Here is a 56650-nt window from a genome sequence, read left to right as displayed (position 1 = left end):
GTCCGCTCGAGGACGCTTCGGGCGGCGGCGATCATCTCCCGGATCGGCTCGTCGAGCGCCTCGGCGACCTCGTCGGACGTCACGCGGACGGTCTCCGGAAGGCCGGTGACGACGTTCCGGCCCCGGACGTCCATCGCCTCCGACCGGAGCCCAGGGAGGGCGGCGCCGATCTGGATTTTGAGGGCCTCGACCGTCCGTTCGCCGACGAGAAGGCGGTGCTTGCGCTTCAGGTAGGACATGAGGGCCTGATCGAGCTTGTCCCCCGCCACTTTGATGGAGGCGGCGGTGACGATGTCGCCGAGAGAGAGGACGGCCACATCCGTCGTCCCGCCGCCGATGTCGATGATCATGTTGCCGCTCGGCTGGAAGATGTCGAGGCCCGCTCCGACGGCCGCCGCCTTCGGCTCTTCGACGATGTAGACCTCGCGGGCGCCGGACTTTTCCGCCGCCTCCCGGATCGCCTTTTGCTCCACCGTCGTCGTGTTCGACGGCACGCACATGAGCATCCGGGGACGCTGCCAGAAGCGGCGGATGCCGACTTTGTCCAGGAAATACTTGAGCAGCTTTTCCGTTGTTTCGAAATCGGCGATGACGCCGTCTTTGAGCGGTCGGACGGCCTGGATGTGCGCCGGCGTCCGGCCGATCATGTGGCGGGCCTCCGCGCCGACGGCGAGCACCTCGCCCGTCTCCACGTTCATGGCCACGACCGTCGGTTCGTCGAGGACGATGCCCCGGCCCCGGACGAAGACGAGCACATTGGCCGTACCGAGATCGATGCCGACGTCTTGGGCGAACATAGGCGGCGCATTTCCTCCCGGGGCTCCGCTGGTCCTCCGCTTCCACTAGTATAACGGATGAGGGTGTCGATGGCCAGGGCGAGGCTTCAGACGCCTTCCGTTCCGTCGCGGCGATATTTGTTGCGGGTCGCCTCTCCGCCCCGCAGGTGTCGGATCGCCTTGTGGTATTCCAAAATTTCCTTCACCTGTCGGGCCAGCTCGGCGTCGATTTCGGGGAGCCGTTCCGTGAGGTCCTTGTGAACGGTGCTCTTGGAGACGCCGAACGCCTTGGCGACGGCACGGACGGTCTGGCGCTTTTCTACGAGGTAACGGCCGATCTGAACCGCCCGCTCCTTGATGTAATCATGCAAACTGCCTCGCCCCCCTCGCCACATCCTCGCCGCAGACAGACGCTCAACCGTCTGGTACAGTATATGGGCCCCGCCGGGGGGTTATTCGATCGCCCCGCCTCCCATCCGCTAAAAAAGGCCGTGCTGGGCGCACGGCCTTGACCGCACCGGAACGGACGGCGGCGTCCTCTCCGGTCCGCGGCGTCAGTTCTGGCTCGGCAGGACGGTCAGCGGGTCGACCGGCCGGCCGTCCCGGAGCACCTCGAAGTGAAGGTGCAGACCCAGGTCCTTCCCCATCGGGCTCGTCCCGGCGGTGCCGAGGACGTCCCCCTGCCGGACGGCATCCCCTTCCTTGACCCGGATGGCGCCGAGGGAGGCGTACGTCGTCCGGGTGCCGTCGCCGTGGTCGACCCAGACGACGCCGCCGACGACCGGATCGACGTCGGCCCGGGTGACGGTGCCGTCCATCACCGCGACGACGTCAAACGGCGTCTTTCCGTCGACGGCCAGGTCGATGCCGGTGTTCGGGTAGTAGCTCTGGGCCACCTCGACGAGCGCCCTGGCCCGTTCTTCGGCGGACGCCTCGTCGTTGTAAAACGGCCGGACGATCTTCACCGGCGTCCCCTGGGCAACCGGCCAGATCGGCGTCTTCGCCTTGGTGACGGGGACGTCGTCGGCCGCCGGCACCTCGAGCACCGCCTGAGGCTCCCGGTCCGACACCGCCGGCAGCCCCTGGTCCTTGTCCATCGTGTACGGCTTGGTGCTCTGGTACCAGAAGATGAAGCTCAGGATGAAGGCCGCCGCGGCGAGGTAGAGGGCCGGGAAAAACCATTTCCGGGCGATGAGCCCGCCGAGCCACCGCCGAAACCGCGGCGCCTTCCCTTCGTCGCCGGCGCCACCCTGGTCCGCGCCGTCCGTCGCCGGACGGTTCAGGGGAGATTCGCGCTCTTTGTCCATGGGGCATCACCTCAGTCCCCATCATGGACAAAGGCGCAGGGGTTTATACATTTTTTTCCCAAATCACCGGCGTTCGGACGATCCGCGTGCCGGGATAATAATGGGCGAGAATCTCTTCCGCCGTGCGGCCGGCCTCCGCCATCGCTTTGGCGCCCCACTGGCTCAAGCCCACGCCGTGGCCGTGGCCGTAGGTGACGAAGGTGATCCGCCCGCCGCCCGGGTCGACGTCGAAGCTGGCCGAGCGGAGGCCCAGCCGTTCCCGAACGGCGCGGCCGGTGAGCGTCGTCCGGCCGGCGGCGACTTCGGCGACGTATCCCGCCGGCGTCCGGGCCGCCACCCGGAGCGTCCGAACGGCGGATAAGGGGAGGCCCAGCCGGGAGGCGACTTCCGGCGCCTCGAGCGTCGTCACCCGGACGAAGTCCGGCGCCTCCCGGTCCCACGGGGAGGGCACGGACGGGAGGTACGGAAGCGGCCTGGAAAAATACCGCCCCGCCTCTTCCGTCCGGCCGTTGCTCAGCGCAAAAAAGGCCGCAAATATAGGCTCGTCGTCGTAAGTGAGGATCATCCCCGCCGTCGCATCGACCGCCTCCGCCACCCGCCGGTACCGATCCGGAAAGGCATCTTTCCAGCGGTCCCGGAGCGCCCCGACGTCGACGTACACCTGGTCCGCTTCGCCGTCTTCCACCCAGGCGCCGCCGGGAAGCGGCCGGCGCGGGTGGGCGCGGGCCCAGGCGACGTACGTCCGGGCGGCGATCGCCTGCGCCTTGAGCGCCTCGGGCGGAAAATCCGCCGGCATCTCGCCGGCGACGACGCCGATGAGGTAGTCCCGGAGGCTCACCCGCTCCGCCCGCTCCGCGGCGCGCCGGTAGACGACGACGGCGGCCGAGCGCTCCAGCGCCTCCGCGGCGTCATCGACCGCCGGGCGGGCCCCCCCGGCCCGACCGCCGGGCCCGAGCGCTGCCGCCCCCTCCGGCCCGACCGCCGCCTCCGGCCGCCCCTCCGGCGGGACGACCGCGTCCGCCGGCCGCGCCTCGAGCGCCGCGCCGAAGGCAAACGTCGCGGCCGCTGCAAAAACGGCCAGCCAGCCGTAGACCGCCCGTCCCATGGCCGCCCGCTGCGTTCTCTTCGCCCCCTTTCCGGCAGAACTCTCTTTCACCGTATGCCGAAGGGGGGCTTCCGCATGCCGCCGGCCCTCCCCATGACGCCCGATCTCCGCTTGGGGCCGGACCTCCGCCGCACATCGCCGGAAGGCATGAAAAAACGCCGGAGGCGGCCGGCGTTTGCCCGTTTGTGTTCCGGGGCGGCTTTTCGCCGGGGCTCCCGGCGGCGATGGCATCGCGGCGGATCTCCGTCGGTCTCATGGGGCGTCAGGCGTCGGCCGGCGTTTCCTTCGCTTCCGAGGCGCCTTCCGACCCCTCGAGGACGCTGTAACGGGCGAGATGGAGCCCCGCCGCCGGCTCCGGCGCCGCCTCGTCCACCCGGCGGATGCGGGCGCCGAGGCCCTGGAGCTTCGCTTCCAGCCGCTCGTAGCCGCGGTCGAGGTGGTAGACGTTTTCCACCACCGTCGTCCCGCCGGCGGCGAGACCGGCGATGACGAGGGCCGCCCCGGCCCGAAGGTCCGTCGCCCGAACCGTCGCGCCGGTGAGCGCCCCGCCTTCGATGACGGCCGTCCGCCCCTCGATGCGGATGTTGGCCCCCATCCGCCGGAGCTCTTCGACGTGCCGGAAGCGGTTTTCGAAAATCGTCTCCGTGACGACGCTCGTCCCCGCCACCGTCGAAAGGAGCGCCATGAACTGCGGCTGCATGTCCGTCGGAAAACCGGGGTACGGGAGCGTCTTGACGTCGACCGGCTTCAAAAGCCGGTTGCCGACGACGTGGAGGCCGTCCTCCTCCTCGGCAACGTAGACGCCCATCTCCCGGAGCTTGGCGATGACCGGCACGAGGTGCTCGGTGATCGCCCCCTCGATCCACCCCTCGCCGCCGGTGGCGGCGAGGGCGACCATGAACGTCCCCGCCTCGATCCGGTCCGGGATGACCGTATGCCGCGTCCCTTTGAGTTCCCGCACGCCCTCGATCCGGATCGTCCCCGTCCCGGCGCCCCGGATCCGGGCGCCCATGGCGTTCAAAAAGTTCGCCAGATCGACGATCTCCGGCTCTTCGGCGGCGTTTTCGATGACCGTCTCGCCCCGGGCGAGGACCGATGCCATCATGATGTTTTCCGTCGCGCCGACGCTCGGGAGGTCGAGGTAGATCGTCGTGCCGACGAGGGCCTTCGCCCGGGCGGTGATGAACCCGTGCTCGACCGTCACCTCGGCGCCGAGGGCCTCCAGCCCCTTCAAATGCTGGTCGATCGGACGGCTGCCGATCGCGCAGCCGCCGGGAAGCGTGATCCGCACTTCCCCGAGCCGGGCGAGGAGCGGCCCCATGACGAGGACCGACGCCCGCATCCGGCCGACGAGCGCCGGCGGCGCCTCCGGCGAAAGCGGCCCGCGGGCATCGACCCGCACCTGATCGCCGTCCCAGGCGACCCGGGCGCCGAGCGCCTCGAGGACTTCCACCATCGTTTCCACGTCTTTTAAGCGCGGGACTTCTTCGATCACCGACGACTCCGACGCCAAAAGCGCCGCCGCCAGAATGGGCAACGCGGCGTTTTTCGCCCCGGACACCCGAACCGTGCCGCCGAGCGGCACACCCCCCTCGATGACAAGCGGCGCCATCGACCGCCCTCCTGCCCCAAAAGCGGATTCTCTCTTAGTCTCGACCGCCGGTCGGCGCCGCATGCCTCGGGGAAGGCCGGCGCCGAAAGCCGGAGGCGGTCGATTTTACACCGCGTTTTTCACCGCTGAAACAAATAAACGAGCCCGGTCGCCCAGCGGACGTACGCCATCAAAAAGACGGCGGCGCTCCCGCCGAGGGCCACGCTCACGAGGAGCCTGAGCCAGACGGCCTGGGGCGCCTTCGGATCCCGGACGACCCGATCCCAGCGAAACGCCTCCAGCGCCCAAAAGCTGAGCGCAATTGCACCGAGCGCCACGACGATGCCGAGGGCGCTTTCCACGCCGATCGGAAGCACGCGCCATCACCACCGACCATTATAACGAAAAACCGGAGCGGCCGAAAGCCGCTCCGGTCCGCGCGGAACGTTGGCGCCCGGCCCGGCCGGGCGCAAGCCGCCCGTCTCCGGACGTCAGAGCCGTCCGTCGTACAGGCCGAAGAAGTGGGCCGCGTCGAACGCCTGGGCGATCGTCCTGAGCACTTCGCCGGGCAGAAGCCCGCCGAGGAGGACGCCGGCGGCGGCGATGAGGACGACCGCCACCTCGGCGCCGCGGAAGCGGATCGGCCGCTCCGTCGACCCCGGCCGCAAAAACGCCTGTTTTAAGACGGCAAAGTAATACGCGTAAGACATCACCGACGTGACGACGATGAGCGTCGCCAAAAGCCCGTGGCCGCCCCAGGCGGCGCCGACGAGGAGATACCACTTGCCGAAAAAGCCCATCGTGAGCGGAATGCCCGCCAGCGAGAGGAAAAAGAGGAGAAGCGCCCAGGCCGACCACGGCGCCCGGTGGTAGAGGCCGGCAAACGCCTTGAGGTCGCTCGTCCCGCTCTCCTCCGTCACCCGCCGGAGGACGGCAAAGGCGCCGGCGCTCGCGAGGAGATACGCGAGGAGATAAAACACGATCTGGTCGAGCATCGACGGGTTCGCCGCCGCCAGCGGCACGAGCAGGTACCCGGCGTGGGCGATGCCGGCGTAGGCGAAAAGCCGTTTGACGTCCCGCGTCCGAAGCGCGAGCACGCTCCCGAGCACCATCGAAAAGCCGCTCACGAGCGCGACGACGGGCCCGCTCTTCAGGAGAAAGCTTTCCCTGAGACCGCTCGCCCCGACCCAGTGGGTCCAGGCGAAGGCGCCGAGGTACAGCCGGACGATGAGGGCGAGCCCCGCCGCCTTCGACACGACGGCGAGAAACATCGTCACCGGCGTCGGCGCCCCCCGGTAGACGTCCGGCGCCCACAGGTGGAACGGGAACGCCGCGATCTTGTACGCCGCGCCGATGAAGAGGAAGAGGAAAGCGAGGAAGATGAGCCGGCCGTAGCGCTCCATAAAGCCCGGCGAGGCGATCACCTCGCCCGCGGCGTAGACGTCCGTCGTCCCGGTGAGACCGATGAGATAGCTGAGTCCGAAGACGAACACGCCGGTCGCCGTCGCCCCGGTGAGGACATACTTCACCGCCGCCTGGGTCGACAGCGGATCCTCCTTGCGAAAGCCGACCAGGGCGTAGCCGGCGATCGAAAGGAGTTCAAACCCGAGGAAGAGCAGGAGGAGGTCCGCCGCCGCGGCGATCAACATCCCGCCGAGGGCCGCCAGGAGAAGAAGCCCGGCGTACTCGCCGGCGTGCTCGGCCGGCACGCCGCCCGACGGCGCCGCGCCGCCGGTCGCCGGCGCCGGGGCGCCGACGTCCTCCCGGGCGAGCAGGAGCGTAAGCGCCGTCCCGACGAGGAGGAGGAGCTGGAACGAAAGCGTGACGCCGTCGATGCGGAAGGCGCCGGCAAACGCTTCGACCACCGTGCCGGCCAGGGCGGCGGTGGCCAGGAGCGCCGCCAGCGTAAAGACGAGGGCGAGGTCCATCGCCGCCCGCGGCGACGAGCGGCGCCCGAGGACGCCGAAGGCGAGCGACGCGAGGGCGCCGGCGAGGACGATCGCTTCCGGAAGCCAGATCATCGTCATCCCCCCACCCGGCCGAGGACGTCGGCCACCGTCGCCTCAAGCGGGAGCGCCAGCACGTTCGGATAAATTCCGATGACGAGGATCGCCGCCGCGAGGAGGATCGCCGGCACCGCTTCCAGGGGCCGGAGATCGGCCATCGCCCCCCACTCCGGCCGCGGCGTGCCGAACGTCGTCCGGGTCGCCGCCCGGAGGTTGTACGCCGCCGACAGGGCGAGCCCGAGGAGGCCGATGAGCGCGATGTCTCGGGCCGGGCTCAAAAACAGGCCGTAAAACGCCTGAAACTCCGCGACAAAGCCGGACAGCGCCGGGAGCCCGAGGGACGCCAGCGCGGCGAACACGAAGAGCCCCGCAAGCTCCGGCGCCGACCGGTACAGCCCCCCGAGCTCGTCGAGGCGGCTCGTCTTCGTCCGCTCGACGATCATCCCGAGGAGGAGGAAGAAGAGGGCCGAAATGAGCCCGTGGGACACCATCTGAAACACCGCCCCCATGAGCCCCGCCGCGTTCAGGGCCGCCAGGCCGAACAGGACGATGCCCATGTGGCTCACGCTGGCATACGCGAAGACGAGCCGGAGTTCATTTTGCACCAGGGCTGAGAAAGCGCCGTAGAGCAGGTTCAAAAGCCCCCAGGCGGCCAGAGCCGTCGCCGCTTTGGGGAAGAGATCCGGGAAAAAGCCGAGGACGAAGCGGACGAAGCCGTAGGCGCCGATTTTGAGCAGCACGCCGCTGTGGAGCATGACGACCGCCGGCGGCGCCTCCCGGTGCACCTTGAGCATCCACGGATGAAGCGGCACGAGGGGAAGCTTCACCCCGAGGGCGACCACGAGCAGCCAAAAGAGGGCCCACCGCTCCCCCGGCGGGACGTCCGAAAGCGGCAACCGGACGGCGATCTCGCCCATCTCCCACGTCCCCGTCAGGCGAAAGATCCAGACGAAGCCGAGGAAAAGGAGGAGCGACCCGAGGCCGTTCATGACGAGAAACGCCGTCGCCGCCTTCTCCCGGCCGAAGCCGCCGTAGATCGCCGTCAGAAAATAGAGCGCCACGAGCGTGAACTCAAAGAAGATGAAAAAGACGATGAGGTTGTCGGCGAGAAAGACACCGCTTATGCCGACGAGGAGGAGGAAGAAAAACAGGAAAAACGTCTTCACCCGCCGGTGCTCCGTCCGGGCGGCGAGGGCCGCCGCCAGCGCGACGAGCGCCGCCATCAGGACGAGGGGAAGCGAAAGCCCGTCGACCCCGAAGGAAAACGGCGCGCTTACCGATTGAAAGCGCATCGTCCCCGCCTGGGGATCGACGATCGGATACGAGAAGCGAAGGAACGGAAACGAGACCACAAACTGCCGCCCCGCCTCCGCCAGGTTGAACCGGGCGTAGAGGCCGCCCGCGACGACGACCGCGGCGGCCGGGACGACCCACCCGACGGTGCGGATCGCCTCGACGCGTCGCGACGGCAGGGCCGCGGTCGCGAGCAGTCCGACGAGGGGCAGGGCGACGAACAACAGAAGGAGCCACGCTCCATCTCCCGGCACGGCGTCCACCTCCCGGTTAGCGCCCCCGGATGGCGGCGACGAGGGCGATGATGACGAGGACGAGCAAGGCGACGGCGTTGTAGCGCTGCACCTGGCCCGCTTCCGCTTCCCGGAGCCGCCGCCCCGCCCCGGCGACCGCCGCCGCCGTCCCGGTGAAGAGGCCGTCGACAAGGGCGTCGACGGCGACGACGATCCGACCCACGAAGACGCTCGCCGCGACGACGGTCCGCCGGTAGCATGCGTCCACATAAAAGCCCGCCTGAAGGGCCTGTTCCGCCTTCCGGACGGCGGCCGTCATCGGGCACCGCGCGCCGATCGCGAGTCGCCGTCCCGCCAAAAGCCCGGCGATCCCGAGAAGGACCGTCGCCGCCCCGAGGCCCGCCCCCGCCTCCGGCGCCGGCCCGAGGGCGGCCAAGAGGCGCGCCGACGGCCCCGCGACCGGCGCCGTCGCCGCCCCGGCGACGAGCACGAGGACGCCGAGCCCGGCCATCGGCCCGAGAATGAGCCCGCCCGGCTCCCGGGCCTCCCGGGCCGCCTCCGTCCGGGGTTCCCCGAAGAAGGCGAGGACGTAAAGCCGCCCCATGTACACCGCCGTGAGGAACACCGTCCCGACGCCGAGGCCGAGCGGCACGCCGCCGGCCTCCTGGGCCGCGGCGAGGACCGCCTCCTTCGAGAAAAAGCCGGCCAGGGGCGGAAAGCCGACCAGGGCCAGGGCACCCAGCGCGAAGAGCCCCGCCGTCTTCGGCATACGGCGGGCGAGCCCGCCCATCGCCGCGAGATCGTTCGTCCCGACCGCGTGGTAGATCGCCCCGGCGGCGAGGAAAAGGAGCGCCTTAAAGAAGGCGTGCGTCGTCAGGTGGAACATCGCCGCGAACCGGCTTCCGGCGCCGACGGCGAGGAACATGTACCCGAGCTGGCTCACCGTCGAGTAAGCGAGCACCCGCTTCAGATCTTCCTCGCCGAGGGCCAGCGTCGCCGCAAACAGCGCCGTAAACGCTCCGAGGACGGCGGTCGTCCGGGCGACCTCCGGGGACGCCTGGACGATCGGAAAGGCGAGGGCGAGCAGATACGCCCCGGCGGCGACCATCGTCGCCGCGTGGAGGAGCGCGCTCACCGGCGTCGGCCCTTCCATCGCGTCCGGAAGCCAGACGTGGAGCGGAAACTGACCCGACTTCCCGGCGGCGCCGAGGAGCATGAGAAGCCCGAGCGCCGTCACCGTCCCCGCCGGCGCCGCCCCCGACGACGCCCAGGCGAGCGTCTCGGCGATGTCGAAGCTCCCCGCTCCCTGGGCCATCCCCCAGATCGCCGCCAAAAGCCCCAGATCGCCGATTCGCGTGACGACGAACGCCTTGACCGCCGCCCGGCGGGCCGCCTCTCGCTCCACGTCAAAGCCGATGAGGAGATACGAGGCCGCTCCGACGAGTTCCCAGAAGAGATAAAAGACCACCCAGTTCGTCGCCACGACGAGGCCGAGCATCGCCAGCGTGAACAACGAAAGATGCTGGAAGTACGTGCCGTACCGCCGGTGGCCGGCCATGTAGTCGATCGAATAAAGGTGGACGAAGGCGCTCACCGCGGCGACGACGACGAGCATCACCGCCTGAAGGGGCCCGATCGCCGCGCCGAGCTCGATCCGGACGTCTCCGGCCGAAAGGAGCGCCACGGACGGCGCGGAAAGCGTCACCCCGCCGGAGGCGGTCCAGGCGGCCTGAAGGGCAAAGACCAGGGCCAGGGTCGCCCCGGCGGCGCCGATCCAGCCGGCCAGGCGGCCGAGCGGCCGGCGAAACGCCGCGAGGAGGACGAACGCCCCAAACGGCGGCGCCAGCACCGCCCACGGCAGCCACGATTCCTGCATCCCCACGGCCCTCACTCCCTTTCGTCCATCTCATCGACGTTCGGCGTCGGCCGGAGCCGGTACGCGGCGATCACCGCCGCCAGGCCGATCGCGACCTCCGCCGCCGCCACGGCGAGGAAAAAGAGCGTCGTCGTCTGACCGAGGGCGGCGGCGTAGTCGCCGGCGAGCGGCAGGGGGCCGAGGCGGCGGTTCTCCGCCCCCGCCGGAAGAAAACGGGTGAGGGCGACGACGTTCAGGCCCCCGGCGAGGAGCATGAGCTCCACCGCGAGAAGGACCCGCACCGCGTTCCGCTGGGCCAGGGCGCCGTAGAGGCCGAGGGCAAACAGGAGCGCGCCGAACAGAAGCAGGCCGACGAGCATTCCGTCCGTCATCGACCGTCCCCCCTTCCGGCGCCGACGAGCTCCCGCTCCGCTTCCCGTTCCGCCGGCGCCTCCGGGGCCGGGCCGTCCGCCGTCGGCTCCCGGAGGGCCGCCGGCGTCTTTTGCGGCGCCGGCGGCGGCGTCGGCGGGGTCGCGTCCGGGGCCCGGGCGCCGCCCCGCACCGGGATCGCCTCTTCGCGGGCCAGCACGATCGCCCCGACGAGGGCGGCGAGCAGCACGAGCGTGATCACCTCAAAGTGAAGGCCGTAACGGTCCGAAAGAAGAAGCGTCCCGAGAAGCGCCGTGTCCGTCGGCCCGTCGACGGCATAGGGCGACCGCTGAAAGGGCGTCGCGAGCACGGAGGTCGCCACCGCCGCCCCCACCCCTGCCGCCACGAGGCCGGCCCACCCTCGGGCGCCCCGGGCCCACCGGGGGGCCCCCCGCTTCTCTTCGCCGCCCGGCGTGAGCATGATGGCAAACACCGCCATCACCGTGATGGCACCGGCGTAGAGGAGCACCGTCGCCGCGGCGAGAAATTCGGCGCCCACGAGAACGAACAGGCCGGCGACGGCCAAAAAGGCCGCCACGAGCGCCAGGACGGCGTGGAGGATGCGCGGCGCCCGCAAAAACCCGATGACGCCCAAAAGCCCGACGGCCGCGAGGGCGAAAAACGCCACCGCCTGCCCGTTCACGGCTTGTTCACCTCCCGGACGTTCGTGTTGTTCGCTTCCAGCCAGGGAAGGTCTTTGTGGAGATCGGCCCGGCTCGTCTCGGCGAGCTCGACGTTCGACGTCATGACGATCGCCTCGGTCGGACAGACCTCCGTGCAGAGATCGCACAAGATGCAGATTTCGAAGTTGATGTCGAAGACGGCCAGCTCTTTTTTCTTCTGGGCCGGATCGGTCTTCGGCTTTTCCTTGATCGTAATGCACTGCGTCGGGCAGATGTTCGCACACTGATGGCAGACAATGCATTTTTCTACATAAAGCTTTTGTATCCCCCGGAGCCGGTTCGGAAAGACGTACGGCTCGTCGGGGTACTTCGTCGTCACCTTCGGCCGAAACATTTCCTGAAACGTCACGCCGAGGCCTTTCAAAAGCCCCGTCGCCATCGGAATCCCTCCCTCCAAACCCCGTCCGGCGCCGCATGCCGCCCGCGGCACGCGCCTCGCGGCCGCCGGTACGGCAAACGAAGCGCCGCTCATTCGCCCCGCGTTCCGGCGCCGGCCGTCAGAGCCAGGTCTTGAGCGCCGCCGTGAGGACGAGGTTCACCATCGCCAGCGGGATGAGTCCTTTCCAAGCGAGCCCCATCAGCTGATCGACCCGAGCCCGAGGAAACGTCGCCTGCAGCCAGAACGGCAGCACGGCAAAAAAGAGCGCCTTTATGAGAAACCACACGATCCCCGGCACGAAGGCAAGGGCCGGGTGCGGCGGGAGCCAGCCGCCGAAATAGAGCGTCGCGATCAGAGCCCCCATCGCAAAGAGGTAGACGTACTCGCCGAGCATAAAAAAGGCAAAGCGGACGCCGCTGTATTCGGTGAGGTACCCGGCGACGAGCTCCGATTCGGCCTCCGTGAGGTCGAACGGCGTCCGGTTGAGCTCGGCGAGGGCCGCGATGAGGAAGATGACGAAGCCGAGCGCCTGGGGGATGACGAACCAGACCGATCGCGCCTGCGCCTCGACGATGGCGTTCAAATTGAGGCTTCCGGCCATGAGGACGACGGCGAGGGCCGAGAGGGCGAGGGGGACCTCATAGCTCACCATCTGGGCCGCCGAGCGGAGGGCGCCGATGAGGGACCACTTGTTGTTCGCCGCCCAGCCGCCGGCGATGACGCCGAGGGTCGTGACGGAGGCGACGGCGAGGTAGAAGAGGAGGCCGACGCCGACGTCGGCGAAGGTGAGCCCCGGCGCAAACGGGATCACCGCCAGCACGACGAACGACGGCGCAAAGGCGATGATCGGCGCGAGGCGAAAGAGCGGCCGGTCGACCTGGGCCGGGATGACGTCCTCTTTCTGGAGAAGCTTCACCGTGTCGGCGATCGTCTGGAGCAAGCCGTACGGTCCGGTGTGGGTCGGACCGTGGCGGCCCTGCATCCAGCCGAGGAGCTTGCGGTGAACATAAACCGCAAACGTCACGAGACCGAGGACGACGAGAAGAAGCACGACGGCGCCGAGGGCGGCGGGCATCAGGCGTCCACCTCCCCGAGGACGATGTCGATCGAACCGAGGATGGCGATCATGTTGGCGACGTTTTCCCCGATGAGGAGCCTGGGCAGGATCTGAAGGTTGACGAACGACGGCCGCCGGAAGTGGATCCGGTACGGCTGCGGTTTTCCTTCGCTCACGATGTAGACGCCGAGCTCTCCCCGGGGCGACTCGACGCTCGTGTACACTTCCCCCGCCGGCGGCCGGATGAGCTTCGGCATCCTGGCCATGATCTCGCCGCCGGACGGAAACTGCCGCACCGCCTGCTTGACGATCCGCCGGGACTGCTCCATCTCCTCCAACCTCAGGAGATAGCGTGCCCAAAGATCGCCCTCGGTCCGGACCGGCACCTCAAACTCGAACCGGTCGTAGATCGAATACGGCTTCGCCTTCCGGACGTCGTACGCCACCCCCGTCGAGCGGAGGTTCACCCCGGTGAGGCCGTAGGCGATCGCCGTCTCCCGATCGATCCGACCGATCCCTTTGAGGCGCGCCTGGACGATTTCATTCCCGGTGACGAGGGTGTGGAATTCTTCCAGCGCCCGCTCGAAGTCGTCGACGAAACGCTCCACCCGGCCGAGCCACCCCTCATCCGGGACGTCCCACTTCACGCCGCCGATCCGCATGTAGCTGTAGGTGAGCCGGGCGCCGGAGATTTCGGCGAAGAGCTGAAGGATCTTCTCCCGCTCCCGGAAGGCGTAGAGAAACGGCGTGATCGCCCCGAGGTCGAGGAGATAGGTGCCGAACCAGACGAGGTGGCTGGCGATGCGGTTCAGTTCCATCGCGATGACCCGGAGGTACTCCGCCCGCTCGGGGATCTCGAGCCCCATGAGCGTCTCGACGGCGTGGACGAGGGCGTAGTTGCCGATCATCGCCGAAAGGTAGTCCATCCGGTCGGTGTAGGGGATGATCTGCGTGTAGGTGAGGTCCTCGGCGAGCTTTTCCGTCCCCCGGTGGAGATAGCCGATGACCGGCCGGGCGTCGACGATCGTCTCCCCGTCCAGGGTGACGATGAGGCGGAAGACGCCGTGGGTCGACGGATGCTGCGGCCCGACGTTTAAGACGAGCTCTTCGGTGCGGAGCGTCGCCACGCTTACACCCCCTCGTCGTGCGGCGCGTAATCTTTCCGGAGCGGGTGGCCGACCCAGTCGTCGGGGAGGAGAATCCGCCGGAGGTTCGGGTGCCCCTCGAAATGGAGACCGAAGTGGTCGTACGCCTCCCGTTCCTGCCAGTCCGCCGCCGGATAGAGATCCGCCACCGACGGGAGGCGCGGGTCTTCCCGGGGGACGACCACCTTGAGGGCGACGGCGTGGCCGGATTCCATCGACTGCAGGTAGTAAAAGACTTCCATCCGGTCCGGCGGCCGGTCGATGCCGTGGAGGGTGTTCAAAAAGTCAAAGCGAAACGCCGGTTCATCCCGGAGGAAGGCGAGGACCGCCCGGAGCCGCTCCGGCGGCACGACGAGGAGGGGCGCCGGACCGAGGTGCGGCCCGACGGACGCCTCGAGGATGGCCTCCGGTCCGACGGCGGTGCGAATGGCCGAAACCAGGCGCTCGAGAAGCGCCTCGGCAGGGACCGCCTCAGCCACGGGCCGTCACCTCCCGCCCCCGCCGGGCCTCCGCCCGGATCTTCGCCCGGAGCTTTTGAAAGCCGTAGATGAGGGCGACCGGGCTCGGCGGGCAGCCGGGAATGTAGACGTCGACCGGGACGATCTGGTCGACGCCCTTGACGACGCTGTACGAGCGGACGTACGGCCCGCCGGCGGTGGCGCAGCTCCCCATGGCGATCACCCACCGGGGCTCCGCCATCTGGTCGTACAGGCGCCTTAAAATCGGCGCCATCTTCTTCGTCACCGTGCCGGAGACGATCATGACGTCCGCCTGCCGGGGCGAGTTCCGGAAAAAGATGCCGAAGCGGTCGGCGTCGAAATGACTGCCGCTCGTCGCCATCATCTCGATGGCGCAGCAGGCGAGGCCGAAGGTGAGCGGCCACGTCGAGTGGGACCGGGCCCAGGCGAGAACGTCTTCCAGGGTGGTAAAAAGAACGTTTTTCCGAAGGAGCGCCTCGGCCTCCGCCTCGCCGGCGACCGCCTCGAGCCCGAGGTCGAAGGGCGCGAGCTTCGGCGATCCATGCTCCGGTTTCAGTCCGGTCATTTCCATTCCAGCGCCCCCTTTCGCCAGGCGTAAAAAAGAGCAAACCCGATCAGACCGAGAAAGACGAGCCCTTCGACGAAGGCAAACGCCTTCGCCTGGCCGAAGGCGACGGCCCACGGATAGAGGAAGAGCACCTCGACGTCGAAGAGGACGAAGAGGAGGGCGATGAGGTAGTAATGCGCCCGGAAGCGGACGCGGCTCGTGCCGAACGGCTCGACGCCGCTTTCATACGTCGCGAGCTTCTCCGGATACGGCCGGTGGGGCCGGATCAGGCGGGCGAGGCCGAAGGCGACGAGCGGGAGCCCCACCCCGAGGGCGATGAACCAGGCGACGAGGAGGTAATCGCTCCAATAATGTGACTCCATTCACATGGCCCTCCTCAATAAAACGTTTGTGACAAAGCGGCGACCGTTTTATTGACTATGTGCATTATATCACAGATGAATGCTCCAATTGAACATGCAAAAACCGCCGATCGCCTGCCGGCGACCGGCGGTCCGCCTCGCGCCAAAGCCGGGGCTTCGGGCGCGGATCCGGCGCTCTTTGGGGGCGGTGAAACGCCGTTTTTCCGGATTGTGCCTTTTTTCTCGAGAAGTCTTCCCCGCCGGGCGCCCTTCGCGCTTTTTTACCGGCTGGGGTTCGTCCCCCTCGCCGGACGCGCCGGCGGCCGAACCCGAAGGCCGCCGCCCGGAGCCCGGGCCGCCGCGCCGCTCGGTCTCCGGGCCGCTCTTCCCCGCCCCGAGGCGCAGGAGGGCCCGGGGCCGAGACGCGATCGATCCGCGCCTTACGCTCCGTCGCCGCCTCCGACTTCGAGGCGCATGAGGGCCCGCCGGAGGGCGAGCTCCGCCTTGACGTAGGCGATCTTCGCCTCGGCATCCGTCCGCCGGCGGGCCTCCTCCATCGCCGCTTCCGCCCGGGCTTTCGCCCGGCGGGCTCGCTCGAGGTCGATCTCCTCCGGCAGCTCCGCCGCTTCGGCGAGGATCGTCGCCTCCGTCCCCCGCACTTCGAGGAAACCGCCGCTTACGGCGATGCGCTTTTCCCGGCCGTCGGGAAAGGTGACCTTCGCCGGCGCGATGGCGAGGGCGGTGACGAAAGGGATGTGGTGGGCGGCGATGCCGAGGTCGCCCTCCACGCCCCGGACGGCGAGGAAGACGACGTCGTCGGAGAAGATCTTCCGCTCCGGGGTGACGATCTCCAGGCGGAACGTGTTCATGAGACTTCCACCCGCTCGACGAGGGTCTTCGCCTTCTCGACCGCTTCGTCGATCGTCCCGACCATGTAGAAGGCCGCCTCGGGGAGGTCGTCGTGCTTGCCTTCGAGGATTTCTTTGAAGCTGCGAACGGTCTCCTTGACCGGGACGTATTTCCCTTTGAGGCCCGTAAACTGCTCGGCGACGTGGAACGGCTGCGAGAGGAAGCGCTCGATCCGCCGGGCCCGGTGGACGATGAGTTTGTCTTCGTCCGAAAGCTCGTCCATGCCGAGGATGGCGATGATGTCCTGGAGCTCCTTGTAGCGCTGGAGGATCCGCTGGACGCCCCGGGCGACTTCGTAGTGCTCCCGGCCGACGATGTTCGGGTCGAGGAGACGGGACGTCGAGGCGAGCGGGTCGACGGCCGGGTAGATGCCCTTTTCGGCGATGCGCCGCTCGAGGTTCGTCGTCGCGTCGAGGTGGGCGAACGTCGTCGCCGGTGCCGGGTCGGTGTAGTCGTCCGCCGGAACGTAGATCGCCTGGATGGAGGTGATGGAGCCCTTTTTCGTCGAGACGATCCGCTCCTGGAGCTGCCCCATTTCCGTCGCCAGCGTCGGCTGGTAGCCGACGGCGGACGGCATGCGGCCGAGGAGGGCGCTCACCTCGGAGCCGGCCTGGACGAAGCGGAAAATGTTGTCGATGAACAGAAGCACGTCCCGGCCTTCGTCGTCCCGGAAGTATTCCGCCATCGTCAGGGCGGCGAGGGCGACCCGGAGACGGGCGCCCGGCGGTTCGTTCATCTGGCCGAACACGAGGGCCGTCTTGTCGATGACGCCGGCCTCGATCATCTCGTGGTAGAGGTCGTTCCCTTCGCGGGTCCGCTCGCCGACGCCGGCGAAGAGCGAATAGCCGCCGTGCTGGATGGCGATGTTGTTGATGAGCTCCTGGATCAGCACCGTCTTGCCGACGCCGGCGCCGCCGAAGAGGCCGATCTTCCCGCCCCGAGGGTACGGGGTGAGGAGGTCGATGACCTTGATCCCCGTCTCGAAGATCTCGTCGGCGGTCGACAGGTCTTCAAACTTCGGCGCCGGCCGGTGGATCGGCCGGTATTCGAGGGGTTTGACCGGCTCTTTCTCGTCGATCTCTTCGCCGAGGACGTTGAACATCCGACCGAGAACCTGCGGTCCGACCGGAACGGAGATCGGCCGGCCGGTGTCCTTCACTTCCATCCCCCGGACGACGCCGTCGGTCGAGCTCATGGCGATGCAGCGGACGACGTTGTCGCCGAGGTGCTGGGCGACTTCGAGGGTGAGGCGGACGTCGATGCCCTCCCCTTCCTTGGCCTTGTGGTCGATGATGAGGGCGTTCAAGATGTCCGGCAGGTGCCCGTCGTCGAAGGCGACGTCGACGACGGGGCCCATGACGGCCACGACGCGCCCGGTGTGCACGTTCGACCCTCCCCCTTCCGGTCAGCGCGACGCCGCGAGGGCGTTTGCGCCGCCGACGATTTCGGCGATCTCCTGCGTGATCGCCGCCTGCCGCGCGCGGTTCAGTTCCAACGTGTAGCTTTCGATCATCTCCGCCGCCGCGTCCGTCGCGGCGCCCATCGCCGTCATCCGGGCGGCGTGCTCGCCGGCCTTCGCCTCGAGGAGGGCGTTGAAGATGAGCGCCTCGGCGTAGCGCGGAAGGAGCGCCGCGAGCACCCCCTCCGGCGACGGTTCGAACTCGTACAGGGCCGGCGCCTCCGCCCGGCCGCCGTCCGGCCGGGCCCCCTCCCCGACGGGGGAAGCGCTCCCGTGAAGCGCCTCCTGGGTCAGGGGCAAAAGGCGGACGAGCTTCGGCCGCTGGACGAGGGGACTGATGAATTCGTTGTAGACGAGGATGAGGGCGTCGACCTCTCCGTCGGCAAAGAGGCGCACCGTCCGCTCGGCGAGGGCCTGGATGTCCGGGTACTCCGGAAAATCGCTCAAGCCGGTGATCTCGTCCCGGACGGGGAAGCCCCGCTTGACGAGGTAGTCCCGCCCTTTGCGGCCGATGGCGACGACGACGTAGGCGTCCCGGTCGAGGGCGGCGACTTCCCGGTGAAACGCCCGGAGGAGGTTGGCGTTGTAACCGCCGGCGAGCCCCCGGTCGGAGGTGATGACGACGTAGCCCCGGCGGCGGATCTCCCGTCCTTCGAGCATCGGATGGCGGACGCCGGCGGCGCCCCGGGCGATCGAGCGGATGATCTCCTGCATCTTTTCCGCGTACGGCCGGGAAGCCGCCGCCCGCTCCTGCGCCCGGCGGAGCTTGGACGCCGAGACGAGCTTCATCGCCTTGGTGATCTGCTGCGTGTTTTTGATGCTTCGGATGCGGGCCCGAAGCTCCCTGAGGCCCTTGGCCATCGAACCCCCCCTTCGGCCGGCTTACGCCTGGCCGGACGGCCGGAAGCCTTTTTTGAACTCGGCGATCGCCGCCTTGAGCTTGTCTTCGTCGGGGAGCTTTTTCGTCTCGCGGATCTCGTCGAGGAGCGCCTTCTGTTCCGCCTCGAAGTAGGCGATGAGCTCCCGCTCAAACCGCCGGACGTCGGCGACGGGAATGTCGTCGAGAAAGCCCCGGGTTCCGGCGAAGAGGGAGATGACCTGGTGTTCGATCGGCATCGGCTGGAACTGGTCCTGCTTCAAAAGCTCGACGAGCCGCTCGCCCCGGGCGAGCTGCGCCTGGGTCGCCTTGTCGAGGTCGGAGCCGAACTGGGCGAACGCCGCGAGCTCCCGGTACTGGGCGAGCTCGAGGCGGAGCGTGCCGGCGACCTTCCGCATCGCCGGGATCTGCGCCGAGCCGCCGACGCGGGAGACGGAGCGGCCGACGTCGATCGCCGGCCGGATGCCGGCATGGAAGAGGTCCGACTCGAGGAAGATCTGGCCGTCGGTGATCGAAATGACGTTCGTCGGGATGTAGGCGGAGATGTCGCCGGCCTGCGTCTCGATGAACGGGAGCGCCGTGATCGAGCCGCCGCCCTTCGCGTCGGACAGCTTCGCCGCCCGCTCGAGGAGGCGAGAATGAAGGTAGAAAACGTCGCCCGGGTACGCCTCCCGGCCCGGCGGCCGCCGGAGGAGGAGCGAAAGCTCCCGGTACGCCGCCGCCTGCTTGGAGAGGTCGTCGTAGACGATGAGGACGTGCTTGCCCTGGTGCATGAAATGTTCGGCCATGGCCACGCCGGCATACGGCGCGAGATAAAGAAGCGGGGCCGGTTCGGAAGCGCTCGCGGTGACGACGATCGTGTAGTCCATCGCGCCGTACTTCCGGAACGTCTCGACGACCTTCGCCACCGTCGACTCCTTCTGGCCGATGGCGACGTAGATGCAGATCATGTCCTGGCCCTTTTGGTTGATGATCGCGTCGACGGCGATGGCCGTCTTCCCGGTCTTCCGGTCGCCGATGATGAGCTCCCGCTGGCCCCGGCCGATCGGGATCATGGCGTCGATCGCCTTGATGCCGGTGAGCATCGGCTCCTTGACCGATTGCCGGTCGATGACGCCCGGCGCCGGCGACTCGACGGGGCGATAGCCTTCCGGCTCGATCGGCGGCCCGCCGTCGACCGGCTGGCCGAGGGGGTTGACGACCCGGCCGATGAGGCGCCGGCCGACCGGCACTTCCATAATGCGCTTCGTCCGCCGGACGACGTCGCCTTCCTTGATGTGCTGGTACGGCCCCATGATGACGGCGCCGACGCTGTCTTCGTTCAGGTTGAGCACCATGCCCATCGTGCCGCCGGGAAACTCGAGGAGCTCGCCGGCCATGGCGTTTTTGAGGCCGTGAATGAGGGCGATGCCGTCCCCGACCTGGATGATCGTGCCGACTTCAGCGACGTCGAGGGCGGTCCGGTATCGTTCGATCTGCTGCCTTAAAAGCGCGCTGATCTCTTCCGCCTTGATGGCGCTCATCGTCTCCCACCCTTCACCCGATCTTCCCGGGCTCCCGGGCGCCGGCGTCGGCGATGAGGCGGTCCTTCAGCTTCTCGAGCGCCCGGGCGATGCTCGCGTCGTACAGGCGCCCGTCGGCCTCGAGGACGAAGCCGCCGATGAGGCGCCGGTCGACGGTCGCCTCGAGCTCGACGCCCCGATAGCCCTGGGCCAGAAAGAGGGCTTCAATCTGCTCACGCACGCGCTCCGGAAGCGGCCGGGCGCTTCGGACGCGCACCCGAAGGCGCCCGTCCGCCCGGTCGACCTCTGCCCGAAAGGCGTCCGCCGCCGCGGGGAGGAGGGCCGCCCGACCGTGCTCGACGAGGAGGCGGACGAACCGGACGAGGCGCTCGTCGGCCCCTTCCAGCGCCCGTTCGAGCAGGGCCATCTTGTCTTCGGACCGGACGAGGGGATGCCGGAGCCATTCGAGGGCGCCCGGCGTCTCACGGAGCCAGGTGACGACGTCGGTCAGACGTTCGACGGCCGGCCGGCGGGCCTCCGGCGGGAGCGCCTGGTAGAGGGCCCGGGCGTAGCGCCGGGCGATCCGTTCATCCCGCCAGCTCATCGGAGGCCCCCCACTTCCTCCAGCACCCGTTCGGCGTACGCCCGCTCGGCCGCCTCGTCGACGGATTGTTCGAGGATGCGGCCGGCGATGAGGACGGAAAGGTCGGCCACCTCCCGCCGGAGGGCCGCCACCGCCCGGGCGCGCTCCTCTTCGATCGCCCGCCGGGCCTCTTCCCGGAGGCGAACGCTTTCTTCGTTGGCCTGGGCAAGAAGCGCCTCGGCTTCTTTTTCCGCCATGTGCCGGGCGCGGGCGAGGATCGCCTCCGCCTCGCTCCGCGCTTCGGCGAGGCGGGCTTCGGCCTCGCGAAGCTTTTCTTCCGCCGCCCGCCGATCGGCCTCGGCGCCGGCGATGAGGTCATGGATGCGCTTTTCTCGCTTCTCCATGACGGAAAGAAGCGGTTTCAGCGCGTAGCGGCTTAAAAGGTACAGGAGGACGAGGAACGTCGCCAGGGTAAAGAGCATCGTGCCGAGCTCGAGGTTGATCCCGCCCTGGGCGTGGACTTCGGGCTGGGCCAGGAGCACGCCCAATCCTCCCTTCGCACATCGGTGCCATCGGTTTTGGCGGCGATAAAACGAGCGACCGCCTCAGGCGGTCGGCTCCGGACGGCCGTCAGCGGCCGAGGGTGAGGAAGGCGATGACGACGGCAATGATCGGAATCGCCTCGATGAGGCCAACGCCGATGAACATCGTCGTCTGCAGCGCGCCGCGGTACTCCGGCTGACGGGCGATCCCTTCGATCGTCCGGCTGATGACAAGACCGTTGCCCAAACTGGCGCCGAGGGCGGCCAGACCGGCGGCGATCGCAGCAGCAAGCACTCCCATGCTTATCTGATCCTCCTTTGCTGGTGATCCTGGCTCAAGGCCGTTCAAAGGAATGAATTTAAGAAAGAAGGGCAGGCCCCCGGTTCCACAAGAGCGCCTCGGCCTCAGTGAGCCTCGGCCTTGTGGGCGATGTAGACCATCGCCAGCACGACGAAGACGAACGACTGGATCGCGCCGACGAAGATGCTGAACGCCTGCCAGACCATAAGCGGCACGGCGGCCAGAAGCATCGTCAGCACGCCGGCTTTGGCCGCCCCGGCGAGCAGGCCGAGGAGCACCTCGCCGGCGTAGATGTTGCCGTAAAGACGCATGCCGTGCGTCAGGGTGTTGGAAAACTGCTCGATCACGTTGATCGGAAGAAAGAGAAAATTGGGCTTCAAGTACGACCGCAGGTAGCCGCCCCACCCGTGCTCCCGGATGCCGGAGTAGTGGGCGACGAGGAGCACCGCGATCGCGAGCGTCAAGGTCACGTTGGCGTCGGCCGTCGGCGACTTCCACCACTGGACGCCGCCGACGACGATGGCAAAGGGAAGCCCCAGCATGTTCGAGACGAAGATGAAGAGGAGGAGGGTCGTCGCGAGCAGGAGATAACGCTCGCCGAGGCGGGGGTTCATGGCGCTCCCGATGATGCCCCGGACGAACTCGATCACCCACTCGAGGACGTTCTGCATCCCCCGGGGGACGCCCGTCGTGAGCCGTCGCGTCCCGAGGACGGCAAGGATGAAGACGATCGCCGCGGCGACGACGTCCATGAGCATCGTCGAAAGGTTAAAGCGCATCCCCATCCAGGTGACGATCGGCGCCGCATGGGTCACGCGTCTCACCTCCTTCGGGCGCCGGGTGGCAGGCGGCGCTCGTACGACGCCGCGGCGGCCAGAAAGAACGGCACGGCCAGAAGTCCGGCCGCGTAGGCCCGGACGTCGATCGCCCCGCCGCTTCGGACGGCCAGCGCTGCGCCGAGGGCCGCCAGGGCAAAACGGAAGGCCGTCCCCAGCCCGCCGCGGCCGGGCGCCTCGATCAGGCGGCGAACCCGCCCGGCGAGCTGGACGGCGTTCACAAGCCCGATCGCCGCCCCGAGGGCAAGGCCGAAGCTCACCGGCGGCCAGACGCCGGCGATGCCGAGCAGGGCGACGGCCCCGGCCAGGACAAAGAGGGCGGCGATCGCCCGGGGCACGCCGGCCGCCTCCATCTCATTCCCTCCCGCCGCCGGAATTCGGCCGGCGGTCATCGCCGAGGACCGCCATGAGGGTCCGCACGAGCAAAAAGATTCCGGCGGCAATCCCGAGGAGGATAAAGAGCAGCAAAAAAAGCGGCGCGACCCCCAGCCGGCGGTCCAATGCGGTACCGAGCCAGTAGCCGAGGAGGATCGGCCCGACGAGCTTGCCGCTCGCCTCCCCGACCAGCGCCATCAGGTGCCACGGGCTCGACGGACCGTCGGATCTGTCCAAAGCCGCACCGCCCTCCCCGCTTCACCGCCGTCGTGCGCGGAATGCGTGATGATCCTCACCCATCGTAGCGTATGGAACTTTGTTTGTCAACGCGGCCGGGCGGGTCCCGGTCGGCCCGAACCCCCTTCAACGGTGAACGTTTTGTGAACGGCCGGGGCGAAACGGCGGCGGCGGCTCCGGCGCCTCGCCGAAGGCGTACCGGAGGGCGGCAACGATCCGCTCCGACGCCCGGCCGTCGCCGTACGGGTTCACCGCCGTCGCCATCGCCCGGTACGCCGCTTCGTCCGTGAGCAGCGTCCGGACCGCCGCTTCGATGCGGGCCTCGTCGGTGCCGACGAGCTTGAGCACGCCGAAAGCGACGCCCTCCGGCCGCTCGGTGACATCCCGAAGGACGAGGACCGGCTTGCCGAGGGAGGGAGCCTCTTCCTGGATGCCGCCGGAGTCGGTGAGGATGAGGTGCGCCCGGGCCATGACGTTGTGAAAGGCGATCACGTCGAGGGGCGGGATGAGGTGCACCCGGGGGTGATCTCCGAGGACGGCTTCCGCCGCTTCCCGGACGACGGGGTTCGGGTGCACCGGATAGACGACGGCGACGTCGCCGAACGCGTCGACGATCCGGCGGACGGCCCGGAAGATCCGCCGCAGGGGGGCGCCCCAGTTTTCCCGCCGGTGGGCCGTAAGAAGGAGCATCCGCCGTTCCCCGACCGCCTTCAGCACCGGGTGGTGAAAGTCCGGCCGGACCGTCGTCTTCAGGGCGTCGATGACGGTGTTTCCGGTGATGAAGATCCGCTCCGGCGGCTTGTTTTCCCGGCGGAGGGCCTCCGCCGCCCGCTCCGTCGGAGCAAAGTGATAATCGGCGAGGACGCCGGTGAGCTGCCGGTTCATCTCTTCGGGATAAGGGGCGTACTTGTCGTACGTCCGGAGGCCTGCCTCGACGTGGCCGACGGCGACCTTCCGGTAAAACGCCGCGAGCGCCGCGGCAAACGTCGTCGTCGTGTCGCCGTGGACGAGGACGACGTCCGGCGTCCAGTCGTCGAGGACGTCCAGGAGCCCCGTGAGCGCCCCCACGGTGATCTCCTGAAGCGTCTGGCCGGGCCGCATGAGGTCGAGGTCGTAATCCGGCCGGAGACCGAAAATCTGCAGCACCTGATCGAGCATCTCCCGATGCTGGGCGGTGACGGCGACCCGGGTCTCCCAGCGGGGAACCGCCTGAAGGGCGAGGACGAGCGGCGCCATCTTGATCGCCTCCGGCCGGGTGCCGAAGACGACGAGGAGGCGCCGGCGGGCCGGGGCGGTCATTTCGTCCCGAACAGGCGATCGCCGGCGTCGCCGAGCCCCGGGACGATGTAGCCGTGCTCGTTCAGCCGCTCGTCGACGGCGGCGACGTACAGGTCGACGTCCGGGTGGTCCGCCTGCAGGCGGGCGATCCCTTCCGGCGCGGCGATGAGCACCATGAGCTTGATCGACCGGGCGCCGCGGTTTTTCAAGACCGCGATCGAGTGGGACGCCGAGCCGCCGGTGGCGAGCATCGGGTCGAGCACGATGAGCTCCCGCTCCGCGATGTCGCTCGGGAGCTTGACGTAGTATTCGACCGGCTGTAGGGTCTCCGGATCCCGGTAGACGCCCATGTGGCCGACCTTGGCCGTCGGGAGGATCTTGAGCATGCCGTCGACCATGCCGAGGCCGGCCCGGAGGATCGGGATGAGGCCGATCTTCCGACCGCTTAAGACCCGCGTCCGGGCCGGCGCCACCGGCGTCTCGACGACGATTTCTTCCAGCGGGAGGTCCCGGGTGATCTCATAGGCCATGAGCATGGCCACTTCGTTCATCAGTTCGCGAAATTCCTTCGTTCCCGTCCGCCTGTCGCGGATGAAACTGAGCTTGTGCTGGATGAGGGGATGATCGAAGATGTGCACTTTGCCCATCGCGCGGCCTCCATCGCCTGAGGTCTTGACCATTATAGCAGATCTCCCCCACAATGGAAAAAACGCGCCGGACGCCGGCGCAGGGAGGAGGCCCGCGCGGATGGAGCGGAGGGATGAGCGAAAAGAGCGAGACCGGGACGCCCGGGAGGCCCCCGGCTTGAAGACGGCGGGCGGGCCGATCGTCGCCCTCGACGGGGTGAGCGTCGTTCGGGACGGCCGGCCGCTCCTTCAGGACGTCACCTGGCGGGTCGCCCCTGGGGAGCGGTGGGCCGTTCTCGGCTTAAACGGCGCCGGCAAATCGACGCTCCTTCGGCTTCTGTCCGGGCGGCTTTTTCCGACCCGCGGAACCGTCCGGCTGTTCGGACACCGCCTCGGGACGGTGCCGGTCGAGGCGCTTCAGGCGAAGATCGGCTGGATCGGCGGGGAACTGAAGGAGGCGTTCGGCCCCGAATCGCCCCGGGAGATCGTCGCTCTGGGCCGCCGAGGCGCCGTCCGGCCGCCGGAGCGGCCGGCGCCGGCCGTCCTTGCCGCCGCCGGCGAGACCCTCGCGGCGGTCGGTCTGGACGGGGCGGCGATGGACCGGCCGTACGCGACGCTCTCCGACGGCGAACGGGCCCGGACGCTCCTCGCCCGGGCTCTTTTTTCCGACCCGGCGCTTTTCGTCTTCGACGAGCCGACGGCGGGGCTCGACCTCTTCGCCCGGGAGGCGCTCCTTGAGACGATCGACCGGCGCCTTTCGCAGACGAACGGCGCCGCCGTCTACGTCACCCACCACCTCGAAGAGGTGCTCCCCCTCTTCGATCGGGTGCTCCTCCTCAGGCGGGGCGAGGTCTTTTTCGCCGGCCCCCGGGCGGAGGCGCTGACCGAAGGGCGGCTCCGGGCGTTTTACGGGCGGCCCATCCGGCTCTACCGCTTCGGCGACCGCGTCTGGGCGCTGCCGGAAGCGCCGGCCCATCCGGAGGCGCCGACCGGGCGCTGAGGCGGAGGGCGACGACCAAAAAAGCGGCCCGCCGGCCGCCGCGCCCTCCGGCGCTTCCGACGGACCGCAGGCCTTCCGGTCGGCCCGTCCGGAGCGCCCGCCCGGGCGCGGTGCCGGCGGGCGGTGCCTCAGAGGCGGTAGCCCGGCACGAGGGCGTCGTACAGCGGAAAGCGCTCGACGAGGGCCTGAACCCGCCGCCGGGCTTCTTCTTCGGCGCCGGGCCGGGGATTTGGCGTGAGGACGAGGTCGAAAAGCTCGGCGATCTCGTCCATCGCCGCCTCGTCCATCCCCCGCGTCGTCACCGCCGCCGTCCCGACCCGAAGGCCGCTCGTCGTGTTCGGCTTTTCGGGGTCGAAGGGGATGGCGTTTTTGTTCGTCGTGATGCCGACGGCATCAAGACGCGCCTCGGCTTCCCTGCCGGTGAGGCCGCGGTTCCTGAGATCGATGAGGATGAGGTGGTTGTCGGTGCCGCCGGAGACGAGGCGAAAGCCCCGCGCCCGAAGCGCCTCGGCGAGCCGCCTGGCGTTTTTGACGACCTGCTCGCTGTAGCGCTTGAACGCCGGCTGAAGGGCTTCGCCCAGGGCGACCGCCTTGGCGGCGATGACGTGCATGAGGGGCCCGCCCTGGATGCCGGGGAAGAGCGCCTTGTCGATCGCCTTCGCGTAGCGCTCCCGGGAGAGGATCAGCCCGCCCCGGGGACCCCGAAGCGTCTTGTGGGTCGTCGTCGTGACGGCGTCGGCGTAAGGCACCGGGCTCGGGTGGAGGCCGGCGGCGACGAGGCCGGCGATGTGGGCCATGTCGACCATGAAGAGGGCGCCGACGGCGTCGGCGATCTCCCGAAAGCGGGCGAAGTCGATGATCCGCGGATAGGCGCTCGCGCCGGCGACGATGAGCTTCGGCCGATGCTCCTCGGCGAGGCGGTAGACGGCGTCGTAGTCGATCGTCTCCGTCTCGGGGTCGACGCCGTAGGCGACAAAGCGGTACAGCTTCCCGGAAAAATTCACCGGGCTCCCGTGGGTGAGGTGCCCGCCGTGGGCGAGGTCCATGCCGAGGACGGTGTCTCCCGGCTCGAGGAGGGCGTGGTAGACGGCCATGTTCGCCTGGGCGCCGGAGTGGGGCTGGACGTTCGCGTGCTCGGCGCCGAAGAGCGCCTTCGCCCGCTCCCGGGCGAGGTCTTCGACGACGTCGACGTACGTGCAGCCGCCGTAGTAGCGCCGGCCGGGGTAACCTTCGGCGTATTTGTTCGTGAGCACCGTGCCCATCGCTTCGAGGACGGCCGGGGAGACGAAGTTTTCCGAGGCGATGAGTTCGAGGTGGGACCGCTGCCGCTCAAGCTCCCGTTGAATCGCCCGGAAGACGTCCGGATCCTGGGCCCTTAACTGTTCCACGCGTCCTCTCCCTTTCCGGCCCCGGCGGAAAAAGCCGGGGCGCTCGATGGATGGCGTCGCGCCGAAACGGCCGCCTTCGCCCGGCGGAGCCGGCTCGGGCGAACCGGGCGGCTCCGGCCGCTTATCGGGGCTCCGGGTAGCGGGCCCGCGGCCCGCCGATGAGCTTCGGCCGACTGTAGGCGAGGGTCATCCGGGCGGCCCCGACGGTCCGCCGGGGCGGCCGAAACGGCACGACGACGGGTTTCAGATGCATCCCGATCAGCGTCTCGCCGATGTCGAGGCCGGCGTCGGCCCGGACGGCCTCGACGCAGACCGCCTCCGGCAAGAGGTCGTAGGCGGCGGTGGCGAGGGCGCCGCCGGCCTCCGGCACCGGCCGGACGGTGACTTCTTCGAGGCCGAACGCCTCCAGCGTCTCCCGCCGGACGACGAGGGCCCGGTTGAGGTGCTCGCAGCACTGGTAGGCCGTATGAAACCCGTGGTGTTCCCGAACGGCTTCCACCGCCCGGACGATCGCCTCCCCGTAGGCGAGGGTCGGCCGCTTCCCGATCGGCCCGCCGGCGATCTCGCTCGTGCTCGCCCCGACGACGAAGAGGTGCTTCGGCCCGAGGGGGCGCCGCTCGAGGAGCGCCTTCAGGGCTTCGGCGACCGCCGCCTCGATCTCCCGGACGAGATCGGCGCCGGGGCCGGGATCGGCGGGGTTCGGGCCGGCTTCCGCCGCCGGATGCGGCGGGCGCTCCGCCGTCATCGCCCCGTCGCCCCCTCGCTTCGGGCCTCCCGGGCGGCGATCTTTTCGATCCGGCGGGCGTGACGCCCCCCTTCAAACGGCGTCTCCAGCCAGACGCGGACGATCTCCTTGGCGAGATCCGGGCCGAGGAGGCGGCCGCCCATCGTGAGGACGTTCGCGTCGTTGTGGGCGCGGGTCGCCCGGGCCGAAAAGAGGTCGTGGACGAGGGCGGCCCGGACGCCCGGCACCTTGTTGGCCGCGATGGCCATGCCGATGCCGGTGCCGCAGAGCAGGATGCCCCGGTCGACCTCGCCCCGGGCGACCATCTCCGCGACGGGAAAGGCGTAGTCGGGGTAATCGACGGCGGCTTCCGACGTCGTGCCGACGTCGATCACCTCATGGCCGAGGGACTGAACGTATGCCTTCACGATCTCCTTCAGACGAAAGCCGCCGTGATCAGCGCCGAGGGCGATGCGCATCGAATCCCCCTTCGGGCGAGCGTCGGATCCGGCGGGGCCGGCCGGATCGCCATCGCCGTGGTCTTTCGCGTCATTATACCACACGTCCCGGAGGGCGCCGAAGAGCGCCTGCAGGGTTTCGGCGGTCCGTTCGTAGGCGGCCCGCCCGAGGCCGAACGGATCGGAGAGGTCGCCGACCCGAAGGGGCGCCCGACCGGCGGCCGTAAGGTGCGCGTCGACCCACGCCCCGAGCACAAACGTCTTTTCGGCATGTTCGGGGAACCGCCGGACGAGGACGTCCCGCTGGGCTTCGGTCATGGTGAGGACGACGTCGGCCCAGGCGAGGGCTTCGGCGTCGAGGGGCCGGGCGAGGTGGTCGTCGAGGGTGGTCCCGTACGCTTTGACGACCGCCCGGGCGTCGTCCGACGCCGGCGCCCCCGGCCAGGCGGCGAGCCCCGCCGAGCGAAACTCCGCCGCCTCGCCGAGGAGACGTCGGGCGAGGGCTTCGGCCATCGGCGAACGGCACGTATTGCCGGTGCAGACGAAAAGGACGCGCTTCGGCCGCATCGTCCCCCCTCCTTCATGGCGCGAACGCCGGGAAGATGAAATCCATGGCACGAACCGCCGGCGACGGAGCCGAGCTCCATTCCGGCCGTCGGCGGGGTGAACCGGAAGCATCGCGGGGGCACCGCACCCGGCCGCCCCCGGGATCGAGGCCGGAGCCGGCGCCTCATTCCGGCGCCGGCGCGGCGGGCGCCGCGTCTTGTCCTGGAAAAGGGGGGTCGCCGGCGGCTTTCCGCACGCGGTTCATCACCGCCCGGAAGAGGCCGGTCTCCGGCAGGCGGACGAAAAATGCCCGGGAGACCGCCTCCGGCCGGAGCGAACGAAAGGCGCCGTAAAGGGCCGCCGCCACCGTCTGCGGTTCGGACCGGCGTCCGACGATCACCCAGCGGAGCCGGTCGGAAGGGACGCCGGCCGCGGCGAGGAGCGCCCGCAGGCGGGCGGCGTCCTCCTCCGTCGCGAGGACCGCCGGCGGCGGTCCGGAGCCGGCGAGGAGCGCCCGCAGGGCCTCGACGGCCGCCCCCGCCCCGTCCTCGAGGTCGAGGAGGGCGAGGGGGACGTCCGGCGCATAGTGCCGGTACTTCATCCCCGGCGACCGGGGAGCCTCTCCCTCCCGGAGCGGGGCGGCGGGATCGACGACGGCGCCGTCGCCGAGGACGGCCTCAAGCATCTCGACGGTCACGGCGCCGGGGCGAAGGACGATCGCCGGGCGGCGGGTGACGTCGAGGACCGTCGACTCGAGCCCGATGCCGGCCGGGCCGCCGTCGACGACGGCGTCGATGCGGCCGGCGAGGTCTTCGAGGACGTGGGCCGCCGTCGTCGGGCTGGGCCGTCCGGAGCGGTTGGCGCTCGGCGCCACGATCGGGGCGCCCGCAGCCCGGATGAGCGCGCGGGCGACCGGATGGGCCGGGATGCGGACGGCGACGGTCGGCAGGCCGGCGAGGGCCGCCGGAGCGACGGTCCCCCGGGACGGGAGGACGAGGGTGAGCGGGCCCGGGGCATAGCGGACCCACAGCCGCCAGGCCTCCGGCGGGATGTCCCGGGCGACGCGGACGGCGTCTTCGGCGGCGGCGAGGTGGACGATGAGCGGGTTGTCCGCCGGCCGGCCTTTGGCGGCAAACAGACGCGCCACCGCCCGGGCGTCGGTGGCGACGGCGCCGAGGCCGTAGACGGTCTCCGTCGGAAAGGCGACGAGGCCGCCCCGCCGGAGGATCGCGGCCGCCTCCCGGATCGCCGGCGCCGTGAGGAGTTCGGTTTCCGGGGCGTGCGGTTCGACGACGAGGACGCGGGTCACGGTCATCCGGCGGCCGGGAACCCCGGCCGTCCCGTCTCCTCCTTTCAGAGCCGAGCATCCGGCGCCGGGCGTCAGAGCACCCGGAAGACGGCGTGGATCGCCCGGAGGGCCGAAAGGTCTCTCAGGCGCGTGAGGGCGGCGTCCAGGGCGGCCTGCGTCGCGGCGTGGGTGATGATGAGGATGTCCGCCGTGCGGGCCGCCGGGTCGGGCACCTGGACGATCCGCTCGATGCTCACCTCGCTTTCCGAAAGCGTTCGGGCGATGTGGGCGAGCACGCCGGGCGCGTCGTCGACCGTCAGGCGGAAGAAGTAGCGGCCGACGATCTCCGCCGGCGTCTTCAGACGCTTCGGCCGAAGCGGTCGGCCGAGGCGCTTGCCCGAGACGCCGAGCAGCATGTTTTTGATCACCGCGACGACGTCGCTCATGACGGCGGTGGCCGTCGGGAGGGAACCGGCCCCCTGGCCGTAAAACATCGTCTCGCCGACCGCCTCCCCGTGGACGAAGACGGCGTTGAAGGCGTCGCTCACGTTGGCCAGCGGATGATCCTTCGGCACGAGGGTCGGCTGCACGGCGATCTCGACGGAGCCGTCGTCCCGGATCGCCGTCCCGAGAAGCTTGACGGTGTAACCGAACTCGTCGGCATAGGCGATATCCTTCCGGTCGAGCCCCCGGATGCCCTGGACGGCGACGTCGTCGAGGGCAATCGGCATGTGAAAGCCGAGGGTCGCCAGGATGACCATCTTCCGGGCGGCGTCGAGGCCGTCGACGTCGCTCGACGGGTCGGCTTCGGCGTAGCCCAGGGCCTGCGCTTCCCGGAGCGCCTCGTCGAACGAGCGGCCCTGCCGACTCATCTGGGTGAGGATGTAGTTCGTCGTGCCGTTGATGATGCCGTAGATGCGGGTGATGCGGTCGGACGCAAACCCGTCCATCAGGGTGCGGATGATCGGAATGCCGCCGCCGACGCTCGCCTCAAAGTACAGGTCCGCCCCGTGCTCTCGGGCGACAGCGAGAAGATCGGCGCCGTAGAGCGCCATGAGGTCTTTGTTGGCGGTCACGACGTGCTTGCCCCGCCGGAGCGCCTCGAGGACGAGCGTCCGGGCCGGTTCGAGGCCGCCGATCACTTCGACGACGATCCGGATCTCCGGATCGTCCAGGATGACCCCCGGCTCGGTCGTGAGCACCTCCGGCGGCACCTTCACCGGGCGTTCCTTCGCCGGATCCCGGACGAGGATGCGCTTGACGACCAGCCGCTGACCGAGTTCCGCTTCCAGCTCTTCGGCGTGTTCGGCGATCAGCCGGACGACGCCGGATCCGACGGTGCCGAATCCCAGCAGGCCGACGGCAACCGGGGCCGGTTTCCCTCCCACTGCCGTACCTCCTCAGTGTACACTTGTTTATATTTTGTGGACATTATAGCCGAAAAACCGGCCCGGCGCAAGCCGGACCGGCGCGGACGCTCCTTTTGTTTGGACCCTGGGCGGCCGCCACGACGCCAACCTTCCCCTCCGGGCGCCCCGGCGGCCGGCCCCCGGGACGTCCATCACGACCGGAACCGCGCCCACCAGGCCATGAGCCGTTCGAGGAAAAAGAAGCGGACCTCCAAGCCCGTACCGCCGCTTTCGCCGGCTTCCCCGCAGGCGGCGTCCGAGGGGCCCGGCGGAGAGCCGGCGAAAGCGCCGGCCGGGGCGTCATGCGCGCCGTCCGCCGCCGGCGGGGTCCCGCCGACCGCCTCCGCACCGCCCGCCGGCGCCGTCGGAGCGGCCGTGCCGTCTTTCGCCCCGGCCTTTCCGGGGCCTTCGGTCGGGGGGGCGGCGCGGGCCTTGGGCCGCACCGCTTCCCGGGTGAGGCAGAGGGACGGGAAAAAGACACACCAGAGGTTGTGGCCTCGGCCGGCGCCGAGGGTGACGACGAGGGCCTCGGTGTCGCCGGCCGGAAGCCACCGGTCGCCGAACGGCTTGGCCGGAAACGGCTGGCGGCCGAAGGCGATCCGGGCGCCGTACGGGGCTCCGTTTTCCCGAAGGACCCCCTCGACGGCCGCGGCGACGGCCGGGAGCGACCGGAGGACGGCCCGGCGGACGGCGGCGGGCCCCTCCGCTTCCGCTTCAGAGACGGTCGGCGCGAGGACGGCAAGGACGGCGTCGGCGGCGGCGGCTTTGATCGCCTGATCGCGCGGGTGATCGCTGTGGGCGACGACGCGAAGCCGGATCGCCTCCGGCGGAAGCGCCGGGTGGAAAGCGGCGAGGAAGGCGGCGAAAAAAAGCCATAAGGCCCAACCGGCGGGCCCGAGCGCCTGCCGGCGGGATCGATGAAGCCAGACGACATCGAGCTTGGGACGCTCCATCCGTTCTCCCTCCCGCCTCCAGTCTCGCCAGCGGCGGGAGGGCATTATACGCCGACGCCAAAACGGCGCCCCGCCGGGGCGGACGAAGGCGACGAGGCGGGGCCAGGCCGCGTCCCGGGCGGCGCCGTCACGGCGCCCGTCCCAAGACGTACCGGTCGAGGCCGCGAAAATCCGGCCGGACGCTGAGCTCCCGGACGCCGGCGGCCCGAAGGAGGGCGAGGGCGGCCGCCGCCTGTCCGGCGCCGATCTCCAGGGCGACGAGGCCGCCGGGGCGGACGAAGGCGGCGAGGCGGGCGGCGATGAGGCGGTAGAAGGCGAGGCCGTCGGGGCCGGCAAAGAGGGCGGCCGGCGGCTCGAAGCGGGCGGCCGGAGAGACGGCCGCCCCTTCCGGCACGTACGGCGGGTTGGCGACGAGGACGTCGGCCGGCGCCGGCGGGACGTACGCCTCGATCGACGCCAGGGCGATGCGGACCCGCCGCCGTACGCCGAGGCGGCGGGCATTTTCCCGGGCGTAGAGGACGGCGACGGGGCTTTGGTCGATGCCGGTCACGGTCCAGGTCGGGCAGCGCCGGGCGAGGAGGACGGCGATCGCGCCGCTTCCGGTGCCGAGGTCGAGGGCCGTCCGGGGTTCGGCGCACGCCGGCTCCGCCGCGACGAGCTCGACGAGCCCTTCCGTCTCCGGCCGCGGGACGAGCACCCCCGGCCCGACGGCAAGCTCTTCCCCGGCAAACGGCGCCGTCCCGACGACGTAGGCAAACGGCTCGCCCCGGGCGAGCCGCCTGAGCAGGCGAAAAAACGCCGCCCGGGGGACCGTCGGCGCCGGATCGACGAACCGCCGGGCGAAGGCCGTCCCATCGAGGCCGAGGAGATGCCGGAGAAGCCACGCGGCGACCTGATCCGCGTCGAGGTCAGGCCGGCCGGCGAGGCGCGCCCGGGCGACGCGATACGCTTCGGCAACCGAAAGCTGATCGCGCACCGCCGCACCGCCCTTCAGGCGCCTTCCATCGCCGAAAGTTTCGCCGCCCGCTCGTGAAGGAGGAGCGGTTCGATGATGAGGTCGAGCTCCCCTTCGAGGACGGCGTCCAGCCGGTGGAGCGTAAGCCCGATCCGGTGGTCGGTGACGCGGTTCTGCGGAAAGTTATACGTCCGGATCCGCTCGCTTCGCTCCCCGGTGCCGACGGCGGCCTTTCGGGTCTGGGCGAGCTCGGCTTCCTGCTTTGCCCGCATCCGTTCATAAAGCCGCGCCCGGAGGATCTTCATCGCCTTGTCCTTGTTTCGGTGCTGGGAGCGCTCGTCCTGGACGCTCACGACGATGCCGGTCGGCAGGTGGGTGATGCGGACGGCGGACATCGTCGTGTTCACCGACTGGCCGCCGGGGCCGCTCGAGGCGAACGTATCGATCCGGAGGTCTTTTTCGTGGATTTCGACGTCGACGTCCTCGACTTCCGGCAGCACCGCCACCGTCGCCGTCGACGTGTGGATGCGGCCGCCGGATTCGGTGACCGGGACCCGCTGCACCCGGTGCGCCCCCGATTCGAATTTGAGCCGGCTGTACGCCCCGCGGCCCTGAATCAGGCAGACGATTTCCTTGATGCCGCCGAGGTCGGTGTAATGGGCGTCGAGCACGTCGACCTTCCAGCCTTTGGTCTCGGCGTAACGGCTGTACATGCGAAACAGGTCGGCGGCAAACAGCGCCGCCTCTTCCCCGCCGGCGGCGCCTCGGATCTCGAGGATGACGTTTTTGTCGTCATTCGGGTCCTTCGGCACGAGGAGGGTCCGGAGCTCCGCTTCCGCCCGCCCGAGGGCATCTTCGATCGCCGAAAGCTCCTCCTTGACGAGTTCCCGCCAGGCGTCGTCGTCCGCCGCCTCGAGGAGGGTCCGGGTCTCCTCCCGCCGGGCGACGAGATCGCGGTACGCCCGGTAAGCGGCGACGGTCGGTTCGAGCTCCGCCGCCTCTTTGGCGAGCTTTTGATAGCGGGCCGGATCGGCGAGGACCGACGGGTCGGCGAGCTCCGCTTCAAGCGCTTCGTAGCGCCGGACGATCGCCTCCAAGCGTTCGAACACCGGTCTCCCCCCGCTCCCGATCGTCGGCGGCCCCCGCGCCGCCGCGGCGCGAGGGCGAATCGATAACTTTTTTATGATATAAAAAAAGCCTTTCGGAGGCAATCTATGTAAAACGTGCACGACTCGGCGGTCGTGCACGGGCCCCGGCCGTTACCGGGCGGCCGGCGCGAGGTGACGGTCGAGTTCCTCGATGTCGCTCCGGTAGCGGGTCACGTCCGGCGTGCCGCGGAGCCGTTCGCCGAGGGTGCCGATCCGCTGCATCAGGCCTTTGTCCGAGGTGACCCGGATGTTGTACTCCGGATAGGCCCGGGCGACCCGATCGGCGGCCGTCCGCTCGATCCGGAGGGCCTGATCCCGCGGGACGGCGTCGCCGATGTCCAGGCCGACGTACGCCGTGTTGCCGACGATGACCGCCGTCGCCCGGTTGACGCCGGGGACGGAGGCGGCGGTGCCGGCCATCCGCGTCGCCACCGCGTTCAGATCCGGGAGGGCGTTCGGATTCGGCGTCCCCCACGGTCCGGGCGACGGAACGCGCTCGCCGGTCGCCGTCGGCCGCATGCCCGGCGTCCGGGCGGGCGGATGGGCCGTCTCCGGCGCCGCAGGGGTGCCGGGGGTCATCCGGGCGGCGCCGTCCGGGGCGATCGGCGTCGCCTGCGGCGCCGTGCCGCGGTAGGTCACGTCGGTCGGCGTCCGCTCGCCCATGCCCGTCGTCGACTGCTGAGGCGTGCAGGCGGCGAGGGCGGCGGCCAGGCCCAGGGCGGCCAGGGGAAGGAGCGGCTTTTTCATCGCCTGTTCCACCTCCTCGCCCTTAGCATGGCTCGCCGCCGGGCGGCGGTTGAGGCGATCTTCTTTCCAGCGCCGCCGTGGCACCGGCGCCGGCGCAAACGGCACCGCAGGCAAAAAAAGCCGCCGGGTGCGGCCGGTCGGGCCCGCTCCCGGCGGGTCAGGACGGCAGGTTGTACTTTTTCCGGAACCGGTCGATCCGGCCGCCGGTGTCGACGAACTTCTGCTTGCCGGTGAAAAAGGGGTGGCACGCCGAGCAGATCTCGACCCGGAGCACCGGCTTGACCGAGCCGGTCTCAAACGTGTTGCCGCACGAGCAGATGACGACGGCCTTCTGATAGGTCGGATGGATGTCCTTTTTCATGCCTTCACCTCCTCGCCGCCCGAGGCGGGGTCCCGGAACGTCCGTCGCGGATCCTTCGAGCAAACGGCCTTCATTATACCACGGTCCCGACGGCACCGCAAGGGACTGGTCCCGGCCCCCGATCCCCTCGCGAGGCTCCGTCGCCCGAGCCGGTCCGCCTCGCCGGAGGCCGACCGATCCCGGCCCGGGCGGGGTCACCCCCCGGACGGCCGTGCGGCCCCTGTCCCGGCCCACCCCGCGGACCGGAGCAGGGGCAGGGGATCGAGGGGACGGTCGTTCTGCCGGATTTCGAAATGAAGGTGGATGCCGGTCGCATGCCCCTCGGCGCCCATGAGACCGATCGGCTCTCCGGCGCGGACCAACTCCCCTTCCCGGACGAAGCGCCGGGCGAGGTGGGCATAGGTCGTCTCCAGGCCGTCGCCGTGGGCGAGGATGATGAGGTTGCCGTAGCCGCCGGCAAGGCGGCCGCTCAGCCGCACGATGCCGGACCGGGCGGCCCGGATGATCCGATCCCCCCGCGCGCTCACGAGATCGACGCCGTAGTGAAACCGCCCCCACCGGGGACCGAACGGACTCGTCACCCGCGGCGCCTCCACCGGCCAGAGAAAGGGGACCGGCCCGGCGACGGCCGGGGCGTCGTTCGCCGGAAGGGCCGCCGCTTCCCGGGACGCCTCCCCGGCCGAAAGCGCCGCCCCGTCTCCCGGCGGCGCCGGTATGCCGGCGGCCGGCCGCCGGGCGCCGGTCGGGTGAACGGGGGGGCCGTAGGTCGGCGCCGCCTCCTGACGCCGCGGCTCCGGCCGGCCCGCCGGGACCACCGGAAAGCGCGCCGCGAGGTGGCGGTAGCGCACGTTCGCGGCGACGGCGGCCGGCTTTGCCGGAGCGTCCGGTCCCGGCGAAGCCGGCGCCGGGCGAGCGGAAGGGGCGGCGCCCTTCGGCGGCGTCGGACGGACGGGATAGCCGGCGGCGGCCGGCCTCTCGACGACAGCGTCCATCGGGACGTCCGTGACCGCCCGCACCTCCTTCGGCCGAACCGTCTTCGGCGGACTCAGCGGACGACGAAGTCGGGCTTCCGTTCCAGCCGGTGCTCCGCCTCGATGAAGCGGATCGTTCCGGATTTGTACCGCATGACGACGGAGTGCGTCCGGGCCGACGTGCCGGTAAAGCGCACCCCGCGAAGGAGCTCCCCGTCGGTGACGCCGGTGGCGGCGAAGATCGCGTCGTCGCCTTTGACGAGGTCGTCGAGGGCGAGGATGCGCCGCTCGTCGGCGATGCCCATCGCCCGCATCCGCCGCCGCTCCTCGTCGCTTTGCGGCACGAGGCGACCTTGAAAATCGCCGCCCAGGCACTTCAGGGCAACGGCGGCGATGACGCCTTCCGGCGCGCCGCCGATGCCGAAGAGGATGTCGATGCCGGATTCGGGAAAGGCGGTGTGGATCGCGGCCGACACGTCGCCGTCCGGGATCAGCTTGATGCGGGCGCCCGCCCGGCGGATCTCCTCGATCAGCCGGGCGTGCCGGGGCCGGTCGAGGACGACGGCGACGACGTCCTCGACGTCCTTGCCGAGGGCCCGGGCGACGGCCTTCAGGTTTTCTTCCACCGGCGCGTCGAGGTGCACCGCCCCCCGGGCCTTCGGACCCACGGCGATTTTTTCCATGTACATGTCCGGCGCGTGCAGGAGATTGCCCCGATCCGCGACGGCGACGACGGCGAGGGCGTTCCACGTGCCGTTCGCGACGATGTTCGTCCCCTCCAGCGGATCGACGGCGACGTCGACCTCCGGCGCGCCGGGGATGTCCATGCCGAGCCGTTCGCCGATGTAGAGCATCGGCGCCTCGTCCATCTCCCCTTCGCCGATGACGACGACGCCTTTCATCGGCACCGTGTCGAAGACGGTCCGCATCGCCTTCGTCGCCGCCTCGTCCGCTTCGTGCTTCTTGCCGCGGCCGAGCCAGCGGGCCGAAGCGATCGCCGCCGCCTCCGTCACCCGGACGAGTTCTAACGTGAGGCTTCGCTCCATCTCCGGCACCTCCCCCGTGCGTTCCGGCCTGTTACGGTTCGACCGGTTCTCGCGCTCGGCGGCCCGGCCCTACGACCGCGATCCGGCGGCCTTCTCCCCGCCCTCCGTCGCCCGGCGGGCGGCCGCCCCGAGCCGCAGGATGCCGGCGTAATACAGCGCGATGCCGATGAGCTCCGTCAAGGGCAAAACTTCCGGCAGGGCGACGTATTTGGCCAGCACCCCGCCGGAACTTAAGACAAGGGCGGCGGCAAAGATGATGAGAAAGCCGTCTCGGCGCGTCTGCCACCAGGAATACGCCGCGCTCCCGAGCAAGATGAGTCCGCCGACGGCGGAAAGGAGCGGGCTGAAGATCCGCACCGAACCCGGCATGAACTCGCCGCCGACCGGCCCCTTCATCGTCCAGATCGCCGGGTCGACCGGCGCCGCGATCAGCGCGACGAGGAAGGCGGCGGAAAGGAGGACGGCGGCGATGAGGTACCCGCGGCTCAGCCAGTTCGACCCGCGGGCATACAACGTCCCGGCGGCCATGAAGGCGACGAGGGCGATCGCCGGGAAGTAATAAATCTTGTACATCACCGGGTTCCATCCGAAAGCGCTTCCATAAAATTCGCCGAAGGCGGCCGCCGCAAAGAGGAAGAGCGACAGGGCAAACAGCCCGTCGGACGGCCGCCGCCTTTTTTGCCAGGCGCGGAAGACGTCGAGGGCGAAAAACAGGCTGATGAACACCGCGAGCAAGGGAAACAGCCAGAGCGCCATCCGTCATCCTCCTTTCGGGCCGGCGCCCGGGACGGGCTCCGCGCCTCGGGCCCGGCGCCAGTCGGCCAGAAACCGCTCGAGCCCCTGAGCCGTGAGCGGGTGCTCGATCAGCTTCATCAAGACGGCGTAGGGGACGGTGGCGATATGCGCCCCGGCCCGGGCCGCTCGGGCGACGTGCTCCGGGTGGCGGATGCTCGCGGCGATGACCTCGGTGTCGAGGTGGTGCCGCTCGAACACCTGCACGATGTCTTCGACGAGGGCGATGCCGTCGTGGCCGATATCGTCCAGACGGCCGACGAACGGCGAGACGTACGTCGCCCCGGCCCGGGCGGCGACGAGCGCCTGGTTCAGCGTAAAGACGAGGGTCACGTTCGTCGGGATGCCGAGGCGGGCGAGCCGATCCGTCGCCCGAAGCCCCTCTTTCGTGAGCGGCACCTTGATGACGACGTTCGGGCCGAGTTCAAAGAGCCGCTTCCCTTCCTCGACCATCCCGTCGGCGTCGGTGGCGATGACCTCGGCGCTCACGGGGCCGCTCACGATGCCGATGATCTCCTTGATGACGGTGTGAAAATCCCGCCCTTCCTTGGCCACGAGCGTCGGATTCGTCGTCACGCCGCTTAAGACGCCGAGGGCGTGGGCTTCCCGGATCTCCTCGATGTTGGCGGAATCCAAAAAGAGCTTCACCGACGCGCCCGGCTTCGCCGGGCTTCACCTCCCCGGTCAGGCTTTTCCGCTCGAACCGAAAAGCCGCATCTTCGCCCGGACGACCTCTCGCATCGCGTCCCGGGCCGGCCCCAGGTATTTGCGGGGGTCGTAGACGTCCGGCTTTTCGGCAAAGATCCGTTTGATCGTTTCGGTCATCGCGACCTGGTTTTCCGTGTTGACGTTGATCTTCCCGACGCCGAGGGCGATCGCCTGCCGAACGTCTTCTTCCGGCACGCCGGAGCCGCCGTGGAGGACGATCGGCGCCTCGATCGCCCGGGCGACCGCCTCGATGACGTGGAAGCGGATCTTCGGCCGCCCTTTGTAGATCCCGTGGGCCGTGCCGACGGAGATCGCCAGCGCGTCGACGCCCGTCTCTTCGAAGAAGCGGATCGCCTCCTCCGGCCGGGTGATCTGCGCCTCCTCGTCCTCGACCGAAAGGTCATCTTCGACGCCGCCGATTCGGCCGATCTCCCCTTCGACGGAGACGCCCATCGCGTGGGCCACCCGAACGATCTCCCGCGTCAGGCGGACGTTCTCTTCGAAGGGAAGATGCGAACCGTCGAACATGACCGACGTAAAGCCGGCCCGGATCGCCCGCATCACGCTTTCAAAGCTCGACCCGTGGTCGAGGTGGAGGACGACCGGGATGTCGCTTCCTTCCGCCGCCGCCCGGGCGAGGGCCACGACGTAGCGCTCCCCCATGTACTTGAGGGCGCCCTCGCTCACGCCGAAGATCAACGGCGCCCGCTCGAGCTCCGCCGCCTCCATGATCGCCTGCACGAATTCGAGGTTGTTCATGTTAAATTGCCCGACGGCAAACCGCTCCCGCTTTGCCCGCCGCATGAGTTCCGTCATCGCAACGAGCGGCATCGCGCACCTTCTCCTCCCCACCGTCCCCGCGCTCGGCGCCGGCGGGGGTCGGCCCGATCCGATCCGGCGCCCGCCCGGGCGATCGGTCGATTGTGCCCTTATGATGATAACCTTATTATACAACAAAAATGGCCGCCTGATCGACCGGGCGGCGGATCGGCCAAAGACCGGTCCGGCGGGCCGGATCAGACGGCCGGCGAGAGGTGCCGGGCCACCTCGTGCGAAAGCTCGGCGATGTCAAACGGCTTGGCGAGATACGTCTCGACGCCGAGGCGCCGCGCCTCGTGGATCTGCTCGACGTCTCCGTAGGCGGACATGACGATCACCGGGACCTTTAACCCCTCGTTCCGCAAGGCGCGAAGCACCTCGAGGCCGCTTTGGCCCGGGAGCTTCATGTCCAGCAGGATGAGATCGAACGACCCCTGATGCGCCCGGATGGCGCCGAGGGCTTCCCGGCCGTCCGCCGCCAGATGAACCGTATGCCCCTGGCGTTCGAGGATCTCCTTCAGCAGAAGGCGAATGCCCGCCTGATCGTCCACCACCAAGATGTCCGCCACCGCCTTCCCCCCCTTCACCGCCGGCCGCGGTCAGATTCAACCGCTCCCGAAAAGAATTATACCGCAAAAAGGAGTTTTCGGGTACGGCGGCGCGGGAGAAGGGGGCAGGCGAAAAAAGCCGGCCGGTCACTCTGACCGGCCGGCCGCTCCTTTCGAAGCCGAAGGCGGTTCGGAGGCGAAAAAGCGATGCTCGAGGGCGGCGGCGAGAAACGCCCGGATGAGGGGATTCGGGCGGTTGAGGCGGGAGGTGAATTCCGGATGATAGAGCGTCGCCACGTACCACGGGTGCGACGGAAGCTCGAGCGCCTGCACCCGGCCCTGGCCGGTGGCGGCGACCCGAAGTTCGCCGCCGAACAGGACATCGGTGAGCGCCGGGTTCAGGGCGAACCGGTGCCGGACCCGCTCGACGCCCCTTTCGGCGCCGTATGCCGCTTGAAGGCGCGACCCCGGCGCGAAAGAAAGGGCGACGTTCCCGAGGCATAAGGCGCTCCGGGGATCTTCCCCGTCGGCCGCCGGACGGACCGGAACGACGACCGCCGGGTCCGCCGCCGGATCGACCTCGACGCTCCCGGCCCGCGGAAAGCCGAGGACGTGCCGGGCGTATTCGACCGCCGCAAGCTGCATCCCGAGACCGATGCCCAGAAACGGCACGCCCGCCTCCCGGGCGTAGCGGATCGCCCGGATCTTCCCCTCGGCGCCTCGATCGCCGGAGCCGCCGGGGACGAGGATGCCGGCGACGCCGGCCAAGGCCTCCCCCTCGCCGCCCGCCTCGAGGGCCTCCGCCGCCACCCAGCGCAGCCGGACCTCGGCGCCGAGGGCACATCCGGCGTGCTTCAGCGCTTCGACGAGGCTCAAGTAGGCGTCGTGGAGGGCGACGTACTTGCCGACGAGGGCGATCTCGACGGCCGTCTCCGGCCGTTTTAACCGTTCGACGAGCCGGGCCCACTCGGCGAGGTCCGCCGGCGGCGCCGCGAGGTGAAAATGGGCGAGGATCGCGTCGTCGAGCCCCTCCTTTTGGAGAAGGAGCGGCACTTCATACGGCGTCTCGGCGTCGACCGCCTCGACGACCGCCCGAGCCTCGATGTCGGCAAACAGGGCAATTTTTTCCTTGACCTCCGGCGGCAGCGATCGGTCCGCCCGGCAGACGATGACCGTCGGCTGGATGCCGATGCTCCGGAGTTCCTTGACGCTGTGCTGCGTCGGCTTCGTCTTGAGCTCGCCGGCGGCCTTGAGGTACGGCACGAGCGTCACGTGGACGACCGCCGTCTTTCCGCGGCCGACCTCGTGCCGGATCTGCCGCACCGCCTCCAGAAACGGCAGCGACTCGATGTCGCCGACGGTGCCGCCGATCTCGGCGATGAGAAAATCGGGCCGGCTTTCGTCAGCCAGGGCGTAGATGCGGCTTTTGATCTCGTTCGTCACGTGGGGGATGACCTGCACCGTCTCCCCCCGGTAGTCCCCGCGACGCTCCTTGGCGATGACGCTGGCGTAGATCTTCCCGGCGGTGACGCTGGAAAGGTGCGTGAGTTCGAGGTCGATGAACCGCTCGTAGTGGCCGAGGTCGAGGTCCGTCTCCGCCCCGTCCCCGGTGACGAACACCTCGCCGTGCTGGTAGGGGTTCATCGTGCCGGGATCGACGTTGATGTACGGGTCGAGCTTCATGATCGCCACCCGGAAGCCGCGGCTTTTCAGGAGGCGGCCGATGGAGGCGGCGGTGATGCCCTTCCCGAGGGACGAGGTGACGCCGCCGGTGACGAAGATGAAACGGGTCGAACGCGGATCGTTCATGGCGCGCGGTCCTTTCCGTCCATAATCCACCCAGAAATCCGCCCAAAAAAATAAAAGAAAAGCAAAAGCGCCCGCGGGGGCGTTTGCTTTTCCCGATGCCCTTCGCCTATTTTAGTGGTTTTCCTCGTCCTCTGCAAGCAGCTCGTCGCCGCCCAGAGGCTCGTCCTCGAGGGGATCGAGGTCGTCTAAGGCTTCGTCCAGCCCTTCGTCGTCGAGGAGTTCCTCGTCGTCGAGGTCGAGGCGCTCCTCCTCTTCCTCGAGGCCGAGGCCCTCTTCCTCCTCGCCGAGGACGTCGAGCTCCTCGTCGAGCTCGTCGCCGATGAGGGCGAGATACTGGGCGCCGTCTTCGTACTGCTCCGTCGGGTACCAGGCCTTAAGCCCCCACTCGCCGTCGCTCAAGCTCACGAAGCGGCCGTCGGTATTGAGGTCGGTGTAAAACTGGACGAGCCAGCGGTCGTGTTCTTCCGGCGGAAACCCCTTGAGCTCCGCGATGCGGCGAAACAGCTCGCGAAAGTTGAGCGCCGAGCCGTGCTCCAAAAGCAGGCGATGGGCGAGGTCGATCATCGCCGTCTCCCGGACGTCTTCCGCTTCCACGCGGCCGCCTGTCATCGGCATCCCTCCGCTTTTTCATTCTATCCGCAAGCGCCGGGCCGTCAATCCTCCGCCGACCGGACGTCTGACGGTCCCGCCGCAGCGGGCCGTCCCTCCGCCGGCCGGCCGCTTTCCGCCGGGACGCCGAGCTCGCCCAGAAGGAGCCGCGTCTGGGTGGCGATAAACCGCTCGATCGAATATTGTTTGCGAAGCGCCCAGCGGCGAAACGCCCACATCTCCGCCAGGACCACGATGTTTTCCGCCATGAGGTCGATGTCCTCCTCGGCGATGCGAAACACCCCCTGCGCCCGGCCGGCCCGAAGCAGGCGGGCGAAGAAGGCGACGATCTCCGCCTCCCGCCGGAGGACGTCCTTGAGCGCTTCCGGAAGGAGCGACTTCGACTCCTGGTAGATGAGGAGCACCTCGTCGTCCATGGCGTCGACGACCCGGATGAGCCGCTCGATGGCCAGCCGAAGGAGCGCGTCCGGCGGCGCCTCGAGCGCCTCCAGCGGCTCTAACCCTTCCCGCATCCGGGCGTTGATGTCGTAGCAGACGAGGTAGAGGACGTCTTCCTTGGACGAGATGTACTCGTACAGCGTGCCGATGCTGAAGCGAGACGCCTGGGCGATCTCCCGGGTCGTCGTCCGGTGAAACCCTTTTTCGATAAACAGGCGGACGGCGGCCCGGACGATCTGCTCCCGGCGCATCTCCACCAGCCGTTCGTCCTTGACGAACGTCGGGATGTCCTTCGGGCCGCTCACGGCCACCCCTCCTTTGCGGTCGGACGCCCGCCGCGGGCGATGCCCGCCGGGCCGCGGTCGCCCGTCGACCGCGCCGGACGACGGGCGTCAGTCGACCCGGACGAGGACGGCGTCGCCCTGGGCGGAGCCGCTGCAGATGGCGGCGATGCCGTAACCGCCGCCCCGGCGCCGAAGCTCCCGGATGAGCGTCAGGAGAATCCGGGCGCCGCTTGCGCCGATCGGGTGCCCGAGGGCGACGGCGCCGCCGTTCGGATTGAGGCGATCGGCGAAGTCCTCGTCGGTCAGACCCAAAAGCCGCCCGGAGATGATCGGCACCGCGGCGAACGCCTCGTTGATCTCGAGGACGGCGATGTCGGACAGGCGAAGGCCGGTCTTCTGGAGCAGCCGCTCGATCGCCCGGGCGGGGGCGGTGGCGATGTACGGCGCCTCTTCCGCCACCTGGGCGTAGCCGACGAGACGGGCCAGCGGACGCACCCCCCGCTCCGCCGCCGCCTCGCCGCTCATGAGGACGAGGGCGGCGGCGCCGTCGTTCACCCCGGGGGCGTTCCCGGCGGTGATCGTCCCGTCGGCGTCGAAGACCGGCGCAAGCGCCCGGAGCTTTTCGAGACTCGTGTCGGGCCGCGGCGCCTCGTCCCGCTCGACCCGGACCGTGCCCCCCTTCGGCTGCGGGACGGCGACCGGGACGATCTCTTCGGCGAACTTCCCTTCCTCCGTCGCCCGAACCGCCCGGCGGTGGCTTTCGAGGGCGAAGGCGTCCTGCGCTTCCCGGCTCACGCGGTACTCCCGCGCGACGCGGTTCGTGTGCTGGGCCATGTGGACGCCGTGGAAGGCGCACGTGAGCCCGTCGTAGACCATCAGGTCGAGGAGCACGCCGTCGCCCATCCGGAGGCCTTCCCGTGCCCGGGGGACGGCGTACGGCACGTTCGACATCGACTCCATGCCGCCGGCGACGACGACGTCGGCGTCGCCGGCCTTGATGCTCTGGGCGCCCAGGGTGACGGCCTTGAGCCCCGAGGCGCACACTTTGTTCACCGTCACCGACGGCGTCGACCACGGAAGCCCCGCCAGGCGGGCCGCCTGCCGGGACGGGATCTGGCCGGCGCCGGCGGTGAGCACCATGCCCATGAGCACTTCGTCGACGTCGGCGCCGTCCACGCCGGCCTCCTCGAGGGCGGCCCGAATCGCCGCGGCCCCGAGCTCGACGGCCCTTAAGGGCTTGAGCGCCCCCTGAAAGCGCCCGAACGGCGTCCGCTTCCCGGCGACGATGACGACGTCCCGCATCGCCCATGCCTCCTTCCTCTCGTCCCGTGCCTCCATCTCGCCCTCCGGCCCGCCGGCGGCCGGATGACCGACCGGCCGATCCGGCCCGGCGGGCGGACCGGACGTTCCCGGGCGTTCGCCGCGCGGGTTGGCGCCCGACCGGGCGTTCGGCCCGTCCGAGGGCTGAAGCGGCGCCTAGGAGACCCGGGCTTCCGCCTCCGGCGCTTTGTCCAAAAGCCCGAGGGAGCGGGCAAGAAGCTCGACGACGTCGTACGCTTCCGCCTCCGCCTCTTTTTGCTTGAGACCGTCTTCCATCATCGTCAGGCAGTACGGACAGGCGCTCGCGATGAGGCCGGCGCCGGTCTTTAAGGCCTGCTCCGTCCGAAGGCGGTTGACGCGGATCCCCTCCCGCTCCTCCATCCACATGAGGCCGCCGCCCGCGCCGCAGCACATGGCGTTTTCCCGGCTCCGATCCATCTCCACGAGCCGAACGCCGGGGATCGCCCGGAGGATCCGCCGCGGCGCCTCGAAGATGCCGTTGTAGCGGCCGAGGTAGCACGAGTCGTGATACGTCACCGTCTTATCGACGGGACGGGTCGGGACGAGCTTCCCTTCGTCGATCAGCCGGGCAAGGAGCTCCGTGTGGTGGACGACCTCCCCCTGCCAGCCGAAGTCGGGATATTCGTTTTTAAAGACATTATAGGCGTGCGGATCGAAGGTGAGGATCTTCTTCACGCCGTAGCGCTCGAAGGTGCGGATGTTTTCCTCGGCGAGCTGCTGGAACAAAAACTCGTTCCCGAGCCGCCGGACGGTGTCGCCGGAGTTTTTTTCTTCTTCCCCGAGGACGGCGAAGTTCACGCCGGCGTGGTTTAAGATTTTCACCAGCGCCCGGGTGATCTTCGTGCTCCGGGCGTCGTACGAGCCCATCGAGCCGACCCAGAGGAGGTATTCGAAGTCGGGGTTTTCCTTCACCGTCGGCGCGAGGCCGGCCTCCGCCTGCTTCCGCCAGGCGAGGCGCTCCGCCTTGCTGATCCCCCACGGGTTGTGCTGCCGTTCGATGTTCTGCATGGCCCGGGCGGCCTCCGGCGGCATCGATCCTTCGGTCATGACGAGGTAGCGCCGGAGGTCGATGATCTTGTCGACGTGTTCGTTCATCACCGGGCACTGGTCCTCGCAGTTCCGGCACGTCGTGCAGGCCCAGATCTCCGCCTCGCCGATGACGTCGCCGGCGAGGTGCCGGGCGAACACCTCCGCCCGAAGCGCTTCGTCGCCCCGGGCGAGGCGGACGCCCCGGGTGGTCGCAAAAAGCGCCTCCGGCAGCCACGGCGAGCGGGAAGTGACGGCGGCGCCCTTTTCCGTAAGATGGTCCCGGAGCTTGACGATGAGGTGCATCGGCGAAAGGGCCTTTCCGGTGTTCGACGCCGGACACATGCTCGTGCAGCGGCCGCATTCGACGCAGGCGTACAGATCGAGGAGCTGCTTCCGGGTGAAATCTTCGATCTTCGCCGCGCCGAACGTCTCCGCCGTCTCGTCGCTGAAGTCGATCGGCCGGAGCTTCGACGGCGGGCCGAGACGCCGGAGGTACGTGTTCACCGGCGCCAGAATGAGGTGCATGTGCTTCGACTGCGGGATGTAGACGAGGAAGGCGAGGAGATCGAGGAGGTGCAGCCACCAGGCGGCGTAAAAGGCCCCGGTCGCCGTCGACGGGCTCATGCCGGGGAAAAGGGCGGCGACGGCGCTCGCGACGGGCCGGTACGGGTCCCAGACGAGGCCGTGCATCCGGAGCTCGAAGGCGCCGGAGAGCATGAGGGAGAGGAGGAGCACCCCGAGAAAAAGGTAGACGAGGCCGGCCTTGAGCGTCGGCTCGAGCCGCCGGAGCCGCTCGATATAGCGCCGGTAGACGGCAAACAGGAGCGCGATGAGCACCCAAAAGACCGTCACGTCCTGCAGCCAGAGAAAGCCGGGGTAAAACGGCACCGGAAGGTGCGTCCCCGGGACGAGCCCCTTGAGAAAGAGGTCGATCGCCCCGAACTGGAGGATGATGAAGCCGTAGAAAAAGACGACGTGCATCAGCCCGCTCTTCCGGTCCTTGAGGAGCTTCTTCTGGCCGAAGACGTAGCGGACCACGCCCCGGATCCGCTCGCCCCGGTCGCCGGGAAGCGCTTCCGGCCGGCCGAGCCGGATGTAAGCGATTCGGGCGGCCAGGAGCCGGGCAAACTGCCAGACGGCGTAGCCGGTGACGAGGAGGAACAGAAGGGCGTTCACCACGAGCCACATCGCCGGTCGATCCCGCCTTTCTGCCGAATGAATGAGCATTCGCTCAAAGTTGTGCTTCTATTATAGCACGCTTCGGCGGCGGGACCAAAAGCCGATCAAAAGCTCCCGGACGATCTTCGCGGCGAGAACGGCCGTCCGCTCGGTCGGATCGTACGCCGGCGCCACTTCGACGAGGTCGGCGCCGACGAGGCGGACGCCGGCGGCGGCGAGGCGCCGGAGGGCGGAAAAAAGCTCCGCCGGCGATATCCCGTCCGGCTCCGGCGTCCCGGTGCCCGGGGCGTAGGCCGGGTCGAGGGCATCGATGTCCACGGTAAGATAGACCGGCCGTCCGGCGAGCTCCGGGAGGACCGCTTCGAGCGGCTCCGCGAGGGCAAAGGGGAAAAAGCGGAGGTCGGATCGGGCCGCCCGGAACTCCTCCGCCGTGCCGGAGCGGACGGCAAACGAAAAGACGCGCCCGCCGCCGACCGCCTCGGCGATCCGTCGGATGACCGTCGCGTGGGACAGAGCCTCCCCTTCGTACGCCTCCCGGTAGTCGGCGTGGGCGTCGATGTGGACGACGGCGAGGTCGGGGTACCGGCGGCGGACCGCCCGAACGAGGGGAAGACTCACGAGATGTTCGCCGCCCAGGGCGAACGGGACCTTCCCCGCCGCGACGAGGCCGGCGGCGACCGCCTCGAGCCGCTCGAGGGCGAGGGCGGTGTTCCCGAACGGCAGGGCGACGTCGCCGGCGTCGGCATACAGGACGTCGGCAAGGTCCCCGTCCAGGGCGGGGCTGTACGTCTCGAGGACGACCGACGCCCGGCGGATCGCCTCGGGGCCGAAGCGGGCGCCGGGGCGGAAGCTCACCGTCCAGTCCATCGGGGCGCCGAAGAGGACGACGGCGGCCTCCGCCTCCGCCTTCGACCCGAGGAAGCGGCGGCCGGATTCGGCCTCGGGGACGATCATCGGCCGCCCTCCCCGCCGGCCGGCGCGCCGGAGGCGAGGGCCGTCCCCCCGCCGGCGGCGAAGCCGTCGGCGAGAAGCCGCTCGACGAACCGCGGCAGGGCGAACGCCGCCCGGTGGATGGCCGGCGTGTAGTACCGGGTGTCGAGGTCGGGAATCCGCTCCGGCGGCACCGCGAGGGGATCGTGCCGGAGGGAGCCGAGCGTAAACGTCCAGAGGCCGCTCGGGTACGTCGGGATGTTGGCCACGTACAGCCGGGCGAGGGGAAACGTCCCGGCGATGGCGGCGAACGTCTTTTGCACGAGGGCCGGCTTGAACCACGGGTTGTCCGTCTGGGCGACGAAAAGCCCTTCCGGCCGGAGCGCCTTTTTGATGCCGGCATAAAAGCCCGCCTCAAAGAGCCGCACCGCCGGCCCGACCGGCTCCGTCGAGTCGACGAGGATGACGTCGTAGGCGGCTTCGGCCCGGGCGATGTGCTCGAAGCCGTCGCCGATCGTGATCCGGACCCGGGGATCGTCGAGGGCGCCGGCGATCGACGGCAGATACCGCCGGGACGCCTCGACGACCGCCCGATCGACCTCCACCAGAACGACTTCTTTCACGGCCGGGTGCTTGAGCACCTCCCGGACGGCGCCGCCGTCCCCGCCGCCGACGACGAGCACCCGCCGCGGCGCCGGATGGGTGACGAGGGCCGGATGGACGATCATTTCGTGGTAGACGAACTCGTCCCGCTCCGTCGTCATGACCATGCCGTCCAAGACGAGCATCGTGCCGAACGCCTCCGTCTCCAGGACGTCGAGGCGCTGGTACGGCGTCGTCTCGCTGTGAAGCGCCCGCCGGATGCGAGCGGTGATGCCGAAGCCTTCGGTCTGATGTTCGGTAAACCAGAGCTCCACGGTCCCGACCCCGCTCTCGTGAAAATCGCCCGGCCCTGCCGGGCTTTCAGAGCGATTATAATCGTTTCGTCCGCCGGCGCAAGGGCCCGGCGGCGCCCCGCTCGCCGAAGAACAAACGGCCGATGTCGCCGGGCGAACCGGCGGCCGCCGGACGGATCCGCCGCGGGACGTATGACCGGCGCCGCCGCCTCCCATACTGGAAGAAAAAGAAGGCGACTTGGCAGGACCGGTTTGGACCGGAAAGAAGGGAAGCGCGTGCGGCGGTTTTTCGGCATCGCCCGCGGGATCGCCAGGCTGATCGGGCTCGTCGGGCTCGGGCTCGCCGGGGTCGTCGTTTTTCTTTACGTGAACACCGGACCGCTTCCGCCGCCGGAGCGGCCGGGCATCGACTGGCGGTTTCGCGACGGGACGCCCCTTCCGGGCGGGGACGCGCCGGTCGAGGTGCCCCTTGCGGCGATCAGCCCGGCGCTCATCGAGGCGACGCTGGCGGTGGAAGACCGGCGGTTTTACCGGCACTTCGGCCTCGACCCGATCCGCATCGCCGGCGCCCTCGTCCACAACCTGCGGGCGGGTCGCCTGATGGAAGGCGGAAGCACGATCACGCAGCAGCTCGCCCGGAACGCCTATTTGAGCCACGAGCGGACGTGGAGCCGGAAGCTCCGGGAGGCGGTTTTGGCCCTCAAGCTCGAGCGGACGCTGACGAAGGAAGCCATTCTCGAACGGTACTTGAACACGATCTACTACGGCAACGGCGCCTACGGCGTCGAGGCGGCGGCCCGGCTTTACTTCGGCAAATCGGCCGCCGACCTCACCCTCCCCGAGGCGGCGCTCCTCGCCGGCATCCCCAAAGGGCCGGCGCTCTACGAGCCGTTCGCTCACCCGGAGGCGGCGCTGGCCCGGCGGCGGGAGGTGCTCCGGGCGATGGTCGACGCCGGCACCCTCTCGCCGGAGGAGGCGGACCGAGCCGCCGAGGCGCCGCTGGCCCTCGTCCGGCGCAAACCGGCGCCGGACCTTTACGGCTACGCCCGGGAGGCGGCCGTCCGGTTTCTCGAGGCCGAGCTCGGCCTCCCCCGGGCCGTCCAGCCGTACGCCGGCCTCACGGTGACCCTCACCCTGGACCCGAAGGCAATGCAGGCCGCCGAAGCCGCCCTCGCCCGGCGCCTCCCTGCCGGCGACGCCGACGGCCTCACGGCGGCGATCGTCGCCGCCGATCCGGCGGACGGCGGCATCCGGGCGCTCGTCGGCGGCCGGGACTTTCGCACCGAACCGTTCGACCGGACCGCCGCCCGCCGGCCTCCGGGGTCGGCCTTCAAGCCGATCGTCTACCTCGCCGCCCTCGAGGCCGGCATGACGCCGCTTTCCGTCGTCGACTCCAAACCGACGGTCTTCGTCTACGACGGCGGCCGGACGTACGCGCCGAAAAATTACGGCGACCGTTACTACGGGCCGATCACGATGCTCCGGGCCGTCAAGCGCTCCGACAACATTTACGCCGTCTCGGCCCTCATGGCCGCCGGTGCCGAGGCGGTCGTCCGGCGGGCGCACGACCTCGGCATCCGATCCCCGCTTCCGGCGGTGCCGGCCCTCGCCCTCGGCGCGCAGGGGGTGACGCCCCTCGAGCTCGCCGAGGCGTACACCACCCTCGCCGCCGGCGGCCTTCATGCGCCGCTTCACCTCGTCGAGCGGGTGGAAACGAAAGACGGCCGGGTCCTCTACGAGGCCCGGCCGAAACGGGAGCCGGCGGCCGATCCGGCGACGGTCTTCGTCCTCACCCGGCTTTTGGAGGGCGTCTTCGACGTCGGCGAAACGCCGGAAGCGATGGGGACGGCGGCCCTCATCGCCGCCGACATCCACCGTCCCGTCGCGGGAAAATCCGGCACGACGGCGACCGACGCCTGGATGGCAGGCTACACGCCGGATCTCGCCGTCGTCGTTTGGGTCGGTCGGGACGACGCCCGGCCGATCGACGACAGGATCGCCGGTCCGGTCGCCAAGCATCTGTTTGCGGACGTGCTGGAGGGGGCGCTTCGGGACGTCCCGCCGCACCTGTTCCCGATCCCGGACGGCGTCGCCGCCGCTTACGTCGACGAAGCGAGCGGGCGGGCGACGTGCGGCCGGGGAACGCTCGTCTATTTCGTCCGGGGCACCGAACCGCCGGCCCCGTGCGGTCTTGCGGCAGGCTCCGGGCCGGCCGAACGGGAAGGCCGGCCGCCGGCTCCTCCGGCCGAGCGGCGCGCATCGCTCATCGACCGGTTTCGGCAGCTGTTCGGCGACCCGATCTCCGGGCGCTAGCCTCCGGCGCCGGCGGCGCTTCCTCCCGGGCGGCGAGCCGTTTCGCCGCCTTTGGCTTCAGCCGGCGACGGCGGCGGAAAAGGCGGCGTAGGCGGCGCCGACGAGGCCGGCGTCGTTCCCGAGGGCGGCCCGGCGAATGTCGACCGCCGCCCGGTGCGCCGGCAGGACATGGGCCGAAAAGGCCGCCCACATCGCCGGCCGGAAGAAGGCCTCCGCCGACGCCAACCCGCCGCCGAGGAGGATCAAGGCGGGGTTCAACGCGTTCGCCAGCCCGGCCAAAGCGAGGCCGAGAAAGCGGCCGACGCGGTCGAAGGCCGCCCGGGCGACCGCGTCGCCGGCTTCCGCCGCCTGGGCGATCGCCACCGGGGAGAGGGGGCGGCCCGCCAGCGCCGACGGCTCCCCCCGGCGAAGGGCCGCCTCGACGTGCCGGACGAGAGCCGTCGCCGACGCTTCCGTCTCCAGGCAGCCGACGGCGCCGCAGCCGCAGCGGACGCCGGCCGGATGGACCGGAAGGTGACCGATCTCGCCGGCCAGGCCTCGCGCCCCCCGGAGGAGGCGGCCGCCGCTCAAGACGGCGCCGCCGACGCCGGTGCCGAGCGTGACGAGGAGGACGTCGTCGACGCCCCGGGCGGCGCCCCGCCACCGCTCCCCGAGGAGTGCGGCCCGGGCGTCATTTTCCAGCGCCACCGGCCACGGCAGCGCCTCGGCGAACAGCGCGCCGGCCGGGACGTCGGCCCAGCCGAGGTTCGGGGCGAGGGCGACGGTCTTCGTCTCCGGATCGACAAGGCCCGGGATGCCGATGCCGACGCCGGCGAGGGCCGGGGCGGCCTCTCCGGCGAGGAGCGCCTGAAGCCCTTCGGCGATGGCGGCGACGACCGCCGGAGGGCCGCCGGCTTTCGGCGTCGAGCGCTCGTGCCGGAGGACGATGTCGCCCGCTTCGCTCACAAGGCCAAACTTGATCGACGTGCCGCCGAGATCGACGGCGAGGGCGTAGCGCATCGCGTCCCTTCTTTCTCGAGCAACCTGACTCAGCCTTTCGGACGGAGGGCAGACGTTCGGAGACCGGGGGCGTTCCCCGGCGAAGGCCGGCCCGCGCCGCCGGCGCCGGGCGCTACAGACCGTAGCGGGCCCGAAGGGCCGAAAAGGCCGCCTCCACCACCGCCTCCAGGGGCGCCCCGGCGTCGACGACGATGAACCGTTCCGGGGCCTCCCGGGCCAGCCGGAGGTAGCCGTCCCGGACGCGCCGGTGAAAGGCCGGCGGCCGGCGGTCGAAGCGGCTCGCCGCCCGGCGCCGATCGGCGGCCAGGCGCCGGAGCGCCTCGTCCGGATCGAGGTCCAGAAGGACGGTGACCGCCGGAAAGTAGTCCCCGACGGCAAACGCATTGATCGCCCGGACCGCCTCCACGCCGGCGCCGCCGACAAGCCCCTGGTAGACGAGCGAGGAGTCGATGTAGCGGTCGACGAGGACGAAGCGCCCGGCGGCGAGCGCCGGCGCGATGATTTCCCGGACGTGAAGCCGGCGGGCGGCCGCAAAGAGAAGGGCCTCGGCGCCGGCATCGAGCGCCTCCCCGGCCTCGTCCAGGAGGAGAGCGCGGATCTTCTCCGCCAGGGGCACGCCGCCCGGCTCCCGGGTCCGCACGACGGCGTGGCCGAGGGCCTGAAGGCGCGCCGCCAGCCGTTCGGCGACGGTCGTCTTGCCGGCCCCTTCGATCCCTTCCAGCGCGATCAGCCGCTCATGGACGGTAATCGTCGACGCCTCCTTCGGTCCCTTGTCCGATCATCCCAATTTGTTTATCATAGCATAAGAATTCGGCCGCCGACGATGGTCCGGTCGGCCTAACGGAGTCGTCGCGATGTCGCCCGATCGAGAGTTCCCGCTGGCCGCCGGGCAGAAGGGGCCGGACGACGATCCGGCGCTGGACGCCTGGCGGGCCTTTTTTGAGGCGGGCGATCCCCGGCCGCCGGTTCGCCCGACGGTGCTCGCCCTCTGGCGGGCTTACGCCGGGCAGGATGTCGCCGGAGAGCCGCTTCGACGCTACGATGTCGCCCCCCCTGCGCCCGGCTTCGGCCGCCTGCTCGACGCCGCCGCCCGCGCCGCCGAAGAACGCCTTGCGGCGGCGTGGCGGCCGTTTTGGCTCATCGCCGACGCCGCCGGGCGCGTGCTCGCGGTTTCGCCGGCCGATCACCCCCTCACCCGACGGCCGTACGGCCTCCGGCCGGGCCTGAAGCGGGGGGGATCGTATCCGCCGACGGCGCTCGACGCCGCCCTTAAGCGGGAGCGGGCCGCCTGGCTCGTCGGCGCCGAACACCCGCACCGGCTGTTCCACCGGTGGACGAGCCTCGCCGGCCCGGCGGTCTCGGGTTCAGAGGCGGACTTCAGCCCCCTGGGCGGCGCCGCCTTCCTCGAGCTGATGCTCGACCGCGCGGCGCCGGTCGACCGGGCGCTCGACGCCTGGGCCGCCGCCCATCGGGCGCTTGGTCAGGCCGCCGCCCCCGCCGATCGGGCCGCCGCCCTCGCTCGGGACGTCGCCGACCGGCTTCGGAACCCGCTGGCCACGGTCATGGGGTACTTCGCCGCCCATCCCGAAGCCCTCTCCCCGCCGTGGCGGGCGCCGGTCGCCGAAGCGCTCCAGGCGATGCAGGCGACGCTCGACCGCATGACGCTGGTCTACGCGCCGGAGGCGCCTAGGCCCGAGGTCCTCGTCCTGCTTCCGGCGCTTGAGCGCTGGCGGGCGGAGCGGCCGGATCCGGAGGCGGTGGCCGTAAGCGGCGAAGGGAAGCGGCCGGCGTGGGTCGACCGCCGGCAGCTTCTTGCCGCCCTCGATCTCCTCACCGACGCCGTCCGGGACGCCTCGCCGGACCCCCTCCGGATCACGGTGGCCGAGGAAGGGCGGGGGCTTGTGATCCGCCTTCCCGCCGCGCCGGTCGGCGGAGCGGTCCGGGAGGCGGTCGGCGCCCTCCGGCGGCTGGTCGCCGCCTGCGGCGGCACCTCCGCCCTCGTCGGGGAGGGCGGCGGGCTCCTCCGCCTTTCGTTTCCGCCGCCGCCGGAACCCGACGCGACCCGTCGGGCGGCGTTCAGTCGTCGGTGACGCGGGTGAGGACGTCGAAGCGGTCGCCGGCCGCCCGCAGGCGCTCGCTCCCGCCGAGGACGGCGATCCGGCCGTGGGCGAGGACGTCCCGGACAAGCGGCGCGAGGCGGCGGATGTCCTCCGGCGTCGTGGCGAGGATCTCCGCCCGCTCGGCGTTGAGGGTCGCCTCGTCGAGGCCGGCAAGATAGAGATAATCGCCCCGCTCGCCTTTCATCGCCGGCGTCAGGGGCCGGTCGAGGCGGCTTACGGTGCCCAGGATGAGCTTGGTCATCTCCCGCCCGTCGGCGGAAAACCGCTCGATGAAGGCCGGCGCCTCGTCGAAGACGGCCAGCGTCTCGTCGAGGTGCGGATCGCGGTAAGAGGCGAAGGCCACGTTCCCGCTCCGGTCGAAGGTGACGAAGCTCCCGTAGGCGCCTCCCTGGACCCGGACGCGATTCCACAGGTAGTCGTAGGTAAGGAGCGTCCGGAGCACTTCCAGCCGGCCGGTGTACCCGTAGCCGAGGGTCCGGAAGTTGTACCCCTTGGCGACGTACTGGACCTTTGCCGCCGAAAGAAGGCCTTCGCTCCTCAGGCGGCCGACCTCCGGCGGCGGCGCCGGCCGGGGCGGCGTTCCTTCCGGCAGGGCCTCGAGGAAGGCGGCGTACGCCGCCCGATACGCCGGGGCGTCGTCCGGATCGACGGTGACCGAGCCGAGGAGGGCGGCCCGGCGGACGGTCCGGTGCAGGAGGCCGTCCAGCCCCTCGACGACGTCCCGAAACGCCCGCTCATCCTTGAGCCAGCCTTTGAGCGCGTGAAAATAGGCGATGCCGCCGGTAAGATCTCGCACCCTGGCCGCCGGCGAAAAGAGGGCGAGCATCCGCCCCGCCGCGACGAGGTGGCCCCGGTCGTACAGGCTCATTTCGAGGCGGGAGGCCTGTTCGTCGAAAAGCTCCCGGACCCGCCGGACGTCATCGAAGCGGCTTTCGGTGAGGATTTCCCGGACGAGGGCGAGCGCCTCGGGCAGCTTCGGCCGAAGCGCCTTGAAGCGGACGACGAGGTACGGCGTATAGCCCGAGCCGTCCGCCCGCTCGATCGTCTCGACCGACGCCCGGAAGCCGCCGGTGGCGAGGTCAAGGGCGGTGGCGAGTTCGCCGTACGTCCGCCGGCGGGTGCCTATGCGGCCGAGGAGGGCGCTTAAGGCCGACGCCCGGGGAAGGTCGTCCGGGGCGACGTCGGCGAGGGAAAAATAGAGGCTGCCGTAGGCGACGCCGTTCGTCGAAAGCGCGTGCACGAGGAGCGTCGTCCCGGCGACCGTCTCCGCCGCCGTCGGAATCGGCTCGACGGTCTTCGGCACCTCGTCGAGGGAGAGGATCGGAATCGCCTTTAAGGCTTCCGGATCGTCCGGCGTCGTCTGGCGCCGAAGCAGCGCTTCCGTCTCGGCGACGAGGGCCGCCTTTTCCGCTTCGGAGAGAGACGCTTTCCGCTCGGCCAGGGATTTTTCGAGGGTCGCCTGCTTTTCTTCCTCGAGCCCGGGCGTCGCTTCGAGGGCGAGTCGGACCCGATGCTCGTTGGCAAGAAGCCGCGTCCGGAGGAGCCGCTCGAAGTAGCCGTGGGGCGCCTCCCGCTTGATCGTCTCCAGGGCCGGTTCCCAGCGGAGCGGCGCCAGCGGGTCGCCGTCGTAAAGCCACGTCGTGAGGGCGGAAAGGAGATAGACGAGCCCCTTCGGGTAACCGCGAAAATCCGCCTCCCGGAGCTGGAATTCCTTCCGGGCGATCGCCCCTTCGACGAGCTTCGGCGGAAGCCCCGCCGCCGCGAAGCGCGAAAGCATTTCCCGGACGGCCGCATCGAACCGCTCGAGATCCTCCCGCCGGGCGCCCTTGGCGACGACGGCAAACAGGGGCTGCCGGAGCGCCGGCTCGTAGAGGCCGAAGACGTCCCGGCCGAAGCCCGCCCGGAGGAGGGCCTCTTTGAGGGGCGCCGCCGGGCTGTCGAGGAGGATGTAGCTCAGGATGTCGAAGGCGAGGGCCGTCTCGACGTCAAGGGCGTCGTGGGCGGCGAAGCCGACGGCGAGAAAATCCTTGTCGGTCGGGTCGTCCCCCGCCGGGATCGCGTACGGCGCGC

The 56650-nt window shown here is 69.9% G+C and carries 57 protein-coding genes and 2 pseudogenes (2 of these 59 only partly in view); 3 read left to right on the top strand and 56 right to left on the bottom strand.

Translation table 11 applies throughout. The features are described from left to right. The 29 genes from mreB to upp form a co-directional block, all read right to left on the bottom strand. Nucleotides 1–797 carry the 5' portion of a rod shape-determining protein gene (gene mreB / locus SA87_RS07750; protein WP_066201579.1) on the bottom strand. The gene continues 238 nt to the left of window position 1, outside the view, so the window shows 797 of its 1035 coding nt (coding positions 1–797); it begins with the start codon at nt 795–797; the stop codon falls past the left edge of the window. An 86-nt stretch (nt 798–883) separates the two neighbouring features. After that, nucleotides 884–1147 (bottom strand): sporulation transcriptional regulator SpoIIID, encoded by a 264-nt coding sequence (gene spoIIID, locus SA87_RS07745; protein WP_066201576.1) that lies wholly within the window; start codon nt 1145–1147, stop codon nt 884–886. Nucleotides 1148–1330: 183 nt separating this feature from the next. Beyond that, the gene (locus SA87_RS07740; protein ID WP_082910507.1) at nt 1331–2083 is read right to left on the bottom strand and encodes a M23 family metallopeptidase; all 753 of its coding nucleotides are present in this window, start codon (nt 2081–2083) and stop codon (nt 1331–1333) included. A 43-nt stretch (nt 2084–2126) separates the two neighbouring features. Continuing rightward, nucleotides 2127–3239: a stage II sporulation protein D gene (gene spoIID, locus SA87_RS07735; protein WP_169816929.1), complete on the bottom strand. Its 1113-nt coding sequence runs from the start codon at nt 3237–3239 to the stop codon at nt 2127–2129. Between the two features lie 211 nt (nt 3240–3450). Further along, nucleotides 3451–4800, bottom strand: coding sequence for a UDP-N-acetylglucosamine 1-carboxyvinyltransferase (gene murA / locus SA87_RS07730; protein ID WP_066201570.1), 1350 nt, complete (start codon nt 4798–4800; stop codon nt 3451–3453). A gap of 119 nt (nt 4801–4919) precedes the next feature. Next, nucleotides 4920–5156 (bottom strand): DUF1146 domain-containing protein, encoded by a 237-nt coding sequence (locus SA87_RS07725; protein ID WP_066201567.1) that lies wholly within the window; start codon nt 5154–5156, stop codon nt 4920–4922. A 114-nt stretch (nt 5157–5270) separates the two neighbouring features. After that, nucleotides 5271–6806, bottom strand: coding sequence for an NADH-quinone oxidoreductase subunit N (locus SA87_RS07720; RefSeq protein WP_066201564.1), 1536 nt, complete (start codon nt 6804–6806; stop codon nt 5271–5273). After that, entirely contained in the window at nt 6803–8341 is a 1539-nt protein-coding gene (locus SA87_RS07715; RefSeq protein WP_082910506.1) for a complex I subunit 4 family protein, read from the bottom strand. Before SA87_RS07715 ends, SA87_RS07720 begins: the two co-directional genes overlap by 4 nt. A 7-nt stretch (nt 8342–8348) precedes the next feature. Continuing rightward, complete coding sequence (locus SA87_RS07710) at nt 8349–10187, bottom strand: NADH-quinone oxidoreductase subunit 5 family protein (protein ID WP_066201717.1); 1839 nt, start codon at nt 10185–10187, stop codon at nt 8349–8351. A gap of 11 nt (nt 10188–10198) precedes the next feature. Further along, nucleotides 10199–10558, bottom strand: coding sequence for an NADH-quinone oxidoreductase subunit NuoK (gene nuoK / locus SA87_RS07705; RefSeq protein ID WP_409359802.1), 360 nt, complete (start codon nt 10556–10558; stop codon nt 10199–10201). Next, the gene (locus SA87_RS07700; protein WP_066201561.1) at nt 10555–11238 is read right to left on the bottom strand and encodes an NADH-quinone oxidoreductase subunit J family protein; all 684 of its coding nucleotides are present in this window, start codon (nt 11236–11238) and stop codon (nt 10555–10557) included. Before SA87_RS07700 ends, nuoK begins: the two co-directional genes overlap by 4 nt. Then, on the bottom strand, nt 11235–11657 hold the full coding sequence (gene nuoI, locus SA87_RS07695; protein WP_066201558.1) for an NADH-quinone oxidoreductase subunit NuoI: 423 nt from the start codon (nt 11655–11657) through the stop codon (nt 11235–11237). The genes SA87_RS07700 and nuoI overlap by 4 nt, the downstream gene beginning before the upstream one ends. Nucleotides 11658–11775: 118 nt before the next feature. Beyond that, nucleotides 11776–12732, bottom strand: coding sequence for an NADH-quinone oxidoreductase subunit NuoH (nuoH, locus tag SA87_RS07690; protein ID WP_066201556.1), 957 nt, complete (start codon nt 12730–12732; stop codon nt 11776–11778). Further along, on the bottom strand, nt 12732–13841 hold the full coding sequence (locus tag SA87_RS07685) for an NADH-quinone oxidoreductase subunit D (protein WP_066201553.1): 1110 nt from the start codon (nt 13839–13841) through the stop codon (nt 12732–12734). Before SA87_RS07685 ends, nuoH begins: the two co-directional genes overlap by 1 nt. 2 nt (nt 13842–13843) lie before the next feature. Next, nucleotides 13844–14338, bottom strand: a complete 495-nt coding sequence (locus SA87_RS07680) for an NADH-quinone oxidoreductase subunit C (RefSeq protein ID WP_066201550.1) — start codon at nt 14336–14338, stop codon at nt 13844–13846. Beyond that, nucleotides 14331–14903, bottom strand: a complete 573-nt coding sequence (locus tag SA87_RS07675; RefSeq protein ID WP_066201712.1) for a NuoB/complex I 20 kDa subunit family protein — start codon at nt 14901–14903, stop codon at nt 14331–14333. Before SA87_RS07675 ends, SA87_RS07680 begins: the two co-directional genes overlap by 8 nt. Further along, entirely contained in the window at nt 14900–15268 is a 369-nt protein-coding gene (locus tag SA87_RS07670) for an NADH-quinone oxidoreductase subunit A (protein WP_066201548.1), read from the bottom strand. Before SA87_RS07670 ends, SA87_RS07675 begins: the two co-directional genes overlap by 4 nt. 419 nt (nt 15269–15687) lie before the next feature. After that, nucleotides 15688–16116 (bottom strand): ATP synthase F1 subunit epsilon, encoded by a 429-nt coding sequence (atpC, locus tag SA87_RS07665; protein ID WP_066201545.1) that lies wholly within the window; start codon nt 16114–16116, stop codon nt 15688–15690. Further along, on the bottom strand, nt 16113–17540 hold the full coding sequence (gene atpD / locus SA87_RS07660; RefSeq protein WP_082718256.1) for a F0F1 ATP synthase subunit beta: 1428 nt from the start codon (nt 17538–17540) through the stop codon (nt 16113–16115). Before atpD ends, atpC begins: the two co-directional genes overlap by 4 nt. A 21-nt stretch (nt 17541–17561) precedes the next feature. Continuing rightward, the gene (atpG, locus tag SA87_RS07655; RefSeq protein WP_066201543.1) at nt 17562–18476 is read right to left on the bottom strand and encodes an ATP synthase F1 subunit gamma; all 915 of its coding nucleotides are present in this window, start codon (nt 18474–18476) and stop codon (nt 17562–17564) included. A 21-nt stretch (nt 18477–18497) separates the two neighbouring features. Continuing rightward, nucleotides 18498–20015 (bottom strand): F0F1 ATP synthase subunit alpha, encoded by a 1518-nt coding sequence (atpA, locus tag SA87_RS07650; RefSeq protein ID WP_066201541.1) that lies wholly within the window; start codon nt 20013–20015, stop codon nt 18498–18500. A gap of 13 nt (nt 20016–20028) precedes the next feature. Next, nucleotides 20029–20598, bottom strand: a complete 570-nt coding sequence (gene atpH / locus SA87_RS07645; RefSeq protein ID WP_066201540.1) for an ATP synthase F1 subunit delta — start codon at nt 20596–20598, stop codon at nt 20029–20031. Beyond that, entirely contained in the window at nt 20595–21119 is a 525-nt protein-coding gene (gene atpF, locus SA87_RS07640; protein WP_082910503.1) for a F0F1 ATP synthase subunit B, read from the bottom strand. The genes atpH and atpF overlap by 4 nt, the downstream gene beginning before the upstream one ends. Before the next feature lie 88 nt (nt 21120–21207). Beyond that, the gene (atpE, locus tag SA87_RS07635; protein WP_066201538.1) at nt 21208–21420 is read right to left on the bottom strand and encodes a F0F1 ATP synthase subunit C; all 213 of its coding nucleotides are present in this window, start codon (nt 21418–21420) and stop codon (nt 21208–21210) included. Nucleotides 21421–21524: 104 nt separating this feature from the next. Beyond that, nucleotides 21525–22235 carry a F0F1 ATP synthase subunit A gene (atpB, locus tag SA87_RS07630; protein ID WP_066201535.1) on the bottom strand — a complete coding sequence of 237 codons (711 nt, stop codon included), beginning with the start codon at nt 22233–22235 and terminating at the stop codon, nt 21525–21527. Nucleotides 22236–22240: 5 nt separating this feature from the next. Beyond that, nucleotides 22241–22609 (bottom strand): hypothetical protein, encoded by a 369-nt coding sequence (locus SA87_RS07625; RefSeq protein WP_066201532.1) that lies wholly within the window; start codon nt 22607–22609, stop codon nt 22241–22243. 1 nt (nt 22610) lies between these two features. After that, on the bottom strand, nt 22611–22829 hold the full coding sequence (locus SA87_RS07620) for an AtpZ/AtpI family protein (protein WP_066201529.1): 219 nt from the start codon (nt 22827–22829) through the stop codon (nt 22611–22613). Nucleotides 22830–22994: 165 nt separating this feature from the next. After that, entirely contained in the window at nt 22995–24167 is a 1173-nt protein-coding gene (wecB, locus tag SA87_RS07615; RefSeq protein ID WP_066201527.1) for a non-hydrolyzing UDP-N-acetylglucosamine 2-epimerase, read from the bottom strand. Continuing rightward, the gene (upp, locus tag SA87_RS07610) at nt 24164–24793 is read right to left on the bottom strand and encodes a uracil phosphoribosyltransferase (RefSeq protein WP_066201522.1); all 630 of its coding nucleotides are present in this window, start codon (nt 24791–24793) and stop codon (nt 24164–24166) included. The genes wecB and upp overlap by 4 nt, the downstream gene beginning before the upstream one ends. A 100-nt stretch (nt 24794–24893) precedes the next feature. Between upp and SA87_RS07605 the strand changes: the two genes are divergently transcribed. Further along, complete coding sequence (locus SA87_RS07605; RefSeq protein ID WP_082910502.1) at nt 24894–25772, top strand: ABC transporter ATP-binding protein; 879 nt, start codon at nt 24894–24896, stop codon at nt 25770–25772. A 128-nt stretch (nt 25773–25900) separates the two neighbouring features. Here SA87_RS07605 and SA87_RS07600 read toward each other — a convergent pair whose 3' ends face one another. The 24 genes and pseudogenes from SA87_RS07600 to speE form a co-directional block, all read right to left on the bottom strand. Further along, nucleotides 25901–27160: a serine hydroxymethyltransferase gene (locus SA87_RS07600; RefSeq protein ID WP_066201520.1), complete on the bottom strand. Its 1260-nt coding sequence runs from the start codon at nt 27158–27160 to the stop codon at nt 25901–25903. Between the two features lie 121 nt (nt 27161–27281). Next, nucleotides 27282–27905, bottom strand: coding sequence for a TIGR01440 family protein (locus SA87_RS07595; RefSeq protein WP_066201518.1), 624 nt, complete (start codon nt 27903–27905; stop codon nt 27282–27284). Next, entirely contained in the window at nt 27902–28363 is a 462-nt protein-coding gene (rpiB, locus tag SA87_RS14030) for a ribose 5-phosphate isomerase B (RefSeq protein ID WP_066201700.1), read from the bottom strand. Before rpiB ends, SA87_RS07595 begins: the two co-directional genes overlap by 4 nt. Before the next feature lie 117 nt (nt 28364–28480). Beyond that, nucleotides 28481–28909 (bottom strand): annotated as a pseudogene (locus SA87_RS14025) (low molecular weight protein arginine phosphatase); the annotation flags it as partial. A gap of 163 nt (nt 28910–29072) precedes the next feature. Then, a complete protein-coding gene (locus tag SA87_RS07585; protein ID WP_066201515.1) occupies nt 29073–30203 on the bottom strand; it encodes an L-threonylcarbamoyladenylate synthase in 1131 nt (376 codons plus the stop codon). Nucleotides 30204–30268: 65 nt separating this feature from the next. Continuing rightward, nucleotides 30269–31564, bottom strand: a complete 1296-nt coding sequence (locus SA87_RS07580; protein WP_066201512.1) for a homoserine dehydrogenase — start codon at nt 31562–31564, stop codon at nt 30269–30271. Nucleotides 31565–31737: 173 nt separating this feature from the next. Then, a complete protein-coding gene (locus SA87_RS07575; RefSeq protein WP_066201509.1) occupies nt 31738–32538 on the bottom strand; it encodes a stage II sporulation protein R in 801 nt (266 codons plus the stop codon). A 127-nt stretch (nt 32539–32665) separates the two neighbouring features. Continuing rightward, the gene (prmC, locus tag SA87_RS07570; RefSeq protein WP_066201506.1) at nt 32666–33514 is read right to left on the bottom strand and encodes a peptide chain release factor N(5)-glutamine methyltransferase; all 849 of its coding nucleotides are present in this window, start codon (nt 33512–33514) and stop codon (nt 32666–32668) included. A 14-nt stretch (nt 33515–33528) separates the two neighbouring features. Continuing rightward, nucleotides 33529–34602: a peptide chain release factor 1 gene (prfA, locus tag SA87_RS07565; RefSeq protein ID WP_066201697.1), complete on the bottom strand. Its 1074-nt coding sequence runs from the start codon at nt 34600–34602 to the stop codon at nt 33529–33531. A 150-nt stretch (nt 34603–34752) separates the two neighbouring features. After that, nucleotides 34753–35493: a YhcN/YlaJ family sporulation lipoprotein gene (locus SA87_RS07560; protein WP_169816927.1), complete on the bottom strand. Its 741-nt coding sequence runs from the start codon at nt 35491–35493 to the stop codon at nt 34753–34755. A 52-nt stretch (nt 35494–35545) separates the two neighbouring features. Further along, nucleotides 35546–35749 carry a 50S ribosomal protein L31 gene (rpmE, locus tag SA87_RS07555; RefSeq protein ID WP_066201695.1) on the bottom strand — a complete coding sequence of 68 codons (204 nt, stop codon included), beginning with the start codon at nt 35747–35749 and terminating at the stop codon, nt 35546–35548. 194 nt (nt 35750–35943) lie between these two features. Then, nucleotides 35944–36765, bottom strand: a complete 822-nt coding sequence (locus SA87_RS07550) for a M23 family metallopeptidase (RefSeq protein WP_066201499.1) — start codon at nt 36763–36765, stop codon at nt 35944–35946. Between the two features lie 29 nt (nt 36766–36794). Beyond that, entirely contained in the window at nt 36795–37766 is a 972-nt protein-coding gene (gene glpX / locus SA87_RS07545; RefSeq protein WP_066201691.1) for a class II fructose-bisphosphatase, read from the bottom strand. Nucleotides 37767–37835: 69 nt separating this feature from the next. Next, nucleotides 37836–38522 (bottom strand): hypothetical protein, encoded by a 687-nt coding sequence (locus SA87_RS07540; RefSeq protein WP_066201494.1) that lies wholly within the window; start codon nt 38520–38522, stop codon nt 37836–37838. A 3-nt stretch (nt 38523–38525) separates the two neighbouring features. After that, on the bottom strand, nt 38526–39206 hold the full coding sequence (fsa, locus tag SA87_RS07535; RefSeq protein WP_066201490.1) for a fructose-6-phosphate aldolase: 681 nt from the start codon (nt 39204–39206) through the stop codon (nt 38526–38528). A 36-nt stretch (nt 39207–39242) separates the two neighbouring features. After that, a complete protein-coding gene (fba, locus tag SA87_RS07530) occupies nt 39243–40097 on the bottom strand; it encodes a class II fructose-1,6-bisphosphate aldolase (RefSeq protein ID WP_066201489.1) in 855 nt (284 codons plus the stop codon). 185 nt (nt 40098–40282) lie between these two features. Next, the gene (locus tag SA87_RS07525) at nt 40283–40654 is read right to left on the bottom strand and encodes a response regulator (RefSeq protein WP_066201488.1); all 372 of its coding nucleotides are present in this window, start codon (nt 40652–40654) and stop codon (nt 40283–40285) included. 126 nt (nt 40655–40780) lie between these two features. Beyond that, nucleotides 40781–42442 carry a CTP synthase gene (locus SA87_RS07520; RefSeq protein ID WP_066201485.1) on the bottom strand — a complete coding sequence of 554 codons (1662 nt, stop codon included), beginning with the start codon at nt 42440–42442 and terminating at the stop codon, nt 40781–40783. A 111-nt stretch (nt 42443–42553) separates the two neighbouring features. Continuing rightward, nucleotides 42554–43051 (bottom strand): DNA-directed RNA polymerase subunit delta, encoded by a 498-nt coding sequence (gene rpoE / locus SA87_RS07515; RefSeq protein ID WP_066201688.1) that lies wholly within the window; start codon nt 43049–43051, stop codon nt 42554–42556. 44 nt (nt 43052–43095) lie between these two features. After that, nucleotides 43096–43740, bottom strand: a complete 645-nt coding sequence (locus SA87_RS07510; protein WP_082718270.1) for a TetR/AcrR family transcriptional regulator — start codon at nt 43738–43740, stop codon at nt 43096–43098. Between the two features lie 141 nt (nt 43741–43881). After that, nucleotides 43882–45075: an acetyl-CoA C-acetyltransferase gene (locus tag SA87_RS07505; protein WP_066201479.1), complete on the bottom strand. Its 1194-nt coding sequence runs from the start codon at nt 45073–45075 to the stop codon at nt 43882–43884. Nucleotides 45076–45249: 174 nt separating this feature from the next. Next, a complete protein-coding gene (locus SA87_RS07500) occupies nt 45250–47331 on the bottom strand; it encodes a (Fe-S)-binding protein (protein ID WP_066201685.1) in 2082 nt (693 codons plus the stop codon). A gap of 60 nt (nt 47332–47391) precedes the next feature. Next, a complete protein-coding gene (gene speB / locus SA87_RS07495) occupies nt 47392–48276 on the bottom strand; it encodes an agmatinase (protein WP_066201477.1) in 885 nt (294 codons plus the stop codon). A 71-nt stretch (nt 48277–48347) separates the two neighbouring features. Then, nucleotides 48348–49169, bottom strand: a pseudogene (speE, locus tag SA87_RS07490) (polyamine aminopropyltransferase); the annotation flags it as partial. 255 nt (nt 49170–49424) lie between these two features. Between speE and SA87_RS07485 the strand changes: the two are divergent. Further along, nucleotides 49425–51461 (top strand): transglycosylase domain-containing protein, encoded by a 2037-nt coding sequence (locus SA87_RS07485; protein WP_169793289.1) that lies wholly within the window; start codon nt 49425–49427, stop codon nt 51459–51461. Between the two features lie 57 nt (nt 51462–51518). On the opposite strand, the gene SA87_RS07480 is transcribed toward SA87_RS07485, so the two are convergent. Both SA87_RS07480 and tmk read right to left on the bottom strand, forming a co-directional pair. After that, nucleotides 51519–52460, bottom strand: a complete 942-nt coding sequence (locus tag SA87_RS07480) for an ROK family protein (RefSeq protein WP_066201468.1) — start codon at nt 52458–52460, stop codon at nt 51519–51521. 112 nt (nt 52461–52572) lie between these two features. Continuing rightward, nucleotides 52573–53181, bottom strand: coding sequence for a dTMP kinase (gene tmk / locus SA87_RS07475; protein ID WP_273256882.1), 609 nt, complete (start codon nt 53179–53181; stop codon nt 52573–52575). Between the two features lie 133 nt (nt 53182–53314). Here tmk and SA87_RS07470 point away from each other — a divergent pair, with 133 nt between their 5' ends. Continuing rightward, on the top strand, nt 53315–54550 hold the full coding sequence (locus SA87_RS07470; RefSeq protein WP_066201464.1) for a hypothetical protein: 1236 nt from the start codon (nt 53315–53317) through the stop codon (nt 54548–54550). Here SA87_RS07470 and SA87_RS07465 read toward each other — a convergent pair. Continuing rightward, nucleotides 54537–56650: the 3' portion of an insulinase family protein gene (locus tag SA87_RS07465; protein WP_066201463.1), read on the bottom strand. It continues 817 nt past the right edge of the window; the window shows 2114 of its 2931 coding nt (coding positions 818–2931); its start codon lies off the right edge, out of view; it ends in the stop codon at nt 54537–54539. The two genes, SA87_RS07470 and SA87_RS07465, sit on opposite strands and share 14 nt — an antisense overlap.

It is taken from the genome of Hydrogenibacillus schlegelii, from assembly GCF_001653195.1.
GTDB lineage: Bacteria > Bacillota > Bacilli > Thermicanales > DSM-22653 > Hydrogenibacillus > Hydrogenibacillus schlegelii.
The sequence above is the reverse complement of the archived record's forward strand: the minus strand, read 5'-3'. Positions and strand labels throughout refer to the sequence as shown.

Bases quoted from the DNA above. Each gene is read 5' to 3' on its own strand.
- SA87_RS07740 (WP_082910507.1), bottom strand. From the start codon at position 2,083: ATGGACAAAGAGCGCGAATCTCCCCTGAACCGTCCGGCGACGGACGGC.
- nuoK (WP_409359802.1), bottom strand. From the start codon at position 10,558: ATGACGGACGGAATGCTCGTCGGCCTGCTTCTGTTCGGCGCGCTCCTG.
- wecB (WP_066201527.1), bottom strand. From the start codon at position 24,167: ATGACCGCCCCGGCCCGCCGGCGCCTCCTCGTCGTCTTCGGCACCCGG.
- SA87_RS07720 (WP_066201564.1), bottom strand. From the start codon at position 6,806: ATGACGATGATCTGGCTTCCGGAAGCGATCGTCCTCGCCGGCGCCCTC.
- SA87_RS07670 (WP_066201548.1), bottom strand. From the start codon at position 15,268: ATGGAGTCACATTATTGGAGCGATTACCTCCTCGTCGCCTGGTTCATC.
- upp (WP_066201522.1), bottom strand. From the start codon at position 24,793: ATGGGCAAAGTGCACATCTTCGATCATCCCCTCATCCAGCACAAGCTC.
- SA87_RS07620 (WP_066201529.1), bottom strand. From the start codon at position 22,829: ATGGCGCTGGTCGGGGAGGCGAGCGGCAAGCTCGTCGGGCCGATCCTC.
- murA (WP_066201570.1), bottom strand. From the start codon at position 4,800: ATGGCGCCGCTTGTCATCGAGGGGGGTGTGCCGCTCGGCGGCACGGTT.
- SA87_RS07575 (WP_066201509.1), bottom strand. From the start codon at position 32,538: ATGGAGCGTCCCAAGCTCGATGTCGTCTGGCTTCATCGATCCCGCCGG.
- atpA (WP_066201541.1), bottom strand. From the start codon at position 20,015: ATGAGCGCCATCAAGGCGGAAGAGATCAGCGCGCTTTTAAGGCAGCAG.
- SA87_RS07595 (WP_066201518.1), bottom strand. From the start codon at position 27,905: ATGACGGCGGAGCGCCCGCCGCATCCGGCGGCGGAAGCCGGCCCGAAC.
- SA87_RS07625 (WP_066201532.1), bottom strand. From the start codon at position 22,609: ATGGAGGCGGCCGGCGTGCCCCGGGCGATCGCCGCCCTCTTTGTCCTG.
- SA87_RS07585 (WP_066201515.1), bottom strand. From the start codon at position 30,203: ATGACCGTGACCCGCGTCCTCGTCGTCGAACCGCACGCCCCGGAAACC.
- atpG (WP_066201543.1), bottom strand. From the start codon at position 18,476: ATGGCCAAGGGCCTCAGGGAGCTTCGGGCCCGCATCCGAAGCATCAAA.
- glpX (WP_066201691.1), bottom strand. From the start codon at position 37,766: ATGGAGCGAAGCCTCACGTTAGAACTCGTCCGGGTGACGGAGGCGGCG.
- rpiB (WP_066201700.1), bottom strand. From the start codon at position 28,363: ATGCGCATCGCCCTCGGCGCTGATCACGGCGGCTTTCGTCTGAAGGAG.
- SA87_RS07540 (WP_066201494.1), bottom strand. From the start codon at position 38,522: ATGGCGCTCTGGCTGTTTCCCTTGCTCGCGGTGTTCATCAGCCTGTTT.
- speB (WP_066201477.1), bottom strand. From the start codon at position 48,276: ATGATCGTCCCCGAGGCCGAATCCGGCCGCCGCTTCCTCGGGTCGAAG.
- SA87_RS07505 (WP_066201479.1), bottom strand. From the start codon at position 45,075: ATGCGGGACGTCGTCATCGTCGCCGGGAAGCGGACGCCGTTCGGGCGC.
- SA87_RS07675 (WP_066201712.1), bottom strand. From the start codon at position 14,903: ATGACCGGACTGAAACCGGAGCATGGATCGCCGAAGCTCGCGCCCTTC.
- SA87_RS07605 (WP_082910502.1), top strand. From the start codon at position 24,894: ATGGAGCGGAGGGATGAGCGAAAAGAGCGAGACCGGGACGCCCGGGAG.
- nuoI (WP_066201558.1), bottom strand. From the start codon at position 11,657: ATGGCGACGGGGCTTTTGAAAGGCCTCGGCGTGACGTTTCAGGAAATG.
- rpoE (WP_066201688.1), bottom strand. From the start codon at position 43,051: ATGACAGGCGGCCGCGTGGAAGCGGAAGACGTCCGGGAGACGGCGATG.
- atpH (WP_066201540.1), bottom strand. From the start codon at position 20,598: ATGAGCTGGCGGGATGAACGGATCGCCCGGCGCTACGCCCGGGCCCTC.
- SA87_RS07520 (WP_066201485.1), bottom strand. From the start codon at position 42,442: ATGAACGATCCGCGTTCGACCCGTTTCATCTTCGTCACCGGCGGCGTC.
- atpC (WP_066201545.1), bottom strand. From the start codon at position 16,116: ATGAACACGTTCCGCCTGGAGATCGTCACCCCGGAGCGGAAGATCTTC.
- nuoH (WP_066201556.1), bottom strand. From the start codon at position 12,732: ATGCCCGCCGCCCTCGGCGCCGTCGTGCTTCTTCTCGTCGTCCTCGGT.
- fba (WP_066201489.1), bottom strand. From the start codon at position 40,097: ATGCCGCTCGTTGCGATGACGGAACTCATGCGGCGGGCAAAGCGGGAG.
- SA87_RS07470 (WP_066201464.1), top strand. From the start codon at position 53,315: ATGTCGCCCGATCGAGAGTTCCCGCTGGCCGCCGGGCAGAAGGGGCCG.
- SA87_RS07510 (WP_082718270.1), bottom strand. From the start codon at position 43,740: ATGCGCCGGGAGCAGATCGTCCGGGCCGCCGTCCGCCTGTTTATCGAA.
- SA87_RS07500 (WP_066201685.1), bottom strand. From the start codon at position 47,331: ATGTGGCTCGTGGTGAACGCCCTTCTGTTCCTCCTCGTCACCGGCTAC.
- SA87_RS07480 (WP_066201468.1), bottom strand. From the start codon at position 52,460: ATGCGCTACGCCCTCGCCGTCGATCTCGGCGGCACGTCGATCAAGTTT.
- SA87_RS07710 (WP_066201717.1), bottom strand. From the start codon at position 10,187: ATGCAGGAATCGTGGCTGCCGTGGGCGGTGCTGGCGCCGCCGTTTGGG.
- atpE (WP_066201538.1), bottom strand. From the start codon at position 21,420: ATGGGAGTGCTTGCTGCTGCGATCGCCGCCGGTCTGGCCGCCCTCGGC.
- rpmE (WP_066201695.1), bottom strand. From the start codon at position 35,749: ATGAAAAAGGACATCCATCCGACCTATCAGAAGGCCGTCGTCATCTGC.